Raw genomic sequence first — 57,671 nt, 5'->3', positions numbered from 1 at the left:
CAACAGTCGTAATGGCGACACATAATAAAGAAATCGTAAACACCATTAAGAAACGTGTCATTGCAATCGAAGATGGTATCATTGTGCGTGATGAGTCAAGAGGGGAGTATGGTTCTTATGATTAAAATTCTCGGGCGCCATTTGCGTGAGAGTTTTAAATCTCTCGGGAGAAACACATGGATGACGTTCGCATCCATTAGTGCAGTAACCGTTACGCTGATTTTAGTCGGCGTGTTTTTAGTAATTATGCTGAATTTAAATAACATGGCTACGAATGCTGAAAAAGAAGTCGAAATCAAGGTATTGGTTGATCTGACTGCAGATAAGAAGGCACAGGACAAGCTGCAGGATGAGATAAAAGGCCTGAACGGCATTCAAAGTGTCACTTTTTCATCTAAAGAAAAAGAGCTTGACCAGTTAGTTGACAGTTTTGGGGACAGCGGAAAATCCCTGACAATGCAGGATCAGGAAAACCCGCTGAATGATGCGTTTGTCGTGAAAACGACCGATCCGCATGATACGCCAAGTGTCGCGAAAAAGATTGAAAAAATGGATCATGTTTATAAAGTTACTTACGGAAAAGAAGAGGTCAGCCGTTTGTTTAAAGTAGTCGGCGTTTCCCGCAACATCGGAATCGCGTTAATTATCGGCCTATTGTTTACGGCGATGTTCTTAATTTCCAACACCATCAAAATTACGATTTTTGCAAGAAGAAAAGAAATTGAAATCATGAAGCTTGTTGGTGCGACGAACTGGTTTATCCGCTGGCCGTTTTTCCTTGAAGGATTGCTGCTGGGTGTATTCGGTTCAGTCATTCCGATCGCGCTTGTATTGAGCACTTATCAATATGTTATCGGATGGGTCGTTCCGAAGGTTCAAGGCTCATTTGTCTCTCTTCTTCCATATAATCCGTTTGTATTCCAAGTCTCGCTTGTATTGATTGCAATCGGCGCAGTGATTGGAGTATGGGGAAGTTTGACTTCCATCCGCAAGTTTTTGCGAGTATAAACACAAAAAAGCCATCCCGGTTGCGGGACGGCTTTTTTCTTTTGCCTTCTTTTTCTTCTATGATTACATGAAATCTCCATCCTTTACATATACTATCTCTAGGTTTTGCAAAGACAGTCTGGCATACAGGAGGAGTAAAGTATGAATCAAAAAATAATCGCTGTGATAGCGGCTGGGAGCATGCTGTTCGGAGGCGCAGGCGTTTATGCGGGAATGAACCTGCTTGAAGCCGAAAAGCCCGAAGCCGCAGCTGTTGCAGCAACGGCTCAAGCTGACTCTGATCGGGCTGCAGCTATGGATAAAATTGAAAAAGCATATGATTTGATTTCGAATGAATATGTCGAAAAGGTTGATAGAGAAAAGCTGCTTGAAGGAGCCATTCAAGGGATGCTGTCTACATTAAACGATCCTTATTCCGTCTATATGGACAAGCAGACAGCAAAGCAATTTTCTGATTCTCTTGATTCCTCTTTCGAAGGCATCGGGGCTGAGGTTGGAGTGGAAGAAGGCAAAATCATTATTGTGTCGCCATTTAAACAATCTCCTGCGGAAAAAGCCGGGCTGAAGCCGAATGATGAAATCATCAGTATTGATGGAGAATCGATGGCGGGCAAGGATTTAAATGACGCTGTCTTAAAAATAAGAGGAAAGAAAGGTTCCAGCGTGTCAATAAAGATTCAGCGGCCAGGGACGAAGAAGCAATTGTCATTCCGCATTAAGAGAGCTGAAATTCCCCTTGAAACAGTGTTTGCTTCAGAGAAAAAAGTGCAGGGGCATTCTGTCGGGTATATCGCCATTTCTACTTTTTCTGAGCATACTGCGGAGGATTTTGCAAAAGCGTTGGGCAAGCTCGAGAAAAAAGGAATTGAAGGCCTCGTGCTGGATGTTCGAGGAAACCCGGGCGGATATCTCCAAAGTGTTGAAGAGATTCTTAAGCATTTCATTACAAAGGATCAGCCTTACATTCAGATTGCTGAACGCAATGGAGATAGAAAACGTTATTTTTCAACATTGACCCATAAAAAAACATACCCCGTCAATGTCATCACAGATAAGGGGAGCGCCTCTGCATCTGAAATTCTTGCAGGCGCATTAAAAGAAGCAGGGCATTATGATGTTGTAGGTGACACGTCTTTCGGAAAGGGAACTGTTCAACAAGCTGTACCGATGGGAGACGGCAGCAATATTAAGTTGACGCTTTACAAGTGGCTGACGCCGAATGGGAACTGGATTCATAAAAAGGGCGTTAAGCCGACCATTGCGATTAAGCAGCCTGATTATTTCTCCGCAGGTCCATTGCAGCTCAAGGAGCCTCTTAAAGCAGATATGAACAATGAAGATGTGAAACATGCACAGGTTTTACTGAAAGGACTCGGTTTTGATCCAAGTCGGGAAGACGGCTATTTCAGCAAAGAAATGAAAAAAGCGGTTTTGGCCTTTCAGGATCAAAACAAGCTCGCTAAAACAGGTGTGATTGACAATCGCACGGCGAAGAAAATAAATCATTTAATTGAAATGAAAAAATCAGATGAAGAAAATGATTTGCAGCTTCAAACAGCGCTTAAATCATTATTTGTCAATTAAAGGAGATGGTGTTCCATCTCCTGTTTCTTTATGCTTAGTGAATAAATAATCTAAAAGTCACATAAAAATTGAGTTTTTGACAAGATATTAAAAAATTTTTCACAAATAAACATTTATAAAGGACCGGGATTACCCGATATCAATATATGAGAGAGACTTTCTAACGAGAAAATATGCATTTAAAATGAAACTTTTGCAAGTTGCCTAGTCTTTGTTTACTTCATACAATATAAGAAGGTTCTAAAAAGAACAGTAATCAGGTTTATGGCAGCTGAACTACAGGTATTTAAAGAACGTTAGCGAGAATGCTTGTTAGCACTCCAGTACTGCTGCTTATACTGGCCCGTGCTTATCTGTACAAAGAAAATGGGGGTTCACAATTGAAGAGGGCAAGTATTGTGCGTGAAAAAAAATATTATGAATTAGTGGAACAATTAAAAGACAGAACACAAGATGTAACATTTTCAGCTACAAAAGCACTAAGTCTTCTTATGCTGTTTAGCAGGTATCTAGTGAATTACACAAATGTTGAATCGGTCAATGACATTAATGAAGAATGTGCCAAGCATTATTTTAATTACTTAATGAAAAATCATAAACGATTAGGAATTAATCTGACAGATATAAAGAGGTCGATGCACCTGATCAGCGGGTTATTGGACGTGGATGTAAACCATTATTTAAAGGATTTTTCACTATCGAATGTCACGCTGTGGATGACGCAAGAGAGATAAACCCTCCTGAGGATATCCAAGCCATGTAATATTTGATAGAATATGAGTAACATGTTTGGCTTGAGGCGGTGAAAGATAGTGTCTGTTCAATGGGGATTTGAACTGTTAAAAAGTGCGGGCCTGTTCTTTTTGCACCCGCTATTCTGGTTTTTTGTCATTGTAAGTCTGGCTTTCGGATATGTGAGGATCAAACGTGAACGAAAAACCTTTCATACCAGAATAGCAGATATTTATGATGAACTGAAATTTACATACACAAAAGGGTTAATCCCTGGTATCCTTTTGTCTATTGTTTTAGGGGTACTCGGAATTTCAATTCCTCTCGGTATACTTGCAATTATTGCTGTTATGACTGCAGCGGCAGCGCTCACTCTTCGCGCAAACTGGATGTCTGCTGCATATATCGTCAGTGTGAGTATGCTGATAGGTTTTGGACTGCAAGTGAATCAGACTGAACCTTTTTTGGATCGGTTTCCGCAAGGCTTTGCAGTCGTGTGGCCAGCTCTGGCGGTGTTTTTGGGCTTACTGGTTATCGCTGAAGGAGCGGTTGCATATCGTTCCGCCCATGTGAAAACATCACCGGGATTGGTCGTCAGCAGCCGAGGTTTGCCGATCGGTCAGCAGCTTGCAAACCGTATTTGGCTTTTGCCGCTGTTTATTCTTGTACCTGGCAATGGATTAGAATCACACCTTAGCTGGTGGCCTGTGTTTTCCGTTCCCGGAGGGTCATTCCATTTTCTATGGATACCTTACTTTGTCGGATTCGGCCAAAGGGTGCAGGGCTCCCTTCCTGAAACCAGTATAAGAATTACAGCGAAGCGAGTCTGTATTCTCGGGCTTATCGTCTCCGCTCTCGGTGCTGCGAGTTTGCTGTGGACGCCGCTTGCGGGTGCAGCAGTCTGTGCGGCTGTATTAGGACGTATTTTTCTGTCCGTGAAGCAAAGGATAAACGACAATGCAGCCCCGTTTTATTTCTCCAAGCGTGATCAAGGCTTAATGGTGCTTGGTATTATACCAAATACACCAGCTGAAGACTTGGAATTAAAAATCGGAGAGATTATTACGAAAGTCAACGGTGTGCCCGTGAAGCACGTATCTGATTTTTATGAAGCGCTCCAGCGCAACCGTGCGTATGTGAAGCTTGAAATTATCGGCCTGAACGGGGAGATTCGCTTTGATCAGCGTGCGTCTTACGAGGGAGAACATCATGAATTGGGCATTCTGTTCGTAAAGGATGACCGTGAAGGTGAGGCAGCCGCTTTGCCTGGATCATAAAAAACAGCCCGGCATCACATTTTGTGTGGCGCCGGGCTGTTTTGTTTTACGCTGAATTTTGCTCCATGCGTGCCGTTTCGTCAGATTTGATGCCTAACGAGACAAAAACACCAATGACGGATACCGCGAAAAGAATAATAAATAATGTGTGATAACCAGAAATCAGGCCAATTAAGGCTGACGAAATAATGCTTCCGAAGTAACGGAAGGTCGAGAAAATGCCGGAAGCCACTCCGGACATCGCGGGCTCCACTGTGGCAAGGGATGATACCTGCATGCTGGTCAGTCCGACTCCGGATGCAAGCCCTCCGAGAATAAGTGAGATCATCAGGAAGGAAACGGAATGGGAGCTGCTCAAGAGCAAAAATAACAAATTGGCTCCGGCCATCATCGCAAATGAGAGAAATATGATTTTTTTCGCACCCCATTTCTGATGGAGCTGAGCGCCTGCCCAATTGCTCGCCGACATAAATATCGAAAAGACGGAAAGCGCCATGCCGCTGTTAGACGTATTAAGCCCAAACTGGTTTGTCATGAATAAGGGCATAATCAATAAGACGGCATACATCATTAGGTTGCTTAACAAGACGGATAGATTGGCATTTGTAAAGGTTGAGCTTTTAAACAGCGCAAAATCAATGATTGGGTGCTGTGTGCGTTTTTCCCGTCTGAAAAAAAGCGGGACAAAAAGCAGTATCAATATGCTGTATAATGCATAGCCCCATGAAGACTCATTTTTCGTCAGCAGGATAATTGAAACGATGCTGCCTGCTAGCAAGAGAGAACCGATGATATCCAGCGGCGCCTCTGATTTGTTTTCTTTATATTGAGGAAACATGGTCAATGCTGTAAATAAAGCAATAGCGAGAAACGGGATGTTGACCCAAAAAATCGAATGCCAGCTGAAGCTGTCAATCAAAAGAGAGCCGATAAACGGCCCGAGAGCGGCGCCGAGCCCTGCGCCGAGTCCGAAATAGCCAAACACTTTCGGAAGGCGTTTCTCTGATACAACGTGCCGGATAATGGCAATGCTGTTTGGCGTGAGCAGTGCCCCGCCAACAGCCTGCAAAGCCCGAAATACAATTAATAAAAACAGGCTCGGCGATAGAGCGCAGCCTAATGAGGCTATCAGAAATAGGCCGACGCCCCATAAATACATGGTTTTGTTGCCATACATGTCACCGAGTTTTCCAGCTATCGGCTGTGTGACGGCCATGACGATTAAATAAACAGTAACCACCCAAGTGATGCTTGCGATGGATTCGTTATACGTATGTGATATAGATGAAAGCGCAACTGCGATCATCGTTGAGTTAATGGGAACCAGGATGGCCCCCAATAAAAGTGAGACGATCAGCGCCCATTCTTTTTTTGAGCTCATTGGGATCCTCCTTTTGTTTTGCCAAGGAGCTAACGGGCAGTAATTCCTTTGACGAATATAGCTGTACTATGCTCCAGCATTTTTTCCTGGGGCGTTCTAATTACTCTGTTGCCTAAATGAAGACGGTGTACAAAGTAACCGAAAATCATCGAAATAAATACATCGGCATGTTCAGCTTCATCTCCTGTCTGGATAGCCCCTTTCTCACCCATGCTTGTGAGATAATCAACCAAAAGCTGTTTCATAGATTGGGGATATTCAGTCACATGGTTGATGACATCCTGAAACATGCCGGGTTCACGAAAGCTGATTTTAATTAAATCTTTTCTTTGTTCAAGCTCCTCCAGCAGACAGGTTCCGATATGGAGCAGGTCTTTGTATAAATCACCTTCTGTTTGCTCAAAGATGTGATTTCTATTTGCTGAATGCTGAGAAAGCAGAGCCTCGACAAGCCCCTGTTTGTTTTTAAAATTCCTGAAAATCGTCGCTTCACTTACGTTTGCTTTTTCTGCAATTTCTTTTGTCGTCGTTGCATGATATCCTTTTTTGACGAGCAGCTGCATGGCAGCATCAAGGATTCTGCGATTTGTCGGTCTCAATACGTTTCACCTCACGAATATACTGGCAGGACAAGTATACACCTGCCCCGCTTGTATAATAAAGAGGGAGGGCGCATCAGGATCGGCTGACAACTGTGATTTTGCCGCTGTTTCCGTCTACAGTGACAATGTCTCCATCTCGAAGCCTTTCTGTCGCTGCACGTGTGCCGAGAACAGCGGGAATGCCGTATTCCCGTGCGATAATCGCTGCGTGAGACAAGATTCCTCCTGTGTCTGTAATAATGGCTTTGGCATCTTGAAACAGGCTGGTCCATAGCGGTGTCGTCATTTTGCAAACCAGGATGTCTCCAGGCGTGAATTGAGAAAACTCACTGGCATCCCGAATCACTTTCACCGGCCCTGTTGCAATACCGCTTGATGCTGCAACTCCGAAAATATCATTCTCTGTGTTTTTTTCATCTTCTATGACTGCACCGACAATTTCTTCAGCCGCTTTCAGCTGCGCTTCTGTCGGTGTACCGAGATAAGCAGGCGCCTGTGCCAGCTCATACTCGTGAAGCATTTGTCTCCGTTTTTCAGCCTTCTCTTGAAGGGATACGGGATGAAGAAGCGCATTTTCCACCTCGTCATCATATAAGAACCAAAGGTCTTCTCGATCTTGAATCACACCGCTTTCTGCCAGCAATTCTCCTACCTTCAGCAAAAAGACTCTCGCCTTGGCATCCAGCATAGCGTCAATGTAAAAATGATGATCATCCTTAATATTGGACGAATTCAGCGTCCATTGATAATAACGTTCAAATTCTTTCTGCAAAGCGGGGTCCTCAATGCTTTGGAAGAATTCATTGTATAACTTCTCACGTTTTTTAATGCTTTTCTTAAATTCGTTGTCAAAATGATAGCCATTGCGGACGTAGTTTTGAATATGAGTCAATGCGTAAAATGGATTCTCTGCCCATGTTTGTTCGATCAGGTCGTGGCTTTTTACAGATCTCCACCCGTATTCCTGTAAAAATTCATTGACTTTTTGCAGGAATTGTCTTCCCTCATCAGTTTGTTCCAATCTCTCCTGCAAATGTTCTGGCTGGGCATGCTCAAAAAGGGCTGTCAAATTCGGATTTTCTCGAACTTCAACGGAGAATTGCCATAGGCGGCGGTCTGTTTCCAGAGATTTGTTCATGACTCCTGTCAGCATCTCATAGAAATGTGAGTTTTCAGCTTCACCCTGAATGTTTTGATACATAGCTTGCAGTTTGTTCGTCAGAAGAATTTGCGGGAAAACGATATTGAAGTGTTCCTCATAAGCCGTGAGATAAAAGGACTTCAGTTTTTTAAAGGCATCCAGCGCACTTTCCGGAGTGTGTTCCGTTTGTGCGAGTTGGTCCAATGTCCGGTAAAACGGAAGGTACGTGTTATGAATGATATCGTACATGCGCTCGGACAATACCGGAAAAAGCTCTTCGGCACTGTCCTCAGGAGGCAGTTGTTGTCCGCCTTGATTTTTTGAATAAATATGTCCGCGATACACTTTTACTTCATCGACGATGACACCGATTGGGAACTGCCGCATACTTTTCTTTAAGCCGTATTCAAGTGCGGGCACAATAAAAGATGAAAATAACGGACTGACCGGGCCTTCGATGTTGGACTCCATATTGAGCCAAAAATCATCCATATCCTTGTCGGTGATCATGAAGTTCCGTTCTTTCTCAGCCGCTTTTTTATCCTGTTCAATGGTGGTAATTGGCCGCGCCTGCAGAAGGTATAGTTTATGATCGGCGATTCCGAATTCTAAATCGACAGGATATCCGTAAAGGGCTTCGGTTTTTTTGGTGAGTTCAGTCAGCTCAATCACCTGTTCATCTGTGAGGCAAAAACGGCTGCGCATGTCTTCGCTCGTTTCCTTTTCGGCAATGCCTTCTGCAGCGGACTCCATGTAGATCTCTTTTAAACCCATTTCTTTCTGAATCTCAAATGAACCTTTATGAACGATATACGTGTCAGGGGTGACGCTTCCTGATACAACAGCTTCCCCTAGGCCGTAGCTGGCGCTGATTAATAACTCTCTATCATCATGGGTAACGGGATTTTGGCTGAAAATCACACCCGATATGTCTGAATTGATCAGGCCCTGCACCACAACACCCATTAACGGCTCTGCGATTTGATTGTTCATTTTTTTCTTATAGCGGCTGACTCTGCCTGAGAAAAAGGAGGCCCAGCATTCTTTCACCTTGTTCAGAAATTCTTCTTCTGTTTTTATATTTAAATAGGTTTCGTATTGGCCGGCGAATGAAGCGCCCTCTAAATCTTCTGAGGCTGATGAAGAGCGGACGGCCACGGAATGATATGATTCTCTCAGCTCGTAAAAGGAGCTCGTCAGCTCGTTCTTTATTTCATCTGAAAATGTTCCGGCAATAATGGCATTTTCGATATTTTCGCTTGAATCATGAAGCTGATTATCCTCCATAAATCGGGCGAGAGCGTTCGTTTGAATAATAAACCCATCCGGAACAGGAAGTCCATGTTTGGTCAGTTTAATGAGATTCATGCCTTTTGCTCCAGCCAGCTGACTGGATTCTTCCGCTTGGCGAAATAACACAGAGTACATGTTTAAAACCCCTCTTTCCTTTTCATTTTTTTCTCTCTATTTTTCTTTTTGGGAGCCAATGTTCAAAATGATAGTGAACACTATCAATCAATTGTAGGTTTAAAGGAAAATGCTGTCAAACGCAAAAAGCCCTAAATAAAATGAATATTTAAGTTGGTTAGATGATCATAAAACCTAATATCGAAACGGGTCTGTATGCCTATTTTTTCATACTCAAAATTCGTTTCATTGAGCTTTCAGATCACTGTTGGTCAAGCTTCCTTCATTGAATGAGACTTAATACCTGCCCTTCTGTTGATTTGACAATCAGTACGGATTCAGCTCTCATTCAGCAGCACTAAAATCAATTTCTCTTTATATTTGATACCGTCCCTTTTGCCTGAAGATGATTTGTTCATTTTTGAACCGAATACGTAAAATCATCATTCTTGTTTAAGAGAAGAGTTTTGCGGCAGAAACCATGATTGAATTGAGCTGAAAAAGGGTATGGTGTAGAAAGAGGGAACCATTGCACGATTGTCCGATTCTTCATTTTTTACTATAATCAAATCAGATGAAGAATCCTTGAGGAGGGTTTTTGTGATTACAAAAGCCGTTTTTGCATTATTTTTCCCTTTTATGCTTGTCGTTCTTTTTACGAGAGTGACCTTTAACCATTATGTGGCGATCGCTCTTACAGCTGCATTGCTGTTTGCCTCTTATTTGAAAGGCTATACAGAAACGTATCTTATTGTGGGATTAGATGTTGTCTCTCTTGTGGCCGGCGGACTTTATATGGCCAAAAAAGCTGCTGAGAAAAAAGAAGAATAAACCGGACATAATGAATAAGAAGATGAATTCCTGCTTTTACGTTTTAAAAGCAGGTTTTTTATACATGAAATTAGCTGGAAATAAATAACCATCGAACTTTAGTTCGTATTTTTGGTGATTTTGCTTTCCATTGTGTTACTATATCTATAGGAAGATTTCGTTAAAGAAACGGAGGCTTATTTGTGAAAGATCGCTTTGAGTTAGTCTCAAAATACCAGCCCCAGGGAGATCAGCCGAAAGCCATTGAAAAGCTTGTCAAAGGCATTCAGGAGGGCAAGAAGCATCAGACTCTGCTGGGTGCAACAGGAACGGGCAAAACATTTACGGTGTCCAATTTGATTAAAGAGGTCAATAAGCCGACACTCGTCATTGCCCATAACAAAACCCTTGCTGGACAGCTTTACAGCGAGTTTAAGGAATTTTTTCCGAACAACGCTGTCGAGTATTTTGTCAGCTACTATGATTATTATCAGCCGGAGGCGTATGTGCCTCAAACGGATACATTTATAGAGAAAGATGCAAGCATTAATGATGAAATTGATAAACTTAGACACTCCGCTACATCATCTCTGTTTGAACGCAGAGATGTGATTATCATTGCGAGTGTGTCTTGTATTTACGGTCTCGGTTCGCCTGAAGAATACCGTGAAATGGTTGTGTCATTGCGTCCTGAAATGGAAATTGAGCGCAACGAGCTGCTTAGAAAGCTTGTTGACATTCAATATGCCCGCAACGACATTGATTTTCAGCGCGGTACATTTCGTGTACGCGGAGATGTAGTGGAAATTTTCCCTGCATCCCGTGATGAACACTGTGTAAGAGTCGAGTTTTTCGGAGATGAAATTGAACGAATTAGGGAAGTGGACGCCCTGACCGGAGAAATTTTAGGCGACCGTGAACATATCGCGATTTTCCCGGCATCCCACTTCGTGACACGGGCCGAAAAAATGGAAAAAGCGATTCAAAATATCGAGAAGGAGCTTGAGGAGCAGCTGAAGGTCATGCATGAAAACGGCAAGCTTCTGGAAGCGCAGCGCTTAGAGCAGCGGACGAGATATGATCTTGAAATGATGCGGGAGATGGGATTCTGTTCCGGCATTGAGAACTATTCAAGACATTTGACGCTTCGCCCGCCGGGTTCAACGCCGTATACGCTTCTCGATTATTTTCCTGACGATTTTATGATTGTGGTGGATGAGTCGCACGTGACGATTCCTCAGGTGCGCGGCATGTTTAACGGAGACCAGGCGAGAAAGCAGGTGCTGGTGGATCACGGATTCCGTCTTCCGTCAGCGCTCGATAACCGCCCGCTCCGGTTTGAAGAATTTGAAAAGCATATGCACAATATCGTCTATGTGTCAGCCACACCAGGGCCATATGAAATTGAACATACAGATGAAATGATAGAGCAGATCATCCGACCGACAGGGCTTCTTGACCCGCTTATTGACGTGCGGCCGATTGAAGGCCAGATTGATGATTTAATCGGTGAAATTCACGCGAGAGTTGAACGGAATGAACGGGTGCTTGTGACGACTTTGACGAAGAAGATGTCAGAGGACCTAACCGATTATTTAAAAGAAATCGGCATCAAGGTTAATTATCTGCATTCAGAAATTAAGACGCTTGAACGGATCGAAATTATCCGTGATTTGCGTCTCGGCAAGCATGATGTGCTCATTGGCATCAACCTCCTGAGAGAGGGGCTTGATATTCCGGAAGTATCCTTGGTTGCGATTTTGGATGCGGATAAGGAAGGCTTCCTGCGTTCGGAGCGTTCGCTTATTCAGACGATCGGACGTGCGGCGAGAAACGCGGAAGGCCGTGTCATCATGTACGCCGATAAAATGACGAAGTCTATGGAAATTGCGATTAATGAAACGAAACGCCGGCGCGAGCAGCAGGAGCGGTTTAACGAAGAGCACGGCATTACGCCGCAAACGATTAATAAAGAAATTCGTGACGTGATTCGTGCGACAGTGGCTGCTGAGGACAAAGCGGAGTATAAAACAAAAGCTGCGCCGAAGCTGTCGAAAATGACGAAGAAAGAGCGTCAGAAAGTCGTCGAACAAATGGAGCATGAAATGAAGGAAGCCGCCAAGGCGCTTGATTTTGAGAGAGCCGCGGAGCTTCGCGATTTACTTTTAGAGTTAAAAGCGGAAGGATGATGAAAGAATGGCTATGGACCGGATTGAGGTGAAGGGAGCAAGGGCGCACAACCTGAAAAATATTGATGTGACTATCCCGAGAGATCAGCTTGTCGTCGTCACGGGACTGTCTGGGTCAGGGAAATCCTCCCTTGCCTTTGACACCATATATGCAGAAGGGCAGAGACGATATGTTGAGTCGTTATCCGCCTATGCCCGCCAGTTTTTAGGGCAAATGGATAAGCCTGATGTGGATGCGATTGAAGGGCTTTCTCCTGCCATCAGCATTGATCAAAAAACAACGAGTCGAAACCCGAGATCTACTGTCGGTACGGTAACAGAAATTTATGATTATCTGCGTCTTTTGTATGCGAGAGTAGGAAAGCCCCATTGCCCGGAGCACGGGATCGAAATCACGTCACAGACCATTGAGCAGATGGTGGACAGGATTTTGGAATATCCGGAGCGGACGAAGCTTCAGGTGCTGGCGCCAATTGTGTCCGGCAGAAAAGGCGCTCATGTAAAAGTGCTTGAGCAGATCAGAAAACAAGGCTATGTCAGAGTCAGAATTGACGGCGAGATGGCCGAGCTTTCTGATGAGATCGAGTTAGAAAAGAATAAGAAGCATTCTATCGAGGTTGTCATTGACCGGATTGTGATCAAAGATGGCGTAGCAGCCCGTCTGTCGGATTCATTGGAGACAGCGCTTCGATTAGGTGAAGGGCGTGTCATGATTGATGTGATCGGTGAGGAGGAGCTGATGTTCAGTGAGCATCATGCCTGTCCGCATTGCGGATTTTCAATCGGTGAACTTGAGCCGCGGCTTTTTTCATTCAACAGCCCGTTCGGAGCGTGTCCAACGTGTGACGGTCTCGGCATGAAGCTCGAAGTTGATGCAGATCTTGTCATCCCCAATCAAAATTTGTCATTGAAGGAGAATGCAATTGCCCCTTGGACGCCGATCAGCTCACAATATTATCCTCAGCTTCTTGAAGCGGTCTGCACCCATTACGGCATTGATATGGATGTGCCCGTAAAGGACCTTCCGAAGCATCAGCTGGATAAAGTGCTTTATGGAAGCGGAGATGACCTGATTTATTTCCGTTACGAAAATGATTTCGGCCAATTACGCGAAGGTGAGATCCAATTTGAAGGCGTATTGCGCAACATTGAAAGACGCTACAAGGAGACAGGCTCGGATTTCATCCGTGAGCAGATGGAGCAATATATGTCCCAAAAGGCTTGTCCGACTTGTAAAGGTTATCGGTTAAAGAAAGAGGCGCTTGCCGTACTGGTCGACGGACATCACATTGGAAAAATTACCGAGCTGTCTGTCGGAAATGCCCTTGATTTCTTCAAAGGCCTTACGCTATCTGAGAAGGATATGAAGATTGCCGATCTGATTTTCCGGGAAATTGTGGAGCGGTTAAGCTTTCTGGATAAAGTCGGCCTTGATTATCTGACACTGAGCCGGGCAGCGGGAACATTGTCCGGGGGAGAGGCGCAGCGCATCAGGCTGGCAACTCAAATCGGTTCGCGGTTATCCGGTGTGCTTTATATTTTAGATGAACCGTCAATTGGTCTGCACCAGCGTGATAACGACCGTTTAATCAGCGCGCTGAAAAATATGAGGGACCTGGGGAACACGCTGATCGTCGTAGAACATGATGAGGATACGATGATGGCGGCCGATTATTTAATTGATATCGGCCCGGGTGCCGGCATCCACGGAGGACAAGTTATTTCTGCGGGTACTCCGGAAGAGGTCATGGCAGATCAAAATTCGTTAACAGGCAGCTATTTATCAGGGAAAAAGTTTATCCCGCTGCCTCCCGAGAGAAGAAAACCGGACGGCCGCTATATTGAGATTAAAGGCGCTTCAGAAAACAATCTGAAAAAGGCAAATGCCAAGTTTCCGCTAGGAACGTTTACAGCGGTTACGGGTGTATCAGGATCAGGGAAAAGCACCCTCGTCAATGAAATTCTTCACAAGGCACTGGCGCAAAAGCTTCATAAAGCAAAAGCGAAGCCCGGCAGCCATAAAGAAATCAAAGGCCTCGAACATTTAGACAAAGTCATTGATATCGATCAGGCGCCGATTGGGAGAACGCCGCGGTCAAATCCTGCGACATACACCGGTGTTTTTGATGATATTCGCGATGTATTCGCACAGACAAATGAAGCGAAAGTCCGCGGCTATAAGAAAGGCCGTTTCAGTTTTAATGTAAAGGGCGGACGATGCGAAGCCTGCCGCGGAGACGGGATTATAAAAATTGAAATGCACTTCCTTCCTGACGTATACGTGCCATGTGAAGTGTGCCACGGCAAACGCTACAACCGGGAAACACTTGAAGTGACATACAAAGGAAAAAGCATTTCTGATGTGCTTGATATGACGGTCGAAGATGCTCTTTCTTTCTTTGAAAATATCCCGAAAATTAAGCGCAAGCTCCAAACCCTTTACGATGTTGGTCTTGGTTATATTACGCTCGGCCAGCCGGCGACTACCTTGTCAGGCGGTGAAGCGCAGCGGGTGAAACTTGCATCTGAACTGCATAAACGCTCTACCGGCCGCACGCTGTACATTTTAGATGAACCGACAACAGGTTTGCATGTCGACGATATCGCCAGACTTCTTGTCGTGCTTCAGCGTTTGGTTGATAATGGGGATACAGTGCTTGTCATTGAGCATAATCTTGATATCATCAAGACGTCTGATTATATTGTTGATCTGGGGCCTGAAGGCGGAGCCGGAGGCGGCACCATTGTCGCGTCAGGAACGCCGGAGGAAATCACTGAAGTGGAAGAGTCATATACAGGGCGTTATTTGAAGCCTGTTATGGAGCGAGACAAAAAACGTATGAAATCACTCTTGGAAGCGAAAGAAACAGCAACATCTTAAAACCCTCTTTTCAGAGGGTTTTCGCTGTTCTTTGCAGTATTTATTAAAACGTCTTCTTATGCAGCCTCCGGCTCACATTCATTAAATCTTGAACAATATGAGTGCTGCTGCTGTCCAGAAGAACTTTAATATATTGAATATCATGAGAGATGGGAAAAGGTCCGTGAATCTGTTCAAGCTCGGCTAACATTTCACGATTCATCCTTTTTTGTTCATGAATCAGTTTTAAAACGGATTCTTGTGTTACTGTATAGTCACTGGGATCTTTCTCCATTGCTTGTCCAGCCTCCTTAATTGCCGTAAGCTTTTTACATATTGTAATGGGTACGGCTGAAAGATTCTACTTCTAAAACTTTTCAAAATCCAATTCCGTAAATGGAAGCATGTCTAAAGGATGATTTTGAAACCTTTGGAGGTTCTATACGTATATCTATCTAAGTAAAACGTCCTGATTCATAGTCACGAATGTTAACGATAGGAGTTGGATAAATTGAACCGTAATCAAGCCATAATTGCATCACTTTGTTATTTCAGTGTATTTATTGCGCCGGTCATTGTGCCGATTGTCGCTTACTTTGTTGTTGATGAGAAAGAGACGAAACGTCACGCGGTGCGTTCTCTTATTTCCCACATTGTTCCCTTTGTCGGCTGGCTGATCTTATTTATCGCTTTTCTTGGCGGGGCCATTGCCATTGATGGGGAAAGCGTTTTGCCTGTCTTTGTGATGATTGGCGGAGTCATCGTCTATTTCTTAGTTGTACTCGGTATTATCATTTGGAACGTCATTCAGGGCATTAAGGTGCTGCGTGCAGCATAAGTAGATCATAGGGAGGAGATCGAATGAAGCAGGAAAAGGAAAGAATCCTCAAGCTTGTGGAGGAAGGGAAGCTGACGGCACAGGAAGCATTAACGCTGATTGAAAAGCTCGACAGCGACTATAAGGAAAAAGAAGAAAAAGTCACGGCTCTGTCAGTTAACGTTCATGAAGAGGATGAGCCATTTACAGCGGCCAAAAAAGAGGGCAGCAAGCCGTCTTTAGGGGCGAAGCTGTTCGATTGGATTGATTCTGCTGTGAAAAAGGTCAAAGAAGTTGATCTTGATTTGAACTTCGGTCACTCGTTTGACGTCCAGCATATTTTTCAATTTAAGGATAATGATTTTTCCAGTGTAGAGCTTCAGATCGCAAACGGCAGCGTAAATATTGTTCCGTGGGAAGACGAGGATATCAGAGCGGAATGCCAGGCAAAGGTATATCGCGTTGACACCCAGGAAGCAGCGAGAGACGCTTTTCTTCAGCATATTGAATGTGAAATTAAAGGAAATAAGTTTTTTATCCGTACGGAAAAGAAAACAATGAAAACCAATGTCACATTGTATATTCCTCAGAAGGAGTATGATAAGATTCGGGTGAAGCTGTTTAACGGACCGATCAGAGGGGAACATTTACATGTAAAAGAGTTCTCGGCGAAAACGACAAATGGCGTGCTGTCGTTCTCGAATTTGACGGCTGAAAAAGCTTCAGCAGAAACGGCAAACGGCCAAATTAAGCTAGCCAATCACAATTGTGGCACAATAGAAGCGGAAACCATTAACGGGCTGATTGACCTGCGCGGAAAAAGCGAATCCATTGATGTTCAAAGCTTTAATGGAAATATTGCGATTACTGTCACAGAATCAGACTGCCGCTCGATTTACACAAAAACGACGACTGGAAATGTGGAGCTGGCGATTCCGGATGATCTTGCGGTGAAGGCTGAGCTGAAAAGCAATCTTGGCTCGCTGTCCCACGAATTAATAGATGTTGACATGCTGAAAGAAAAAAATGATACCATTCAAAAAGAAATGATGTTCACTTCTAATCAAGCACATGATCAAAACATCGCCGTTTTCTCCGAATCATTAACTGGCGCCATCAAATTAAAGTATACACAGAGGTGATCGAATGAATAGATTATATCGTTCAGAAAATAACAGGAAAATGGCAGGTGTCATCGGCGGCCTGGCGGAGTATTTCAACTGGGATGCGTCACTCCTCAGAGTGATAACCGTCATTTTGGCCGTTATGACAAGCGTCATTCCTGTTCTGCTCATATATATCATTTGGATTTTTATTGTTCCATCAGAAAGGGATATGAAGTAACATGGTCAAATGGGCAGTCAGCATTTTAGTAAATGCATTATTATTAATCGTCATTGACGGTTACATTGATTCCATCCATATCAGCAGCATCGGGGCAGCGATTATTGCCAGCCTCATTTTATCAATTTTAAACGTGCTGATTAAACCGCTCTTGATTATCTTTACACTGCCTGTCACAGTTGTGACGCTGGGTCTCTTTTTGTTTGTGATTAACGCCATCACCTTGATGATGACAGCGTCTATTATGGGTGACAGTTTTCAAATTGACGGCTTCGGATCAGCCATCCTGGCATCTGTTGTGCTGTCGGTGTTCCATTTGCTGATTCAAAAAGGCATTTTAGAACCGCTTCGTAAGAAATAAAAGCTGCCATCCAAATGGCAGCTTTTTTACATAGGATGTTTTTCTTGTTTGATGTCATGTTTTGGCCGATGCATGTACGGCAGAAGGCAAAAGCTTAATACAGCAAACGCGATACCCAAAAGGCCAAATGACATGGCAGACGGCATCCATGTTAACAGATAAGCTGATATCATCGGACCGGCCGCCATGCCTGTATATCTGATAAAGTTAAAGATTCCGATTGCGCTTCCCCTGTTTTCTTCAAACTCATTGGTGATCATCGTGGAATACAGGGGAGGAATAACCCCCATTGAGACACCGAATAGCGCCAATGTGAGAGCCATGAGAATGATCGAGACGGAATGGGTAAAAGCAAATAAAATGATGCTGCCCGCTGCCATTGCATTGCTGTAGACAAAGAGTGTGCTGAGAGGAACTTTTGCCTGTATGTTTTTAAACAGAAAAGTACCAGCGATTGTGCTTAACGCCAGAGGCAAATATAACAGTCCCGCTATCCGCACATCCATATGATAATGTTCCGTCAGCAATATGGGGAGATAGACAATAACCGCGAAATAAATGAAAAAGAGAAAAAAGCTTAAGGTCAGAATGACATTTCCAGCTCTGTTTGTGAAAATGGATTTATAATGCGCAAGCAAACTGTCTGATTTTCCATCTCGCTTTGATTCACTATGATCCTTAGGGAAGAAAATGCTGTTTGTTGCTAATAAAAGAACAGAGATCACCGTCAGCATCCAAAAGATCCCTTCGTGTCCAAAAGCACCGCCGACCAATCCCCCGAGGACCGGAGCAATAGCCGGTGCGGCCGAAAGAAGCATTTGATACGTACCCATGGCATTTCCGCGATCACTGCCCGTAAATAGCTGGCCGATTGTGGTGGCTGCAATGAGAGGGAGTGCTGCGGAACCGGCTGCCTGTACGATTCTAAAAATAAGAAACAAGGTAAAATCAGTGGTGACGGCACATCCGATACTGGCTGCCGCTGTTGCCAGTATTCCGGTAAGCAAGACATAACGCGCGCCTTTAAAATCGATGATGGCGCCCAAAATAATTTGCATAATGGCTGTCACAATCATAAAAACTGAAACTGACAGGTTCACGAGGGTTACAGAGACATGGAATGATTCTTTAATAATCGGAATGATTGGTGAATAAATATTTTGGCTTAAAGAAGCAAAAAATGCGCTGAAACAAACAATATACAAGATCAGCATTGCTTTTGATTTCGTTTGAGCCATAAAGAACACACCGCCTTTTTTACTTTACAGGTTTCTCAAAAGTATCATCTGTTTGCTCAGCTTCAAGTCTAGAGGTAAGCTGTTCTAAAAATTTCAATACAGCATTCTGTTCATCTTGTGAGAATGAATCAAGGAATTGGTAAAATGCCAGCTCCTTTTTTTTGTGCAGTTTTTCATGCAAATCAAAAATCTGTCTGCCTTTACGGGTTAATTTAAAATAGACTTCTTTTTTGTTATCAGTCAGCTGATAGCTATTGATAAATCCTTCTTTAATCAGTTTTGTGCTGATTTTCGTTACGTTCGCTTTTGATAAGTTCATTTTTTTAACAATTCCCGTATTATTAATCGGTTCATGTTGGCCAATACAGTCAATGACATGGATGCTAGTCATGTTTTTGGGAACATCAATCACATCTTCTTCTGCGGCCTCCTTAAAGAACTGCTGAAGTGAAGTATTCGCTTTTTGTTCATTAAGATGCAGGAGCCGAACGTATATGTCGTATATCAGCTGTTTTGTCAAAACGGACATAGGCTACCTTCTTTCTATGAATTAATGGTTAACCAGGAAACAATAAAAATCGTTTACCGGTGAACAATTTAATTTTATCTGTTCTTGTTTTTGTTGTCAATTGTTGGTGCTTAAGGAAGCTGAAAAGTGACCAGTGATAATAGTGTGTGAAAGCTGTGACATTTACATTTATTTTCAATTTTTTTAGGGCTGATGATATTGACACATGGTAGAATAAGGGATAAAATAACTATTGTTTACTAGTAAACATTAATTATGACAATCATCTATTAAATGAAATCAAAAGAAGTTTGATGCTGAAAAGGTCCTTGAAAAGCTTTAAGTGCTGCCTGCCATTCATCTTGTTTAGTTGCGTCAATAATTCATCTTATAGTAAAGGGTTATGACTTAAAGCCAGATAAGTCGAGAGGTGAATGAGATGACAGAGATGGTTACGGATAGAATGTCTTTGGGCTTTACTGCTGAGTCTTTGACACAAAATTGCAGAGAAATATTTGAACGGCGCCGGCATGTTCTGGTCGGGATCAGCCCGTTTAACAGCAGGTTTTCAGAAGATTACATTTACAGACTGATCGAATGGGCGGCTGCTGAGTTTGATAACGTTTCTGTTTTGCTTGCGGGACATGAGGCGGCTAATTTGCTTGAAGCGCTAGGCACCCCCAGAGGCAAGGCTGAGCGAAAAGTCAGAAAAGAGGTATCGAGGAACAGAAGATTTGCAGAACGGGCACTTTTGGCTCACGGCGGGGACCCAAGTGCGATTCATACATTTTCTGATTTTACGGAAAACACAGCGTATCAGCTGATGAGACATGAAGTTGAAAACGCGTTTTTCGAACAGCCTCATTTTCGTCATGCATGTTTGGAGATGTCTCGGGAAGCGATTATCGGACGTGCGCGCGGCATCAGTTTAATGATGGAAGAAATCAGTGAGGATATGCTGAATATGGCTGTGGAATATGTCATTGCTGAGCTTCCGTTTTTTATTGGAGCTCCGGATATTCTTGAAGTAGAAGAGACGCTCCTTGCTTATCATCGTCCTTGGAAGCTGGGCGAAAAGATCAGTAATCATGAATTCTCTATTCGTATGCGTTCGAATCAAGGCTATCTTGTTGTGCAGGAATTGATGCCGGTGTTTTCTGAAACATCGATAACATCTGAAGGATGATGGGGGGAGTTAACATGAATCAATCGATTAAAATGTTTAGCGTGCTGTCTGATCAATTTCAGGAAGATCCATATCCTTATTTTTCTCAGCTGCGGGAGGAAGATCCTGTTCATTATGAAGAATCAATAGACAGTTATTTCATAAGCCGTTATCACGATGTTCGTTATGTCCTGCAGCATCCTGATATTTTTACAACAAAATCACTTGTGAAACGTGCTGAGCCGGTCATGCGGGGTCCTGTACTGGCCCAAATGCACGGGAAAGAACACTCGGCTAAACGAAGAATCGTGGTGAGGAGCTTTGTCGGAGATGCATTGGAACATCTTACACCATTAATTAAACAAAATGCAGAAAACTTGTTAACCCCTTATCTCGAAAAGGGAAAAATCGATCTGGTGAACGATTTTGGAAAGACGTTTGCTGTATGTGTCACAATGGACATGCTTGGTCTGGATAAAAAGGACCACGAAAAAATCGCCGAATGGCATAGCGGTGTTGCCGATTTTATTACGAGCATATCACAGACCCCAGAAGCACAGGCCTATTCCTTGTGGTGCAGTGAACAGCTCTCACGCTATTTAATGCCGGTTATCGAAGAACGCCGTGTCAACCCGGGATCAGACTTAATTTCTATCCTATGTACATCTGAATATGAAGGCATGGCCATGTCCGACAGGGATATACTGGCGCTGATTCTCAATGTGCTGTTGGCGGCCACTGAACCAGCTGATAAGACGCTGGCCCTTATGGTGTATCATTTGCTCAACAATCCTGAACAAATGAATGATGTATTGGCTGATCGTTCTCTAGTGCCAAGGGCTATTGCGGAGACTCTTCGTTATAAACCGCCGGTCCAGCTGATTCCGCGGCAGCTTTCCCAAGATACTGTTGTCGGCGGTATGGAGATCAAAAAGGATACGATTGTTTTTTGTATGATCGGAGCAGCTAACCGTGATCCAGAAGCGTTTGAACATCCTGATATGTTTAATATTCACCGGGAAGATCTCGGCTTCAAGAGCGCATTTAGCGGCGCCGCGCGGCATCTCGCTTTCGGGTCTGGCATTCATAACTGTGTAGGAGCAGCTTTTGCCAAAACCGAAATTGAAATAGTGGCCAATATTGTTTTGGATAAGATGCGGAATATCAGATTAGAGGAAGGTTTTCACTATGCTGAGTCCGGTCTGTATACCCGCGGCCCTGTTTCGCTTCATGTTACGTTCGACAGTACCCAATAAGAGTGACAGGTCTCTCCCGAATGCGGGCGGGGCCTTTTTACATATGTTTGACCCAAAGTTTGAAAAACGCAGTCACCGTTTTTAAATCGTCAATAGTAAATTCATTGAAGAGCTGCGTGTATTGCATCTTTGCTTTTTCATGAAGCTGCTCATGGAACGCCGCGAGCTCTTGGCCGCTCTCGGTTAACGTATAATAAATTTCTTTTTTGTTGCCGGGTTTTTTGGATACATTGATGATATTGTGTTTCAGCAAAGCTTGAATCGCTTTCGAAACAGCTGCTTTTGAAATGTGTAACTGTGATGATAAGAAGCTGTTGTTTACATTATGTCTAGTATGTATGTAGGACACAATATGAAGCTGGGTCAGTGTCCAGTTTTTTCTGGGATGTTTATGGTCTTCTGACGGCATGTCATGGGAGGGAAGCTGTACCTTTTGATAGACGTGCTTGTCTCTTTTTAATGCGAACTCCTGTATGGTTTGAAATAATTCATTATGAATGCTGTTATCCATCAATCTGCCTCACTGATTTTATCGTTAACCGGTTAACTACTTTTAGTTTACTGGATAATAGTGGAACTTTCAAGAGACCGGTGTCTTTTTGTTCTTTTCACACAAAAATTAACTCATAAGCTTCCCTGTTCAGACGCAAAATACGTGAAAAGGGAGGTGTCGTGATGAGAAAATACACAGTCATTGCTTCTTTATTATTATCTTTTCTGTTTGTTCAGTCTGGCGGCCATCATGAAGCAAAGGCCTTGCCTGTCATAAAGCAGGAACCGTTCCAAACGCCTCATTACATACCCTTGCTTGAAAACCCTCCTCAAATTGAAGTGAAGGCTGAAATGAAGGGCAACCTGATCATTCAGGCGCATGTGCGTGACAGTGAGTATCAATCGTTTTCTGCCTTTTTGTTTTATAAACAAAGCAATGAACTGGGCTATAAAATGGTGCCGATGGACCCAACCCCCGGAGCTGTCCGCCAGTTTTTGGCGCAAATACCGAAGAGGTCAATCTGGAATAGCGAGCTCGAGTATTACATTGTGTTCTCGAATGGAAAGCAGCGGGTGGAGTCAGAAACGAAGACACTGAAGCTGGATGGATATCAGGCTGACCTCGCCCATATTCCGGAGCTGCTGATCACCGAGCTTGCGGTTGATACGAAAAATACCGGACGCACAGACGGTTATGAATTTATTGAGGTATATAATACAACCGACAGAACAATTGATTTTAAAGATTATCACATTCGCTACCGCTATCCGAAGGAAGGGCCGGACTCCGACCTGATTTGGAGACCTGATCAGCGGGTCGTCATTCCGTCTGGAGAAACCTGTGTATTTTGGCTCAAGCCTGTCGGACATCCTGAGTTGACAGCGGATGATTTTAACCGGCACTATCAGACACATTTGAGAGAAGGAGAAAATCTGTTGGTGCTGGATGGAACAGAGGGCATGGCGAATACCCGGCCGCGTGCGGTTGCGATATCGACGAATACAGGAAAGGATATTTCAGTTGCGCACTACCGGAAACATGCGCTGCGCCGCCTGTCGTCTGTGCTTTATAAATACCCTCTCGATGGAACAGCGGAACTGCTCAACATTTCAATAGCAGAAAAAAATCCGTCGCCAGGCTCAATTTTACAGGCGCAGGTGCCAGAGCAAAAACGTAAAGTGAAGCTTGATAAAGAAAAGCCGGTTATAGAGGATTTAACAGACCGCAAGCCTGTCCGCCCGGCTGAAAGCATTGAACTGCGGGCTGACATATGTGACCGCAGTTTAGTGAGAACGGCCGCCTTTTATTATCGGACAGATGAAAACAAACCGTTCAAACGCATTTTCGCTGAAAAAGACCGCAACGATCATTTGTACCATTATATTGTCTACTCGCCTGAACTGATCGGGAAGGATCAGCTTGAGTATTACGTTGTAGCCGGTGACGGGATCAATGAAGCGAAGACGCCAGTCAAAATGATTGATATTAAGCAAACAAGCAAGTCGCACGGTTTGCGGATGAATATAGAAAACAGAGATACACTGTCAGGGACACAGTTTCTCAAAGCGACCACGGACGGGCGGACTGACAGCATTAAGCTCTGGATTGACGGAAAAAAACATCAGACAGAGCCCGCCATGGAAAAAGAAGTATATTTTGCGTTCGACACCCGAAAAACGAACCTTTACTTTAAAAATGCTGTAACGATGGACGGCAAGGTTTTAAAAGTCTTCGATGATACTACAAATAAATACCGCACCTACTCTGTCCCTCTGCCGGAGACGCTTCTTCAAAAAGGGAAGCAGCTGCAGCGTATCACGATAAGATCGGGTTCAAAGGTATCTCCGTTTGATACGGCTGAAAACCGTGATGACTTTTTAGTCAAAAATGCTCGTTTGGTATTATCGGATGGAACGGTGATCAGGGACGAGCGTATTTCTCCCGAGAAGGAGCTTTTTATTGGGGATAATCAGCGCTCGAATAAAAGCTGGCCGTTTCAATTTCATCTGCCTGATGGACTGTTTACATCGCAGCTGCTGAAGTGGGATACAGAGAAGCTGACTGAAGGCGCCCATCATATTGCAGTAAGCGACGGGAATGAAAACCTGAGCTTTGTTGTGCGGGTTGATAATTCAGGGCCGCACATCGAACCGAATGTGACGGACGGACAGACGTATAAAGGAAACCTGCTGCTGCAGGCAGATATGTTTGATAAATGGAGCAAAATAGAGGAAACAGAGGCATTTTTAGATGGGGATAGCATTACGCTCCCATATCATACGTCAACTTCTGAGCTGTCTCCGGGGAAACACACGCTGAAAGTCTCAGCAACAGATTTGGCTGGCAATAAAACGGTTATTGAGCGGACGTTTAAGACAGAGCGGGAGCATCCGGACCAGCCGGAAATTGTAAATAGCGATGCCGATACGCACAAAGCCAAGCTTTCGGTGCGGGTGAAGGATCCGACGAATGATGCGATGGATGTGTCCTTTTACAAAGGCTTTCAATATACGGCGCAAAACAGAAATAGTGTGAAAATTTTCAAGCATGCATCACTGACTGAACCTCCAAAAAGCTTTGTGCCGGAAAGCGAGACGCCGTTTACCAATGAAGAAATGAATCGGGTGTCAGGAGCTGACGGTAAAACAGTATCAACGGAAGAGAAGGAGCTTTTTCCTTATCACCGTTTTGAAGTGACGGTTGACCCGTCCATTGATGAGAATGATTTAGCTGAAGCCGTTTGGCGAGGAAGCTCTCTGCCGGGGAGAAAAGTGACAATGTATGCTTGGAATTACCGGACAAGCCAGTGGCAGCCGATTGACAGCTTCGTTGCCAAAGATGACAAACAGTTCACGCTGAAGGCGTCTGTCATCGCTTCCGATTATGTACGGAAATCTAAGGTGAATATCATTGTTCAGGACGAAATTCCTCCTGCGAAGGATATGTATTCCTTTGTCTGGATGTCAGACACGCAGTATTATGCAAAAAGCTATCCGCATATTTTTGATAAGCAGACTATATGGATCAAAAATAACCAAAGGAAACTGAATACGAAATACGTGTTTCACACAGGGGATATTGTAGATGATTCCGCGGATATCAGACAGTGGAGAAACGCTGATCAATCAATGCGAGTCCTGGACAACAGCGGAATTCCTTACGGCGTGCTGGCCGGAAACCACGATGTCGGTCATAAGGACGGCTCCTACAGGGCGTTTGGCAAATACTTTGGCAGCCGCCGTTTCGATAAGAGACTGCACTATGGAGAATCATACAAAAATAACCGCGGGCATTATGACCTCATATCAAGCAGCGGCAATGATTATATCATGCTGTACATGGGCTGGGGCATCACAAATGAAGACATCGCATGGATGAATCAAGTGCTGAAGAAGCACCCTGACAGGATAGCTGTTTTAGCTTTTCATGAATATTTACTCGTTAGCGGAAACAGAAGCCCGATCGGCGAGAAAATCTTCAAAAAAGTTGTCAAGCCGAACCCGAATGTCGTGATGGTGTTAAGCGGACATTATCACAGCGCGATGAGAAAAACAGATGAGCTGGATGATGACGGAGATGGAAAACCGGATCGTCTCGTCCATCAAATGCTTGCTGATTATCAGGGCGGGCCAGAGGGCGGCCAAGGATATTTGCGTTTGATGCAGTTTGACCAGGCAAACAATGTGGTGCATGTATCCACTTATTCACCGTATATGGATGATAAAAACTTTTATGATACAGATAGTTACGGCAACAAGGATGAGTTTACGCTGGAGCTTGATCTGAAGCCAAGAATGAAAAGAGTAGAAACCGATTATTTTGAATGCAATGTCTATACAAACGAACAGCTCGGAAAACGCGAGAAAGTGAAAAGCGGGGAAACCGCCGAATTCCTATGGGAGAATCTAGAGCCGAATTCAGTTTATTATTGGTATACCATTGTGGAAGACAGCTTTAACGGAAAAACGAAATCACCGATCTGGAAGTTCAAGACGAAAAAAGAAACCTATCGTCCAGCGCCAGACCAATTTGATTTTCGCCGTGTCTCCAATCCTTAAAAAGGGGTTGGAGACTTTTTTATGACAGCCGATCCATGTAATGGACAAAAGTATAACGGTCGCCCCTGTATACAGATTTTACATGCTCAAAAGCAGTACCGTTCTGTAAATACGTTGTTCGTTTAATCAACAGGACTGGCGCCCCCTCTTGGATGCCGAGCAAGTTTGCTTCATCCTGTGTTGCGGCACTCGGTTCAAGCTCTTGTTTGGCGCGGGAAATCGGCATGCTGTTGTACCTTTCAATATGCTCGTAAATTGACGACTTGAAATGAGACGGATTTAATTCACCTGCCAGTTCAAATGGGATGTGTGAGGCTTCAATCGCCATAGGAATATCATTCGCCAGCCGAACCCGTGTGATTTTGTGGATGCGGGACGGGTGCCCGCATCCTAGTATGGCGGCCAGCTCCTCAGTCGAATCGATAAGCTGATAATCGATGAGCCTGCTGCTCGGCCTCATGCCGCGGCTTTTCATATCTTCTGTAAAGCTTGTAAGCCCTTGGAGCGCTTGTTCCATTTTTAGCTTGCTGACAAAGGTGCCCCGGCCTTTCTGACGATAGAGAAAACCTTCATTGACCAAATTAGAAAGCGCTTGGCGCACCGTCATCCGGCTGATCCCGAATTGCTCGGCATATTCCCGCTCGGAAGGAAGCGGCATATCCGGCTGCAGCTCTCCGCTCTTTATTTGAGCTTTTACTTGCTCCATAATCTGATAATAAATGGGGATAGGAGATTGTTTATCGATATTCATAGCGAAAATCCTTTCAATGCCTGAATCCCGCGGCTTCTTGATCAATCAAAACCGAAACGTTAGGATGCAGGTGCAAAGCGGACGCAGGGAATTCCTCACTGACTTGTCCGTCCAGCAGCCTTTTTGCAGCTTCGGCTTTGCTTGTGCCGGAGATGAGCAGAAGAATCCGCTTGCTTGAGAGAATCGTTTGAATTCCCATTGTAACGGCTTTTTTTGGCACCCTGTCAATGGAGGTAAAATATCTGGCATTGGCCTGACGGGTTTGTTCATTTAATGCCACGACATGTGTGCGGGACTGGAATGATGTTCCCGGTTCATTAAAGCCGATATGTCCGTTTCGGCCGATGCCGAGAAGCTGAATGTCCGCTCCGCCAAGTGATTCAATCAATTGTTCGTAGCGTTTGCACTCGGCTTCCAGGTCACTTGCGTTTCCATCTGGGATAAAATGCCGGCTCGGTTGACTGTCGATATGCTGAAAGAAACGCTCATTCATATAGCAGTGATAGCTGTTTGGGTCATTACCGGAAAGGCCGGCGTATTCATCTAAGTTAATCGTGGTGATGTTTTGAAAAGAAAGATTCTCTGTTTGGTGCAGGCGGATCAGCTCGCGGTACGTGCCTTCCGGTGTCCCGCCTGTCGCTAAACCGAGAACGGCATCAGGCTTTTCCCTGACTGTTTCAGCCACAATTCCGGCAGCTTTTTGGCTTAATGCCTCATACGATTGACATTCGATTACTTTCATATATGATCAGCCTCCTTGGATATAAATGCAATGTTTCCGCGGCAGATGGTGAGAAGCACCTCACATTCACTGCTGACAATTACAAGATCCGCATCTTTTCCCTCTGTTATACTGCCTTTTCGGTCAAAGATGCCAAGCTGTTTGGCCGCGTTTGCTGAAGTTATATTAGCTATATCCGTCCAAGAGCAATTCGTAAACGCGCGCATATGCTGTGCGCCTTCATTCATTTTTAAAATCGAACCGGCAAGCGTCCCATCCGGAAGAAGAGCTGTTTTCCCCTTTACTGTCACACTTTGTCCGCCGAACTCGTAGACTCCGTCTTTTAGTCCTTTCGCCCGCATTGAATCGGTGATCAATATAAGCTTGCTGCTGCCTTTTGCTAAAAAAGCAAGCTTTGCCGCTAACGGATGGGAGTGGATACCGTCGGCAATAAGCTCTGTGACATAACCCTCATGGGCGAGGGCTGTTCCGATCACTCCGGGTTCACGATGATGAAACGGGCTCATCGCATTGTATAAATGAGTCATATGGCTGGCGCCTGCTTCAAAGGCTTCCAAAAGTAATGCGGAGTCTGCATCCGTGTGTCCCATTGACGCGATAATCGACTCATCTTTTAAATAACGGATCAGCTCAAAATGTTGATCCTCCTCCGGTGCAAGCGTGACGATTTTGATCAGCCCCCCTGCCTCCTGCTGCCATTTCTTGAAAAGTGCAAGATCTGAGGGCCTAATCCATTCCTTTGGCTGCGCTCCGGCCCTTTTAGGTGAAACAAAGGGACCCTCTAAATGAATTCCGATCAATTCCGCACCTAATGAAGAGGAATCCTCCGCAGATTTCCAATCTCTCGCGTTTACCAGTGCTTGAGAAATTTGGCTGTGTTCCTGTGTGATGGTTGTCGCTAAAAAACTCGTTGTGCCTTCCTCGGGCAGCCTTGAGGACATGGTATCGAGCGCGGAAAAGCTCGCATCCATTGTATCCGCGCCATAGCCGCCGTGGATATGAATATCAATCATCCCCGGAAGCAATACGGCATCCCTTGGGCCTTGAATTTCCTTTGCGTATTGCTCTATTGGCCGTTCTGCTGAGACAGCGCTTATCTTTCCATCCTTGACCCCAACATAGCCGTTTTTAATCACTTCATTTTCTGTCACGATACTGATGCCGCTGAGAAGAAGACTATCTGCCATAATTGATCCGCCTTTCTGGAATATATGAATACGTTTATTTTACTCCTTTTCAGACTAGTGATCTAGACCAGCTGACACGTTTGCCAGTCTTTTATAAAATCTGTTTTAGGTTCAAGCCCGAAAGTGATAAAATGAAATTATTGTTGAGCAAGCTCGGGTTATCCCGGAACAGGAGGAACATATCGTGGCAAAGGTTCGGACAAAAGATGTAATGGAACAGTTTCATTTGGAATTGATCAGCGGAGAAGAAGGAATTAACCGCCCGATTACGATGAGTGATTTATCAAGACCAGGCATTGAAATTGCCGGATATTTTACATATTACCCTAGGGAGCGCGTACAGCTTCTGGGGAAAACAGAGCTTTCTTTCTTTGAACAGCTGCCGGAAGAGGATAAAAAGCAGCGCATGGACTCTCTATGCACGGATGTAACACCAGCTATTATTCTGTCTAGAGATATGCCTATCCCGCAGGAGCTGATTGACGCTTCTGAGAAAAATGGCGTGCCTGTCCTCAGATCGCCGCTGAAAACGACAAGGCTGTCAAGCCGATTGACCAACTTCCTAGAAAGCAGACTTGCGCCAACCACAGCCATTCACGGTGTGCTTGTCGATATATATGGCGTCGGAGTGCTGATCACAGGGAAAAGCGGCGTCGGAAAAAGTGAAACCGCGTTGGAGCTTGTGAAAAGAGGCCACCGCCTTGTTGCTGATGATTGTGTTGAAATTCGGCAGGAGGATCAGGATACCCTTGTCGGAAACGCCCCTGAGCTCATTGAGCATCTGCTTGAAATTAGAGGGCTCGGCATTATTAACGTCATGACGCTGTTTGGTGCCGGTGCGGTCAGAAGCAATAAACGAATTACAATTGTGATGAATCTTGAACTCTGGGAGCAGGGCAAGCAATACGACCGCCTTGGACTCGAAGAAGAAACAATGAAAATCATTGATACAGAAATTACAAAACTCACGATCCCTGTCCGTCCGGGACGAAATCTCGCGGTCATTATTGAAGTGGCTGCTATGAACTTCAGATTGAAGCGGATGGGCTTAAACGCCGCTGAGCAATTTACCAACAAGCTGGCGGATGTCATTGAAGACGGTGAACAAGACGAATAGGAGTTGGCAATAAATGAATGAAGCGATAGAACCACTCAATCCGATAGCGTTTCAGCTAGGGCCGTTAGCCGTCCATTGGTACGGAATCATTATCGGTCTCGGTGCTTTGCTGGGGCTTTGGATTGCCATGAGAGAAAGTGAAAAACGAGGGCTGCAGAAAGATATTTTTATCGATCTCGTCCTTTTTGCGATCCCAATTGCGATTATTTGCGCGCGGATTTATTACGTTGCATTTGAATGGGATTATTATGCCGAACATCCGGGAGAAATCATAAAAATCTGGAAGGGCGGCATCGCGATACACGGCGGCTTAATCGGTGCCATTTTGACAGGCTATGTCTTTTCAAGAGTGAAAAACATTTCTTTCTGGAAGCTTGCGGATATCGCGGCGCCGAGCATTTTGCTTGGTCAGGCGATCGGCCGCTGGGGAAACTTTGTCAATCAAGAGGCACACGGGGAGGCGGTCAGCAGAGCCTTTTTAGAAAGCCTGCACCTGCCTGAGTTTATCATTAATCAAATGTACATCAACGGACAATATTATCATCCTACTTTTTTATATGAATCACTATGGAGCTTTGTCGGCGTTATTATACTGCTTCTTTTGCGCAGAGCGAATTTGCGGAGAGGCGAGATGTTTTTAACCTATATCATTTGGTATTCAATCGGAAGGCTCTTTATTGAAGGAATGCGGACTGACAGCTTAATGCTGACGAGTTCGCTTCGCATCGCTCAGGTGATCTCAATTGTATTAATTGTGTTGGCTGTGGCAGCCATCATCTTCAGACGCGTCAAGGGGTACTCGGCGAAGCGGTACGCAGAGTAGACGGTAGCAAAGGGGGATGAGGGATGAAGAAGATTTTTCTGGCCGGTCTTGCGGCAGGTCTTCAGACAACATGGACACTCGGTAAAGTCATTTTTCCGGTGACACTGATAGTCTCTTTGCTTCAGCATACGCCTGTCATGGATTGGCTGGTAAGGCTAATCACACCGGTGATGGACCTGTTCGGTCTCTCAGGCGAAGCGGCGATTCCGCTTGTGCTTGGGAATATGCTGAATCTGTACGCGGGGATTGCCGGGATATTGACACTGGATTTATCCGTGAAGGAAGTTTTTATCTTAGCGGTCATGCTTTCATTCTGTCATAACTTAATTATCGAATCGACGGTCGCAGCAAAGGTCGGAATCAGGATTGGCGTCATATTGGCAGTGCGCATTGGTTTGGCAGCTGTTTCTGCAATCGTCATTAATCTCATCTGGCACGGCGGGCAGGAAATGGCGCAGTACGGTTTTATTGCTTCAAAGGGTGATGCGCCTGACGGCTGGCTGGCGATGCTGGCCGAGGCTTTAATGAAAGCCGGTCTTGGTGTGTTGCAGCTGGCGGCGATTGTAATCCCGCTGATGATCATCATTCAATTTATGCGAGACTTAGGCTGGCTGCACACGTTTTCTAAGTGGCTGTCTCCGTTTACACAGATGCTGGGCATGAATAAAAATACCTCCATGACAATGGTAACCGGCTTGACAATCGGCCTTGCCTACGGAGCGGGTGTCATGATCAAAGCAGTCGAAGATGACGGCGTTGGCAGGCGCGACATGACACTGGCCTTTATATTTCTCGTCGCCTGCCATGCTGTCGTTGAAGATACACTTGTCTTTATTCCACTTGGCATTCCGGTTTGGCCGCTTCTGCTGATTCGAGTCACCACGGCCGTGCTGCTGACGATGGCGATATCGTATACGTGGAAAAAATGGAAACCCTCAGCGGTTGGAAAGGAAGCAGTATGACTGATCATCAAGTAACGACGATTCTGTTTGATTTAGACGGAACCCTTATTAATACAAATGAATTAATTATCGCGTCATTTTTGCATACGCTGGAGCATTATTATCCGAGCCGCTATAAACGTGAGGATGTGCTTGCGTTTATCGGCCCGTCTCTTTTTGAAACGTTTTCTTCCATGGATGCTGAGAAAACTGAAGAAATGATCAGCATGTACAGAACATACAATCACCAGATGCATGACACACTTGTCACCGAATATGAAACGGTTTATGAAACGCTGGATGAACTAAAAAAAGCGGGCTTTACATTAGGAATTGTGACAACAAAGTTAAGGGATACTGTCAATATGGGCCTTAAGCTAACGGGAATCGGCGGTTTTTTCGAAACTGTTGTTACACTTGATGATGTCACGATGGCAAAGCCTGATCCCGAGCCTGTCCTGCTGGCGCTGAAGCAGCTGGGAAGCGAGCCTGCTGAAGCCATCATGGTCGGTGACAACTATCACGATATTCTGGCGGGGAAAAACGCCGGTACAAAAACAGCCGGTGTCGCATGGACGATTAAAGGGCCGGAAGCGCTGGCGAAGCATGAGCCAGACTATATGCTAGAGAAAATGAGTGATCTATTACAAATCGTTGGAGTGAAGTAATCTGTGAGAAAAACAGACCGGCATCCGGTATCAGGAGCTAACTCACTGTGGCATGTCTATCAAACGGTGCCTTTTTTGAAGGTAGTGAAGAATTTCATTGTCATTCAAATTGCGAGATATACACCGTTTATAGGAATGAAAAACTGGCTGTACCGTACGTTTTTGCGGATGAAGGTCGGAAAGCAGACATCCTTTGCCCTCATGGTGATGCCCGATATTATGTTTCCGGAAAAGATCTCAGTCGGAACGAATTCAATCATCGGATACAATACGACCATTTTGGCTCATGAGTATTTAATTCAGGAGTATCGAATCGGTAAAGTCCTGATCGGAGACGAAGTGATGATCGGCGCCAACACGACCATTCTGCCAGGCGTGGAAATAGGGAATGGCGCGATCGTATCCGCTGGAACGCTTGTCCATAAGGATGTGCCAGCCGGGGCATTTGTCGGCGGAAATCCGATGAAAATCATATACACGAAGGAAGAAATGCAGGATAGAATAAAAAGCCCGCGGATCAAATAACCGCGGGCTTTTTCTTTATATTAAAATTGGGTATTGTTTTTTTCCGTTACGTGCTGGACGCCGATCCATTTCTTGCCGACGTTGGAGTATCTTGTGTTCGTCATGGTGACAGTGCTCGTTTTACTGTCCGTACGGAAAATCGCTTCCTTCATGTTTGTGATGGTGCATCTGTCGATAATGACATCGGTATGGAAGGTCGACCCGCCCAGCTGTCTAATAAACTTTCCGCCGTTATCCGCAGTGAAGTTTTTCACTGTAAACGTGCTGGCTTTATTGATTTGAAAGATTTTATCAGAAGCTTTTTGAGCAGAACCGCCGTCAATGGTTACTTTTCCTTCCTTCTTCACAGTTAACGCGTCCTCACCGACATCTTCCCACGTCACATTCTGAATGTTAACGTTTCCATAAGTGTGCACGCCATCAGCAGCAGGAGCTCCGAGCACTACATTTTTCAGAGTTGCTCCGTCTTCCACACGAAAAACAGGCTTTTGGTTTTCGGATTGGCTTCCGTCACCCAATTCTTTTCCTGCTACAAACCGCTGTCCCTTCCCGTCATATGTTGTATTTTTTGGCACGATAATTGTTTCATGAACCACTTTGTCAGCTGCAAAAGCAGTTGATGTCTGAAACTGGCTGAAGCCCATAACCAAACTGAACATAAATAGGATAGACACGATTTTTTTCAATGATAAAATCCTCCCCGGATATCTTTAGTTTTGTAAGAGAAGCGTCAGCATCTTGCACCGGCTTCTCTCACATAGATCGGGGCAAGGCTGAATCTGTTTTAATCATAAAAATAGCCAGCCTGAAAGTAAAGACAAATTTGGATGGAAAATGGAAAATGCGTCATTGTTACCTGATTTAAACATCAAGCATGAGTATTGGCGTATTTGCTCAGGAGAGAGCATAAGAAAAGCTTGTGAAAGCGGGCAGCTTTACTTTTGAACGACGATGGCTTGGCTGCCCATTTGCACCCACGCTTTTTCGAAGCTGGTCCGGTCTGTTTTTCTGTTTTTATAGCCATAAGGGTCATTCACATACACGTAATTTTCATCATAACCCGTGACGGCGACACTGTGTTCGCTGTACGTGATATCGATCGTTCCGTTTGGCGTTTTCCATGTCTGCATGTTGTCAACAGGTGTAAAGTTGGCTGTCGTGATAACCCAAACCGGGTTGCCTTTCTCAAGCTGCTCATAAACAGCAGAGATGCTTTTTCCTGTCAGATCAGAAACATTGTCCCCCGCATAGGTTTTAGCGAGCTGATAGATCGGGCCGTGATAGACACCTAGCCCCGGGCCGTTCGCCATATCACCGACAAATCCGTCATTCGGATCACCTTTTAATCCGCTGGTGTATGTCAAAGGCACTGTTGCGATCTGGTTTGCCAGTGTATTCTTTGTCACGTTGTATCCCGCATAGTTCAGCACCATAGCAAGGCTCGTCACCTCACAGCCATTATAGAGTCTTGGGGCATCCATCTGATTGAAAAGCGTGACGTCCAGCGGCTCGGCGCTTCCTCTGAGTTTCTTCTCTTTGTTTGCAGCTGTTTCAGATTCATTCTTCGTTGCACCTATATCAATTTTGAAAAACGAAATATCTATATCTTTTGCATATATTTTGATGCCGAAGAAAATGACAGCAGAAAGTATGATCAGTACACATAACGTTCGCAGTGTTTTCATTTTTAACTCCTTGTTCTCTATTTGATTTGTATTATAGCATGCCAAACATAAAGAATTTGAGATATGACTGACCTTTCATTCTTTATTCATGATTTTTTCATATTTAGGAGGAGGATTTCTGAATGATACATATTTGTGAAAAAGTTAAGGATTGATTTCCATTCTTTCATCTGCTAACATATTATCATATTAGCGAACTAAAGGATTCGGAATTTTCCTTCAAACAATGACGGAGGTGCTCGGGTTGATGTTTATGTTTGAAAAACCGCACGGCATGAGAGATACACTGCCCGGTTTATATGAAACGAAAAATAAGGTGAGGCAATCGTTAACCGATATGATAGATAAATGGGGCTATCAATTTATGGAAACACCTACGCTGGAGTTTTACGATACGGTTGGTGTGCAGTCAGCAATTGAAGAGCAGCAGCTGTTTAAGCTTCTGGATCAGGATGGCAAGACACTGGTGCTTCGCCCGGATATGACAGGGCCGATCGCAAGGGTGGCGGCTTCAAAGCTGCTGAAACATGATCAACCGCTCAGAGTCGGCTATGCGGCAAATGTGTTCAGAGCCCAGGAACGCGAGGGCGGACGTCCTGCCGAGTTTGAGCAGGTTGGAGTGGAATTGATTGGTGATGGCACGACAAGTGCGGATGCAGAGGTTATTGCCTTAGTAGTCGGTGCGTTAAAAAATGCCGGCCTGACTTCATTTAAAATTGCAATCGGCCACGCAGGCATTGCAGATGCCCTGTTTGTTGAAGTGCTCGGGAATGTTGAACGCGCAGACGTGTTGCGGAGGTTTTTATATGAAAAGAATTATGTCGGCTATAGAGAGCACGTCAAATCTCTTCCGCTTTCCTCCATTGATAAAAAAAGATTACTGGAGCTTCTCGAATTGCGGGGCAGTATAGAAGTATGCGAGCGTGCAGAAGAAATCGTCGATTCAGTGCAAGGAAAAAGTGTTGTTGATGAACTGAAGGCACTGTGGGAGATTCTTGAAGACTACGGGTGTACGGAAAATGTCCGTCTTGATCTGAATATGGTCAGCCATATGAGCTACTACACTGGGATTTTATTTGAAGTGTACGCGGAAAGTGTCGGCTTTGTGATTGGCAGCGGCGGGCGTTATAACAAGCTTCTGGGACATTTTAATTCACCAGCGCCGGCGACGGGTTTTGGGCTCCGGATTGACCGAATGATTGAAGCGCTTCATATGAAAGACGAACCCAGTGAAATCGATGCTGTCATTTTCAGCAAAGAGCAGAGGGTGCAGGCCATCGCTTTTGCGAATGAAGAGCGTTTGAAAGGAAAAAAAGTTGTTCTTCAGGATTTACTGGGGATTGAAAATATTGATCAGATGACAAAATCATTTGCAAATGTCACTTATTTTATCGGTGCCAGAAAGGAAGAGCAAAATGGGTAAGTTACTCACAATGGCCATGCCGAAGGGGCGAATATTTGAAGAAGCAGCAGGGCTGCTGCGGCAGGCGGGATACAAGCTGCCGGAAGAGTTTGAGGATTCTAGAAAACTGATCATCGATGTGCCGGAGGAAAATCTCCGCTTCATTTTGGCAAAGCCGATGGATGTGACCACATATGTGGAGCACGGCGTGGCAGATGTCGGAATTGCGGGGAAGGATGTCATGCTGGAGGAGGAGCGCGATGTATATGAGGTGCTGGATTTGAAAATCAGCAAATGCCATCTCGCGGTTGCCGGACTCCCCGATACCAACTGGAGCGGCGTCGCGCCGAGGATTGCGACAAAGTATCCGAATGTAGCTTCCGGTTATTTTAGAGAGCAGGGAGAGCAAGTCGAGATTATTAAGCTGAACGGCTCAATCGAGCTTGCTCCTCTTATCGGGCTTGCGGACAGAATAGTCGACATCGTATCTACGGGACAGACGCTTAAAGAAAACGGACTCGTTGAAACAGAGCATATTTGTGATATTACCTCCCGCTTTATCGTCAACCCTGTAAGCTATCGCATGAAGGACGATGTCATCGACGAAATGGCGTCCCGTTTATCTCTTGTTGTGGAAGGAGAAACGGCAAAATGAAAATCAAAACCATTAGCGGCGCGGATCGGCTTTCTCTCAAGCGGTCAATTGATGCCGGAACGGAAGAACAAAGAAAAGCGGTCCGATCCATTATTGAACATGTAAAAGCAAATGGTGATCAGGCAGTTCGTGACTACACGGCCAAGTTTGACGGCATCAAGCTCGACAGCGCATTGGTCACAACAGAAGAAATTGAAGAAGCATACAGCTTGCTGGATCCCCAGCTGCTGCAGGTAGTCAGGCAAGCGATCAAAAACATTACTGAATATCACGAAAGACAGCTTCAATCTTCCTGGTTTTATCACAGAAAGGATGGCACAATGCTGGGACAGAAAGTGACGGCACTTGATTCTGCCGGCGTTTATGTGCCGGGCGGAACTGCCGCATATCCGTCATCTGTTTTGATGAATGTCATTCCGGCGCTTACAGCGGGCGTGGAAAGAATCGTTCTTGTCACACCACCGGGAAAAGACGGACGGCTGTCTCCGGGAGTCTTAGCCGCAGCTGCTGAGCTGGGCATCAAAGATATTTACAAAATGGGAGGGGCTCAAGCAATTGCGGCGCTGGCATATGGGACAGAAACCATTGCGCCGGTCGATAAAATTACAGGCCCGGGAAATATATTTGTAGCGCTTGCCAAACGAGAGGTGTTCGGTGATGTCGATATTGATATGATTGCCGGACCGAGTGAAATCGTTGTGCTGGCTGATGAAACGGCTATCCCTCGTGAAATAGCCGCCGACCTGCTGTCACAAGCGGAACACGACATGCTTAGCTCATGTGTGCTTGTCACAGATTCCATGCCGCTGGCTGAGGCCGTTTCAGCCGAGGTGAACGAGCAGCTTAAAACCTTGCCGCGCAGAGATATTGCGGAAGCTTCAGTGAGAGATTATGGATCTATTTATGTGGCTGAAACGATAGATGAAGCGGTCAATACAGTCAATACGCTCGCCCCGGAGCATTTAGAAATCATCACACAGTCTCCCGAAGCTTTGCTTGGCAATATTAAGCACGCGGGTGCAATTTTCTTAGGCCGATACAGCCCTGAACCAGTCGGAGATTATTTTGCTGGACCGAACCATGTGCTTCCGACGAATGGAACGGCCAGATTCTCAAGCCCATTAAACGTCACGGATTTTCAAAAGAAATCGAGCATTATTTCTTACAGCCAATCAGCCTTTGAAGAACATGCGGAAAGCATTGCAGCTTTTGCCAGACTTGAAGGATTAGAAGCGCATGCCAGGTCAATCGAAGCGAGAGAACGGAGGAATTCGAAATGAGAAAAGCGGAACGCGCCAGAACAACAAATGAAACGGATATAGAACTGTCATTCGCAATAGACGGTGAAGGACAAGCAGAAATCAAAACAGATGTGCCGTTTATGACGCATATGCTGGACCTGTTCACAAAACACGGGCAATTTGATCTTTCCATTCATGCAAAAGGTGATGTCGATATTGATGATCACCACACAACTGAAGATATCGGCATTTGCTTAGGGCAGGCTTTGCTTGAAGCACTAGGCGATAAAAAAGGCATCAAACGCTACGGCTCGGCGTTTGTGCCGATGGATGAGGCGCTTGCTCAGGTAGTGGTTGATTTAAGCAATCGGCCGCACTTGGAAATGCGTGCTGACTTTCCTGCAGCGAAAGTCGGAACTTTCGATACTGAGCTTGTACATGAATTTTTATGGAAGCTGGCGCTTGAAGCACGGATGAACTTGCACGTGATCGTTCATTACGGCACAAATACACACCATATGATAGAAGCCGTTTTTAAAGCCTTAGGACGCGCGCTTGATGAAGCGACAATGATAGACCCGCGTGTCAAAGGGATTCCGTCAACGAAAGGGATGCTGTAAATGATCGGTGTGATAGATTACGGAATGGGCAATTTATACAGCGTCTCAAAGGCGCTGGAGCGTGTCGGCGAACCGTACTTTGTTTCAGACATTCCGGAGGAGCTGAGTAGAGCCGATGCTTTCATTTTGCCGGGAGTCGGGTCGTTTGGGGACGCGATGGACAATTTGCGCAACACCAATCTCGATCAATTCATTCATAAGATGGTGTCAGAGGGAAGGTTGCTTCTTGGGATCTGCCTCGGCATGCAGCTTTTGTTTCATGAGAGCGAAGAGCATGGAACCGCTGCAGGTCTCGGTTTGTTAAAGGGAAAAGCAGTCGGGCTGAAGCCGGAAGATCAGCAGGGAAACAAGCTGAAGGTTCCGCATATGGGATGGAACCGCCTCTCCTTTCATAACGAATCTCCGCTGCTGGCCGGAGTAGAAGAAGGCTACGCTTATTTTGTCCATTCCTATTATATTGACGGAATGGATGACGACGCGCTACTGGCAAGTGCCGAGTACGGTGTGCAGGTGCCTGCGGTTGTCGGAAAAGAGAACATCTTCGGCGCTCAGTTTCACCCGGAAAAAAGCAGTGCGGTCGGAATGTCTATCTTAATCCAATTCACAAAAATGGCAGCAGAACAGAAGGTGAAAAAATGAGTGCTTTTACATTATTTCCGGCCATTGATATGAGAAACGGCAAATGCGTGCGTCTCGTCCAAGGCGATTACAGCAAGGAAACCGTATACGGCGATTCGCCGTTCGACATGGCCTCGTTATTTGCGAGTGAGGGGGCTGAATGGATTCATCTAGTTGATCTTGACGGCGCGAAGGAAGGAAAAAAAGTAAATGACCGTCATGTCATCGAAATTGTACAAAAGCTCAATCTGAAAGTCGAAATCGGCGGCGGCATTCGTTCGGAAAGCGACGTCTACGATTACTTATCGGCAGGAGTCGATCGCGTGATCCTGGGAAGCTCTGCTGTTTCTGATCCGCCGTTTGTAAAAAAAATGCTGAAAGAGTATGGCGAAAGGATAGCCATCGGGCTGGACGCAAGAAACGGCTTTGTTTCAACAGAGGGGTGGCTGGAAACCTCAAGTCTTAAGGCGACTGAACTCGGCAAAGAGCTCGCCAACGAAGGCGCAGAAGTTTTTATTTTTACTGATATTGCGACAGACGGGATGCTGTCAGGCCCCAATATCGAAAGCACAGTGGAACTCGCGAAAGAAACCGGAAAATCTGTCATCGCCTCTGGCGGAGTCAGCTCTGTTGCGGATCTTGAAGCTCTTGCCCGTTATCATGCGAATGGGGTTTCTGGAGCCATTATCGGAAAAGCGCTGTATACCAACCAGTTTACACTTGGCGAGGCGCTTGAAAGGATGAAGGGGAAATGATAACAAAACGGATTATCCCATGTCTTGATGTGAAAGAAGGGCGCGTTGTCAAAGGGATTCAATTTCTTGAGCTGAAGGATGCCGGCGACCCTGTCGAGCTGGCGGAAGCATACGACCAGGAAGGCGCGGATGAACTGGTGTTTCTTGATATTTCCGCTTCGCATGAAGGCCGTAAAACGATGGTTGACGTCGTAGAGCAGGTTGCTGCAAAGCTTGCGATTCCGTTTACAGTCGGAGGCGGCATCAATCAGCTTAGCGATATGAAAACGATTCTGCGTGCCGGCGCGGACAAAGTTTCTGTAAACACGGCAGCTGTTCTCCGTCCCGAGCTGATTACCGAAGGCGCGGCGTTTTTCGGCTCTCAATGTATCGTACTCGCCATAGACGCCAAGTACGACGAAACATCTGATTCATACAAGGTCTACACGCACGGCGGCAGAAAGAAAACGGATTGGGAAGTTACAGCATGGGCGAAGGAAGCCGTCAAACGCGGAGCCGGAGAAATCCTCCTGACCAGCATGGACTCAGATGGGGAGAAAAAGGGCTTTGACCACAGGCTGACAAAGCTCGTGTCAGAAGGTGTTCCGGTTCCTGTCATCGCCTCAGGGGGAGCAGGAAACGCGCAGCATATGCTCGAGGCTTTTACAAAAGGAGAAGCGGACGCCGCGCTGGCTGCCTCCATTTTTCACTATAAAGAAACATCAATTAAAGAAGTGAAATCATATTTGAAAGAGTACGGGGTGAATGTGAGATGAAACAGGCAGATGAACTGCGTTTTAACGAAGACGGATTAATCCCCGCCATCGTGCAGGACGCGGCAAGCAAAGAAGTGCTGACACTTGCATACATGAACAGGGAATCGTATGAAAAAACAATGGAAACAAAAGAAACATGGTTTTACAGCCGCTCGCGGCAAGAGCTATGGCACAAGGGAGAAACATCGGGGAATACGCAAGCCGTCAAGGGCATCCGATATGACTGCGACCAAGATGCACTGGTCGTGCTTGTAGAACCGTCCGGTCCGGCATGCCACACCGGCAGCTACAGCTGTTTTACAAAGGAACAGACAGAAGAACAAACCTCCGGCCGATTTGACATCATAAGCGAGTTGGAGCGCGTCATTGCAGAACGCCAAGCTGAAATGCCTGAAGGAGCTTACACCACTTACCTCTTCCAAGAAGGCGTGGATAAGATTTTGAAAAAAGTCGGCGAAGAAGCATCAGAAGTCATCATCGCCGCCAAAAACCGTGACCACGAGGAACTGAAATGGGAAGCGGCAGACCTGCTGTATCATCTCCTTGTCCTGCTCAGAGAACAAGCATTGCCGCTGGATGATGTGCTTGACGTCTTGAAAAAACGCCATTCTGAATAGTAAAAGGAAAGAGCCTTTATCCGTAGGCTCTTTTTTTGTTATAAGAAAAATGTAATGGGTATTTTGTAATATTGTAGGTGTTTCACATTCCGAATGGATAAAAGAAGGTCAAAACCAAGTCTGATTTCCTATTTATCCAAATTCCGCCATGATGTAACATGGAAAAGGATAATATAATCATCCCATAACCGGGTCAATAGTATTACTTTTGAAAAATGGAATCATCTCACAAAACCCCTTGGAGGTTCGTAATGAAAAAGATTATCTATATTTGCTTCAGCTTATTACTTGCCCTGACAGGAGGATGCAGTATGAACGACAACGAAAAAAACAGCAAAAACAATGAAAATAAAACAGAAGCCGTAAAACCAAAAGACATGGACCCAAAAAAACTGCCGCAAGTTCCCGCGTTTCAGGACGAGAAAACGAGAGAGTACATGGTGTCAACGAAGGAAGAAGAGCCTGGGTACTATTTGCTGGAGTCTAAGTTGAAAGGATTTAGGATGTTGTTTCCGGAGGACGGTGAGTACCTGCCTGATTTCTCTTCATCAAATGGAGAAAATAGCGAGTCAATTGGCTTTCAAAGCTATAACAAAAAAACAAATATCCTTTTAGATGCACAAGTTAGTTACTATAAGGAAGCTTCGTTTATTAATGATCCAGAGACAATGTTGGATCAAATTAGTAATGAGAATGGTTACAAGGGTAATTTTAAAGAAGAAAAAAAAGATGGAAAAGTAGTTTACTCAGCATCAAAAAAAAGTACTTTTAAAAACAGCGATCGTAAATACAATTTTTCATATCGTTATTTTGGATATATAAAATCCAATAAAGAAGAGTACCTAGGTATAGTATATTCATTTATAGTACGGTGTAAGAAAGACGATAAGCCTTGTACCTTAGATGAAGGTCAAGCAAAAGAAAAAACAGATACATTAATTAACTCTATAACCCTTTTGAGAAATAAAAAGGAGAGTAGGGATGGACAATAATAATATTTTTGAAAATGAAAATGTAAAGCTCCGTATAATTAACTTAGAGTATGCCTATAAAGAAGAGTTTGCATCAAACAGTCCGGAAAAAATAAAAAAAGCAAAAGAGGATTTTGAAGCTGACATTCGCAGGATTTACAAAGAAGAAACTCACTCGGAACTCCCGGAAGAAATAGAGATTTTTACTTCTCAAGAACTTATTCAAGAAAATAAGAAGATAGATAAGCAGATTAAAGAGTCTGGTTATGATGGTACAGCAATTTATATAAAAGACAAGAGGCACGATGTAAATCAGCTTCACATTATTTCAGAGGGAAGTGCTGATAATGGAGACTGGTCTTATAATTTCTTTGGTTTGTTTCTAGGTATTGACGATAATCAATACAGGGCTACAAGAGAGTTTGTAAAGATTTCGAAGAAAAAAGCGGGTAACTCTCAGGAATTAAAAACATTTGCGTTAGGACATTCCCTTGCCAATAATAACCAAGTGATGGCCCAGTTAATTGATGGAGAATTTGATGAAGTATATGGTGTCAATGGTGCACAAATAAGTATCGACCAATTATTGTTAGCTGATCGGGATTTAGTAGATTATCTATTAAATAAATATGATCTTAGCCGTAAAGAGCTAAAAGAGCTCTCGCGAGAAAAGCTAAAAATAGAAATCATGAAATACTACTATGACAAAGGCGTAACAGCAAACATCACCCAACGCATCTCCAAAGATGACCCTCTTTATGGCGTTAGCGGAAAGGCTGATTTTATTACATTTGGAGATGTAAAGATGAAAGATACAAACACGGATGTCAAAGGAATCAGAAGTATTATAGATAAGATTCCCGATGAGGAAATCCGCTCTATCCAAACTTTTTTCCGAAAATATTCGGATGACTATAAAAAAGGTGGACTAAACGGATTTGTCATGGCTTCAACCGGGATAGATGCAGAGCTTGTCGGCAGTATATTTAGTGCTGACGGAAATGTGGCGAAAGGGAAAATAGTGAAAGACCGGTTTGGTGATATACAGGTAATGGTTAAAAATATCGGGGAAAAAATGCCGGCTTTTATCAAATTCTTTCATACTATCATGAATAATAGCGGGACATTTGTGGATCAGCTTAAAGAGAATGGGTATATTGATGAGACACAAAAGAAGAGTGTCAAAAAACAGTTGAAAATCGTTAATAATAAGATAGGCGATATAGAAATTCAATATCAACAGTTAAAATACGCACTATCAACTAATAATGTAGTTGCAATTGTTTATTATGTCTGTGAGTTAGTAGGGAGTGTTAAAGAATTAAAGGCGGCATTAGAAACACTCGACGCAGAAACAAAAGACGCATTAAAACTCATCGTCGACGGCCACAGCATCGTTCAAATGTTGAACGCATTATCAAAGGAAAAAGGCTTCAGCTATAAAGGCTCCGATATTTACTTTACAGGGAAGAGCGGCTCGGGAGAAACGATTAAAGTCAATATCTCGTCCGCTGTCAGAATCTATCAAAACGGCATGAAGATCGTTGAAGATATGGAAGATGCGATTTCTGCGTACCAAAAGGTATTCCGGCAGGAAATCGATGAAGCGTTTATAGACAAAAAACAGGCAATCATCACGGCGATTCAACATATGGAAGAAAACCCTTCGCAATATGCCTTTGATCTTCAATTCCGGCTTGCGGCCGGTTTCAGTCACACATTCGATAAATTAGAGAAAATATCAGTTCATGAATCGTTCCATACAGGTGCACTCCCTGCTAATGACGGAATTGTTGCAGAACTCAAAAAACAGACAACGGAAAAAAAGAATTTTATCAAAAATATCCGCGAGAGCATCGAAAAGCTATTTGAAAAAGAAGAAATGATCTCACAGTTATTCGATTTTCAGCCTTAGGAGGAATAGACAGAGTGACTTCCTTATTTTCAGAAAGTGAAACAGAAGTTGTATCAACCACCTATATGTTTCTAACCCATGACGAAATGAAGGGGAAAGCAGGCAGTCTCAATAAACCCATCAACGACATTCTCAGCCTGACTAAAAAATTCGAATCTGCATTAAAAGAAGAAATCAAAGGGCAAAAAGGAATGATTGTCAAAAAAATAAAAGAAGAGCTTGAATCGAAAAGCGAAAAGCAGAAGACTGTACTTCAAACGATAAAAGAAGAGCATACTGCAAAGGTTGACCGGTTCAAAATGATTATTGAGGACCTGAGACAGCAAGATGTTACCTTAACGTACCGAAAAAAGAAGCCTGAAAAGGATCTATAATATGAAACGTCTCCTATTCGAGTCATGAATAGGGGATTTTTATTTTCAGTTTACAAGAAAAATATACTGAAAAAGTCTCTCTCCATTGATATGATTTAGAAAGAGTAAAAATAATCCTATTATATTCCGTTCAACCTTGCTGACCGCGTAAAGGGATTGAAACAGGAGGAAAAATACTATGCCAACACAGCAACCTAAAAGAAAATTCAAAGCTTTTTTTGCATTAGTGAAACAGACAAACCCATCCTATGGAAAGCTCGCCTTTGCGCTGATTCTCAGTATTGTCACAACACTGGTCAGCCTGCTGATTCCTCTATTAACGAAACAGCTTGTCGACGGTTTTTCCATGTCAGCGCTGTCCGGCACGCAAATCGGGCTGATTGCGCTCGTTTTTCTTATTCAAGCCGCTTTAAGCGCCTACGCTACATACGCGCTAAACTATAGCGGGCAAAAAATCATCTCTGGGCTAAGGGATTTATTATGGAAGAAATTAATTAAGCTTCCTGTATCTTATTTCGATACTAACGCTTCCGGTGAAACTGTCAGCCGGGTCACGAATGATACGATGGTGGTAAAAGAGCTGATTACCAGCCATATCAGCGGATTTATAACAGGCATCATTTCGGTCATTGGATCACTCACCATCTTATTCATTATGAACTGGAAGCTGACGCTGCTTGTTTTAGTTGTTGTTCCATTAGCAGCTCTGATCCTTGTGCCGATCGGGCAGAAGATGTTCTCCATTTCTCGGGAAACCCAAGATGAAACCGCACGTTTTACGGGGCTGCTGAATCAAATCCTTCCTGAAATCAGGCTTGTGAAGGCTTCAAATGCAGAGGAAGTCGAATACAAACGCGGGAAACTGGGGATTTCTTCATTATTCCAGCTTGGGGTTCGTGAGGCGAAGGTGCAATCGCTTGTCGGACCGCTTATTTCTCTCGTATTAATGGCCGCACTCGTGGCTGTTATTGGATACGGCGGTATGCAGGTGTCATCAGGCGAATTGACCGCCGGGGCACTCGTGGCTTTTATTTTATATTTGTTTCAAATCATTATGCCGATGGGCCAGATTACAACGTTCTTCACACAGCTGCAAAAATCAATCGGTGCAACAGAACGGATGATTGAGATTTTGGCAGAGGAAGAGGAAGATACCGTCACAGGAAACCAAATTGACAACGCGCATCTCCCTATCCGGCTCGATCATGTGTCCTTTGGCTATAATGCTGAGCAGCTGATCTTGAAGGATATCAGCGCCGTTATTGAAGCGGGAAAAGTAACAGCAATTGTTGGACCGAGCGGCGGCGGAAAAACCACGCTGTTTAAGCTGCTGGAGCGTTTCTATTCTCCGACTGAAGGGACCATTCGGCTGGGAGATAAGCCGGTGGATACGTATTCGCTTGAATCGTGGCGTCAGCATATCGGCTATGTGTCACAGGAAAGTCCGTTAATGTCGGGAACGATCAGAGACAATATTTGTTATGGGCTAGAACGCGAGGTAACGGATGCCGACATCGAAAAAGCAGCGGAGATGGCATACGCTCTTAATTTTATTAAGGAGCTGCCGAATCAGCTTGATACTGAAGTGGGGGAACGCGGCATCATGCTGTCGGGCGGACAGAGACAAAGAATTGCGATTGCCAGGGCGCTTCTCCGGGACCCGAGCATCCTGATGCTTGATGAAGCGACTTCCAGCCTCGACAGTCAATCTGAAAAATCAGTGCAGCAGGCACTTGAGGTGCTGATGGAAGGCCGGACAACAATTGTCATCGCTCACCGCTTATCGACTGTTGTAGATGCAGATCAGCTATTATTTGTTGAAAAAGGGGAAATTACGGGACGGGGCACGCACCATGAATTAATGGCGTCCCATGACCTTTACAGAGATTTTGCTGAACAGCAGCTGAAAATGAATGCGGATTTAGAAAACAAAGCCGGGTAAATTCTGGTTGATTCAGCCAGTAAAAAAAAGAGGAGGGATTTTCCCAATCCTTCCTTTTGAACTATTGAGGAGCTTACGATTTATGGTATACTACTGACGGTAATATTGTATAAAACGGAGGGTAGTTGTGGGAAAACACACTTCTGAACATAAAAATCACGCACAAATTGTCCAGCTGCTTCAAGATGGACATTATTTTTTTCATAAAGGTTTGAAGGCGTATAAAGAACGCAATTTGAAGCGGGCAAGCAAACTGATCCAGCGCGCGGTTCATTTGGAGCCGAAGGATTCAGAGATGCTTTCGCAGCTTGCGGTCATTTATTCAGAGATGGGGCAATACCAGGAATCGAACGATCTGCTTGATTATATTTTGGCGAATCTGGAGACGGAAATGCCGGAATGTCATTATTTTAAAGCAAATAACTTTGCCCATCTGGGACTCTTTCAGGAAGCTTATAAAGAAGCTGCAGCTTATTCAGACGCTGATCCGGACGGTGAATTTTCCGAAGAGAATGATAGTCTGCTTGATCTGCTTGATTTAGGAGACGACGGGCCTGAGGATTCTCTATATGATCAGGATGAATTGCTTATCAAACAAGACCGGGCGAAGTCATTGCTTGAAAGCGGTCAGCTTGCTGAAGCTGTTGCGGCCCTTGAGGAAATCACAAACGAATATCCTGAGCTTTGGTCCGCTTATAATAATCTCGCCCTTGCCCACTTTTATTCCGGCAATGTTGTGAAAGCGAAACAAACGGCTTATCAAGTGCTGAATAATAATGAAGGAAATCTTCACGCTTTATGTAATCTTCTCGTTTTCTACTATTATGAAAGAGAAGATGAAAAGGTGGCAGAGCTGAGTGATCAGCTTTCAAATGTATATCCGATGTTATTTGAACAGCGCTATAAACTGGGTGCCACCCTGTCGCTTGTCGGCCGCTATGATATCGGGTACAAATGGCTCAGATCACTATATAAAAGCGGTTTTGAAGGAGACGACACATTCTACTACTGGCTCTCGTGCTCTGCTTACTTTACGGGCCATACAGAATTTGCCGAAACGGTATGGAGAAAAGTCGAATCGCAATATCCCGGAGCGGACCGTCCGGCTCCATGGGTTGAGCGGCGGGAAGTACTTCCTTCGTCAGTAGAACAGCGATTGGCTGCCTATTATATCAGCAGCACCAAGGGTGAAACGGAGCATCTTGAAGCAGTGATACGCTCGAAGCGCATCACCGCTCCTTTTGAAAACCATTTCGTTAAGCTGCTCTTGCACGGAGATTCCGCAGCAGCAGATGTGTCAGAGGATGCGCTTTTTGCTTATCAAACGGTTAAATTGCTGGAAGAAGCAGAACAGGATGAGATGAAAACAGAAGTCATGAGCTGCTGGGTATTCCATGTGATACAGCAAATCCGCGCAGCGGGGCCGCTGAAAAATGTGAGCGGATGGGCTGCTGCTATCTACTATATTTGGAATGAAGCTCGTGGCAAAAAGGTTAATAAAAAAGATATATCTGATAAATTTTGTATTTCGCCAAGCACGTTAATCAAATATATTAAACAAATTGATGCAATTTTAGAATCTTAAAAACAAAAAGAGGCTTATTAAAACAGCCTCTTTTTGTTTTTTTTTATTTATTTTGTGTAAAGATGGAGTCTGTAATCCAAAATACTAAAGAACTGATTAATGTAGTGAAAATAACCTCTTGGATATCTCTTGTAGAACTGAAAAATGTTAATAGTACATTTATCAAGATTGATACCAAAAAGTAAATAGATAGGTATTTAGGATTTAATTTTTTCGGGTTAGTGTTCAGAATAACTTGTACAGGAAGAGCAAAAACAGCATAGAAAATTAAAAAAAATAAAAAATAGACTTCAAAGTAAGAAAAAGAAACACCATTTTTCAAAAATAAAAATATAGATACAAAGATATCAAGAATTATTGAGCTAGTAATCAAAGTAAGAATTAACCTGATTATGAAACTAAATGAAAATAATAAATTTTTATCCCTCATATGTAAATCTCCACCTTAGTAATTGTTGCCAATACGTATAGTACTATGTTAATATATTATCCGTTATAAATCAATAATCAACTGGAGGTTTCACATGAAAAAGTTTTTAGGTTTCTTACTTTTATTTTTAATGATTTCATTTTCAAAGAGTGCAATTGCAGCTTCGAATCAAGATGTCATTATTAATAAAGATAATAGTATTGCTAACATAACAGTGCAAGAAAAAGGGGACTATTTTAAGGTTTATGATGAAAATAACAAATTAATTTATAATAGTTCTTCTAATAAATTGAAGGTTAATATCAGTGAAAATATTCAGAAGTATAAAATAGGTGTTTATAACAAAAAAAAATTATCAAAAGTAATAGCGATTAAAATTGATAATAGTTCTAAAATTCAACAAGAAAAACCCAAAGCTCAGTCGGAAGGGTTTACAATTTTAAACAAAAATAGTGATCTTGAAAATAAAAAATTGGAATACAATAAGGATATTAGTGAATATCCTGAACAGAAAAGTGTTGACAAATCGATAGAAAAAAATGGTTTGCAAGTTCAATCTAGTTCTGATGGAGTCTCTCTGTCTTGGAATAAAATCATAGGAAGCAATAATGTTTATAAAATATATAAAAATGAAAAGCTTATTAAAGTAACTAAAGATTTAAACTATCGTGATACAAATGTTAAAACTGGTAAAAGATATACATATACGGTAGAAACAAAAGTTCCACTTGGTAAGACATCCATTAATAAAGTCAATAAAAAATTAAAAAAACAAAAGATTGATAAGAAAAAATTAAGTATGGATGAAAAAGATAATTTATATAATATAAGTGCAGTTTTATCCAGCATTGTTGATGTGCCAGAGGTTTCAGAAGAGTCATTAAAAACTCAAAATCAACTTGTTGAAACCAGCAATGTAAAATCTCAAAAAGGATCGTCTAATTTAGTCAAAGCGCAAAGCACATATTCTAAAACAGATGCATTTAGTATTATTTATAATACTTTTATTCCTTATAAATCTGTAGCAGATCCCAATTTTATTCAAGGGGGATATTTAAAAGGCGACGGTAGAAAATTTAATAGAGATGCCTCAAGTAGTCGAACTCATTCTATGGTTAATTTGCAATTTCAGAATCCAACATCTATACGGTTAGCTGAAAAGAAAATAGGGAGATCATATAGATGTTCAGATAAGGATTGCAAAAAAGTTCTTGAAAGCAATGTAGCCTCAAATAAGGGAATTTTTATCGATGTCGGAGCTGCGTCAAGTAAAAAACTTTCTTTTACTTTTTATCATACTGCAAGAATTCCTTTTGAAACTGGATTTCCAGGAGTTTCTTATCCGTCAATTGATTCTCGTTGGACTTTAACAATGACAAATTCTTCACTTGTAATTAGTGGGCAACATGATAAAGCACCGAATCATGAGATTTATTTAGTATCCATGGCAGGTAAGGCTCAAACTCTTTATAGATTTTCTGTTTCAGGAACAGGTTCTTTTAAATACCTAATAGATGTATTTCCTAAACAATCATTTAAAAAGACCTTCTAATTAGATAAAACCCCGAGTCAATTCAAGCTCGGGGTTTTATTATTTCTAACTAATCAAATCTATGTTGATTTTCCAAAATCCCAAAGTATATTAGATAAAATGACAAAAAAACAAGGACATGAAATGTGTTTGAAACACAAATGTAATAAAATTTATCGCTAATTTGTCGAAACTTGATGGTATAATGATTCTCGTACATAAGGAATTAGTGTTTTTTACATATGATGTGAAATAAACGCTATACACCCAGAATAAGAGATGCACAGAATAATTAACCATAAACAATCATCATTCCTCGTAGAATATGAGGAACGAAACTTGATGTTCAAAATACAATTCCAAATGAGATCAGGTTCACAGTAAAAGGGAGGATATAAAAAGTGAGAAAGAGTTTATTGACACTTGGTTTGGCTTCCGTCATCGGGACAAGCAGTTTTTTGATCCCATTTACAAGTAAAACTGCATCGGCGGAAACATTAAATGAAAAGAAACAAAAAATCGAAAGCAAGCAATCTGAGGTTGCTTCCAGCATTGAAGCGAAGGAAAAAGAATTAACTGAGCTTCAGGAAAACCAATCAAAGATTGAAAAAGAACTGAAAGACATTAACGCTAAGGCGCTCGATACAAGCAACAAAATCGAAGATAAAAAAGAAGAAAACGATAAAACGAAAAAAGAAATCAAAGAACTGAAAAAAGAGATTAAAGAAACAGAAGCACGCATCGAAAAGCGTAACGAAATCCTGAAAAAACGCGTTCGTTCTTTACAGGAAAGCGGCGGATCTCAAGGATACATAGATGTACTTTTAGGATCAACAAGCTTTGGTGATTTTATCTCACGCGCTACTGCGGTTTCATCTATTGTTGATGCAGACAAAGATTTAATCAAGCAGCAAGAGCAGGATAAAGCGAAGCTTGAAGACTCTGAAGCAGATCTGAATGATAAGCTGAAAGAAGTACAAGCTGCATTGGCTAAGTTAGAAACAATGCAAAAGGACCTTGATAAACAGCTAGATGAAAAAGACAAGCTTTTCGACGAAGCAAAAGACAGCCAGAAGAAAACGGCTGCGGCGATTTCTGAATTAAAATCAGAAGCGTCTGAACTTGCAAATCAAAAAGCAGATACTGAAGCAGAACAAGCACGCATCAAAAAACAACAAGAAGCTGCGGCTGCTTTGATCAAAAAGCAGGAAGAAGCTCAAAAAGCATCTGATGAAACACAAACAGATGGCCAAACAGCTACAACTGAAACAGCAAAAGCAAGCTCATCTGATGATGATTCTTCAGACAACTCTTCTAGCGGTTCATCAAACAGTTCGTCTAACGGGTCGTCTTCTAAGAAGCACAGCAGCTCAAACAGCAATTCAGGCGGCACTGTCATCAGCAACTCAGGCGGCATTGAAGGTGCGATCAGCGTTGGTTCAAGCATTGTCGGACAATCTCCGTACAAGTTTGGCGGCGGACGCTCTCAGTCTGATATCAACAACCGTATTTTTGACTGCTCATCATTCGTTCGCTGGGCTTACGCTTCTGCAGGTGTCAACCTTGGACCTGTTAGTGGAACCACTACTGACACATTGATCAATAAAGGAAGAGCTGTAAGCGCGTCAGAAATGAAACGCGGAGACCTAGTCTTCTTTGATACTTACAAGAAGAATGGACACGTTGGTATTTATTTAGGAAACGGTACTTTCCTAAATGACAATACATCTCATGGTGTGTCAATTGATTCTATGAGTAACCCTTACTGGAAAAAATACTTCAATGGCAACGTAAGACGTGTTGTTCAATAATAAATAAGACAAGGGCCTTCTATGGACAGAAGGCTCTTTCTTTTATTAAATACATACCCTTTTGTAATACATCTAATCGCGTTTCGAAAAAAATGAGCAAAAAAATGGCGTATCACCATGAGATTTTATAGGATATGGGTAAGGAATACGTTTGATGGGGATTCTTATCTTATAAGGAAGAGCCCAACTCGAAAAGACGTTTTAAGGAGTGAGTGAGTGTGTCAGAAGAAAAAATATATGATGTGATTATTATCGGCGCAGGTCCTGCTGGGATGACGGCCGCTGTATACACATCTAGAGCAAACTTATCGACATTAATGATTGAAAGAGGAATTCCGGGCGGCCAAATGGCAAACACGGAAGATGTGGAGAACTATCCTGGTTTCGAAAGCATTCTCGGGCCTGAGCTTTCCAACAAAATGTTTGAACATGCAAAGAAATTCGGCGCTGAATACGCTTATGGCGATATTAAAGAAATTGTGGACGGCAAAGAGTACAAAGTTGTGAAAGCCGGTTCAAAAGAATATAAAGCACGTGCTGTTATCATTGCCGCAGGAGCAGAGTATAAAAAAATCGGCGTGCCTGGCGAAAAAGAATTGGGCGGCCGCGGTGTTTCGTATTGTGCAGTATGTGACGGCGCTTTCTTTAAAGGCAAAGAGCTGGTTGTTGTCGGCGGAGGGGACTCAGCGGTTGAAGAAGGCGTGTACTTAACACGTTTCGCTTCAAAAGTAACGATCGTTCACAGACGTGACAAACTCCGTGCGCAAAGCATTCTCCAAGCGAGAGCGTTTGATAATGAAAAAGTAGATTTCTTATGGAATAAAACCGTGAAGGAAATTCATGAGGAAAACGGCAAAGTCGGCAAAGTGACGCTTGTGGATACGGTGACCGGTGAAGAAAGTGAATTCACAACAGACGGCGTATTCATTTATATCGGTATGCTTCCTCTGTCTAAACCGTTTGACAACCTTGGCATCACGAATGAAGAAGGCTACATCGAAACCAACGACCGAATGGAAACAAAGGTTGAAGGGATTTTCGCAGCCGGAGACATTCGTGAAAAATCATTGCGCCAAATCGTAACGGCTACAGGAGACGGAAGTATTGCGGCACAAAGCGTACAGCATTATGTCGAAGAGCTCCAGGAAACGCTGAAAACCTTAAAATAAAAAAGGGCTGTCATACGAGTTTCACATAACGTTACTGGGTTTTAATTACGCTGTAACAGTTGTGTAAAACTTATCGGTTATGATTAATAAAGTAATTGACCCCCTTTTTATAATGAATACACTTTTGGCACGGATTCTCCAGTTATCCGTGTCCTTTTTTTGTCCAAAAATAAAAGACAATTTCCTTTCACAATAAAATCATCTGAACGCTGGGAAGAATATGCTGTAAAATAGAAGGAAAGATTGTCAATGTCTCTTCATTGTGAGAGGCATCTTGAAACGGTATAATAAAGAGACGATGACAGGACGAGAAGGTTAGGTGACGTACTTGCAAAGAGTGACAAATTGTGTTCTCAAGGCGGATGACAAAGTTCTTCTTCTCCAAAAGCCAAGACGTGGCTGGTGGGTCGCGCCGGGAGGCAAGATGGAGAGCGGAGAATCAGTCAGGGATTCCGTCATCAGAGAATTTAGAGAAGAGACAGGTATCTATATTATAAATCCTCAGCTAAAAGGCGTTTTTACCTTTATCATTAAAGACGGTGACCATATTGTGTCCGAGTGGATGATGTTTACGTTTGTCGCTGATTCCTATACGGGAGAGAACGTGTCTGAATCAGAGGAAGGCATTTTGCAGTGGCACAATGTGAAGGATATTCAAAACCTGCCTATGGCTCCGGGAGACGGCCATATCCTGGACTTTATGATGAAGGGACAAGGGCTGCTGCACGGCACATTTACGTATACACCGGAGTTTGAGCTGCTCAGTTATCGTTTAGATCCGCAGCATATCAAATAGAAAGACAAGTCAGGGGGGAGAAAGATGAGTGTTAGTGAATCACATGATATTCAGCTTGTCATTATAACCGGCATGTCGGGCGCGGGGAAAACCGTTGCGATTCAAAGCTTTGAGGATCTCGGGTATTTCTGCGTCGATAATCTGCCGCCTTCATTGCTTCCGAAATTTTTAGAACTGATGAAGGAATCAAATTCGAAAATGAGCAAGGTCGCGCTTGTTATGGATTTGCGCGGCCGTGAATTTTTTGACCGGCTGATTGAGGCGCTGGATGAAATGGCGGAAAATCCGTGGATTACACCGCGAATTTTATTCCTGGACGCGAAGGATTCAATTCTCGTGACGAGATATAAAGAAACGAGACGTTCGCATCCGATGGCAGCGACTGGTCTTCCGCTCGAAGGCATCGCGCTGGAACGTGAGCTGCTTGAGGAATTAAAAGGCCGCTCTCAAATGATTTATGATACATCAGACATGAAGCCGCGCGATCTGCGCGAGAAAATCGTAAAGCATTTTGCGACAAACCAAGGCGAGACATTTACGGTAAATGTCATGTCATTTGGTTTTAAATACGGTATTCCCATTGATGCCGATCTCGTTTTTGATGTCAGATTTCTGCCGAACCCATATTATATCGAAAGCATGAGGCCGCTGACCGGAAAAGATGAAGAGGTATCGTCTTACGTCATGAAGTGGAACGAAACACAAAAGTTCAATGAAAAATTAATCGATTTACTCAGCTTTATGCTGCCGTCCTACAAAAGAGAAGGAAAGAGCCAGCTCGTCATTGCGATCGGCTGCACAGGGGGCCAGCACCGCTCTGTGACGCTTGCCGAGTATTTAGCTGACTATTTCAAAAAGGATTACTATACTCATGTTACTCACCGGGACATCGAAAAGAGAAGCCGGAAATAAGATGGAACAAAAATCGAAAATTGCCATCTTTGGCGGCGGCACGGGCCTTTCTGTATTGCTTCGGGGCTTAAAGCATAAACCCGTTGATATTACGGCGATTGTCACTGTTGCTGATGACGGAGGAAGCTCGGGGCGGCTGCGGAACGAACTGAAAATCCCGCCACCCGGAGACATCAGAAATGTGCTTGCCGCTTTATCCGATGTGGAGCCGCTAGTTGAGGATCTCTTTCAGCACCGCTTTAATAAGGGGAACGATTTAACGGGCCATTCACTCGGAAATTTAATTTTGGCAGCGATGACGAATATAACCGGTGATTTTTTTCACGCTGTCACAGAAATGAGCAAGGTGCTGAATGTAAGAGGAAAGGTGTTGCCGGCAGCCAATGCCAGTGTTGTTCTGCATGCCGAAATGGAAGACGGCCGCGTGGTCACAGGCGAGTCCACTATTCCGGAGTACGGCCAGCGTATTAAGCGCGTTTTTCTGACGCCTGAAAACATTGATCCGCTGCCGGAAACAATAGATGTGATCAGGGAAGCGGATCTGATTATTATCGGACCGGGAAGCCTATATACCAGTATTCTTCCGAATTTGCTCGTTCCAAAAATTGGAGAAGAAGTGATCAAGGCGTCGGCGAAAAAAGTATATATCTGCAACGTGATGACACAGCCCGGAGAAACGCTGCATTATACCGCTGCCGATCATGTGAAAGCGCTCAATCAGCATATGGGCTGCGGTTTTATCGATACCATACTGGTTAACAGTGAAGACATTCCTGACGAAATAAAACGTAAGTACGCAGTAGAATCGGCGCGTCCTGTTGATTTTGATATCGAAGAGCTGAAAGCAATGGGGCTTGAAGTTATCAGAGATCAAATCGTAACACATAAAAATGGCGTAATTCGTCACGATACACATAAAGTGGCCTCTCTTCTTGTCGATTTATTGAAAGAATGAAGCCTTGAAATGAGGTGGCTATATGTCATTTGCATCGGAAACCAAAAAAGAATTAACGAACCTGGAAGTGAAGGATTGCTGCATTAAGGCAGAGTTGTCAGCACTTATCAGAATGAATGGATCTTTATCATTTGCTAACCGCCATCTCGTACTTGATGTTCAAACTGAAAATGCAGCGATTGCCCGCCGCATCTATACATTGCTGAAAAGACAATATGATGTGTCGGTTGATCTGCTGGTCAGAAAGAAAATGCGGCTGAAAAAGAATAACGTCTATATTGTGCGTTTTTCAGAGAATGCAAAGTTCATCTTAGAGGATTTAAAAATACTCGGCGAGAATTTTGTGTTTGAACGAAATATTTCAAAAGAGCTTGTCAAAAAGAGATGCTGCAAGCGTTCTTATATGAGAGGGGCATTTTTGGCGGGAGGTTCAGTCAATAACCCGGAAACCTCCTCGTACCATTTAGAAATTTTTTCTCTCTATAAAGAGCATAACGATTCATTATGTGAACTGTTAAATGAGTTCCAATTAAACAGCAAAACGCTCGAGCGGAAAAAAGGCTATATCACTTACTTAAAAGAGGCTGAAAAGATTACTGAATTTCTGAACGTGATCGGCGCACATAATTCATTGCTGCGTTTTGAGGATGTCAGAATCGTCAGAGACATGAGAAATTCGGTTAATCGTCTTGTCAATTGTGAAACAGCCAACTTAAACAAAACCATCGGGGCTTCGCTCAGACAGGTGGAAAATATTAAATACATCGATGAAAGAATCGGCTTGGAGGCGCTTCCTGAAAAACTTCGGGAAATCGCGCAGCTGCGGATTGATTACCAGGAAGTGACGCTGAAAGAGCTGGGGGAAATGGTAGCGAGCGGGAAAATCAGCAAATCAGGGATCAATCACAGGCTGAGAAAACTTGACGAAATCGCAGAACAGCTGCGGACAGGGCAAACCGTCACTTTAAAATAACCGTAAAGAAAAGGGGAGATCTTATGGTTCAGCAGAAAGTGGAAGTTCGATTAAAGACAGGACTGCAGGCGCGTCCTGCTGCTTTGTTTGTACAAGAAGCAAACCGGTTTACGTCAGATGTGTTTCTTGAGAAGGATGGGAAGAAAGTAAATGCGAAAAGCATCATGGGGCTGATGAGCCTTGCGGTAAGTACAGGCACAGAAGTCACATTGATTGCCGAGGGAGAAGATGAACAAGAGGCGTTGGAAAAGCTTTCGGCGTATGTTCAAGAGGAAGTTTAGGTGATACAAAATGAGTGATTTTCTGAAAGACTGTTTTAAGAAAATCGGCTGGGAGAAGGATCATGTCAGCTTCGAGGATCTTCCCCTTTTTCTAAAAGCAATGGCGTACCGATACCCTTTTGAAAACCGGGCAGTTCTTGCAAAAGAGAATTATAAGCTAACCAAAGAAGAGCTTTGGCGCCGTCTGATCAAAGAACAGCATGGGGGGCTATGCTACGACCTGAATGGTTTTCTTTACTATGTCTTACGTGATGCCGGTTTTCATGTGAAGCTCATTCGCGGAACAGTTTATGCAGGAAAGCAAGAAGAGTGGGCATTAGAAGGAACCCATGCTGCTGTATGGCTGTCGGCAGAAAAGGGAGATTACATTGTTGATATTGGTTTTGGCATCAACCTGGCGCTGGAGCCGATACCGCTTTCCGGAGAAAGGGTACAATCTCCTGTGGGAGCCTTCCGAATCAAGGAAAAAGCGACGGAAATGGGCACCCATCTTCTGTTGATGGACAAAGGAGAAGGCTGGCAAATCGGTTATGCCTTTACCCTTGAAGAGAGGGATCCCGGTGATTTAGATGACATGAAGGACCTGATTCATTCTCATGAAAAATCTCCTTTTAACAAATCACTGCTCGCCTCAAAGCTGACCCCGAACGGACGGATTGTCATGTCAGACCGCCATTTTACGGTTCATGAAAA

Annotated in this window: 54 protein-coding genes (2 of these 54 running past the window's edge); 42 read left to right on the top strand and 12 right to left on the bottom strand. The window is 43.8% G+C overall.

Features of this window, described 5'->3' with window-relative positions; all coding sequences use genetic code 11:
* From ftsE to NST56_RS18805, 5 genes are all read left to right on the top strand, one after another.
* Positions 1–125, top strand: the 3' end of a protein-coding gene (ftsE, locus tag NST56_RS18825; RefSeq protein WP_010332047.1) for a cell division ATP-binding protein FtsE. Its footprint begins 562 nt before the window's first position; only the last 125 of its 687 coding nucleotides appear in the window; the start codon falls outside the window, past its left edge; its stop codon occupies positions 123–125.
* Positions 118–1,008 carry a permease-like cell division protein FtsX gene (gene ftsX / locus NST56_RS18820; protein WP_168748860.1) on the top strand — a complete coding sequence of 297 codons (891 nt, stop codon included), beginning with the start codon at positions 118–120 and terminating at the stop codon, positions 1,006–1,008. The genes ftsE and ftsX overlap by 8 nt, the downstream gene beginning before the upstream one ends.
* Positions 1,009–1,149: 141 nt before the next feature.
* Positions 1,150–2,592, top strand: coding sequence for a S41 family peptidase (locus tag NST56_RS18815; protein ID WP_010332045.1), 1,443 nt, complete (start codon positions 1,150–1,152; stop codon positions 2,590–2,592).
* A 380-nt stretch (positions 2,593–2,972) separates the two neighbouring features.
* Positions 2,973–3,326: a swarming motility protein SwrAA gene (swrA, locus tag NST56_RS18810; protein WP_015251121.1), complete on the top strand. Its 354-nt coding sequence runs from the start codon at positions 2,973–2,975 to the stop codon at positions 3,324–3,326.
* Positions 3,327–3,404: 78 nt separating this feature from the next.
* Complete coding sequence (locus tag NST56_RS18805; protein ID WP_168748859.1) at positions 3,405–4,601, top strand: S1C family serine protease; 1,197 nt, start codon at positions 3,405–3,407, stop codon at positions 4,599–4,601.
* Between the two features lie 46 nt (positions 4,602–4,647).
* Here the strand turns inward: NST56_RS18805 and NST56_RS18800 are convergent, their stop codons facing one another.
* From NST56_RS18800 to NST56_RS18790, 3 genes are all read right to left on the bottom strand, one after another.
* Positions 4,648–5,982, bottom strand: a complete 1,335-nt coding sequence (locus NST56_RS18800) for an MFS transporter (protein WP_268447069.1) — start codon at positions 5,980–5,982, stop codon at positions 4,648–4,650.
* 29 nt (positions 5,983–6,011) lie between these two features.
* The gene (locus tag NST56_RS18795; RefSeq protein ID WP_339178423.1) at positions 6,012–6,581 is read right to left on the bottom strand and encodes a TetR/AcrR family transcriptional regulator; all 570 of its coding nucleotides are present in this window, start codon (positions 6,579–6,581) and stop codon (positions 6,012–6,014) included.
* 76 nt (positions 6,582–6,657) lie between these two features.
* Positions 6,658–9,153, bottom strand: coding sequence for a PEP/pyruvate-binding domain-containing protein (locus NST56_RS18790; RefSeq protein ID WP_339178420.1), 2,496 nt, complete (start codon positions 9,151–9,153; stop codon positions 6,658–6,660).
* Positions 9,154–9,732: 579 nt separating this feature from the next.
* Between NST56_RS18790 and NST56_RS18785 the strand changes: the two genes are divergently transcribed.
* The 3 genes from NST56_RS18785 to uvrA all read left to right on the top strand — a co-directional run bounded on the left by NST56_RS18785 (position 9,733) and on the right by uvrA (position 15,012).
* Positions 9,733–9,963, top strand: coding sequence for a DUF2198 family protein (locus NST56_RS18785; protein WP_010332040.1), 231 nt, complete (start codon positions 9,733–9,735; stop codon positions 9,961–9,963).
* A gap of 182 nt (positions 9,964–10,145) precedes the next feature.
* Complete coding sequence (gene uvrB / locus NST56_RS18780) at positions 10,146–12,131, top strand: excinuclease ABC subunit UvrB (protein ID WP_010332039.1); 1,986 nt, start codon at positions 10,146–10,148, stop codon at positions 12,129–12,131.
* A gap of 7 nt (positions 12,132–12,138) precedes the next feature.
* The gene (gene uvrA / locus NST56_RS18775; RefSeq protein WP_286059647.1) at positions 12,139–15,012 is read left to right on the top strand and encodes an excinuclease ABC subunit UvrA; all 2,874 of its coding nucleotides are present in this window, start codon (positions 12,139–12,141) and stop codon (positions 15,010–15,012) included.
* Between the two features lie 43 nt (positions 15,013–15,055).
* Here uvrA and NST56_RS18770 read toward each other — a convergent pair whose 3' ends face one another.
* Positions 15,056–15,286: a hypothetical protein gene (locus NST56_RS18770; RefSeq protein ID WP_010332037.1), complete on the bottom strand. Its 231-nt coding sequence runs from the start codon at positions 15,284–15,286 to the stop codon at positions 15,056–15,058.
* A gap of 216 nt (positions 15,287–15,502) precedes the next feature.
* Between NST56_RS18770 and NST56_RS18765 the strand changes: the two genes are divergently transcribed.
* Genes NST56_RS18765 through NST56_RS18750 form a run of 4 tightly spaced genes read left to right on the top strand, consistent with a single transcriptional unit; the run spans position 15,503 to position 17,513 of the window.
* Positions 15,503–15,829 carry a hypothetical protein gene (locus NST56_RS18765; RefSeq protein WP_095712926.1) on the top strand — a complete coding sequence of 109 codons (327 nt, stop codon included), beginning with the start codon at positions 15,503–15,505 and terminating at the stop codon, positions 15,827–15,829.
* A gap of 23 nt (positions 15,830–15,852) precedes the next feature.
* Positions 15,853–16,950: a DUF4097 domain-containing protein gene (locus tag NST56_RS18760; RefSeq protein WP_339178412.1), complete on the top strand. Its 1,098-nt coding sequence runs from the start codon at positions 15,853–15,855 to the stop codon at positions 16,948–16,950.
* 4 nt (positions 16,951–16,954) lie between these two features.
* The gene (locus NST56_RS18755; protein ID WP_010332034.1) at positions 16,955–17,152 is read left to right on the top strand and encodes a PspC domain-containing protein; all 198 of its coding nucleotides are present in this window, start codon (positions 16,955–16,957) and stop codon (positions 17,150–17,152) included.
* Between the two features lies 1 nt (position 17,153).
* Positions 17,154–17,513 carry a phage holin family protein gene (locus NST56_RS18750; protein ID WP_010332033.1) on the top strand — a complete coding sequence of 120 codons (360 nt, stop codon included), beginning with the start codon at positions 17,154–17,156 and terminating at the stop codon, positions 17,511–17,513.
* Positions 17,514–17,539: 26 nt separating this feature from the next.
* Here NST56_RS18750 and NST56_RS18745 read toward each other — a convergent pair whose 3' ends face one another.
* Together NST56_RS18745 and NST56_RS18740 are read right to left on the bottom strand one after the other, a co-directional pair.
* Entirely contained in the window at positions 17,540–18,751 is a 1,212-nt protein-coding gene (locus NST56_RS18745) for an MFS transporter (protein ID WP_339178408.1), read from the bottom strand.
* A 19-nt stretch (positions 18,752–18,770) separates the two neighbouring features.
* Positions 18,771–19,280, bottom strand: a complete 510-nt coding sequence (locus NST56_RS18740) for a MarR family transcriptional regulator (protein ID WP_010332031.1) — start codon at positions 19,278–19,280, stop codon at positions 18,771–18,773.
* A gap of 418 nt (positions 19,281–19,698) precedes the next feature.
* Between NST56_RS18740 and pchC the strand changes: the two genes are divergently transcribed.
* Together pchC and NST56_RS18730 are read left to right on the top strand one after the other, a co-directional pair.
* Positions 19,699–20,445 carry a cyclo(L-leucyl-L-leucyl) synthase gene (gene pchC / locus NST56_RS18735; RefSeq protein WP_010332030.1) on the top strand — a complete coding sequence of 249 codons (747 nt, stop codon included), beginning with the start codon at positions 19,699–19,701 and terminating at the stop codon, positions 20,443–20,445.
* A 14-nt stretch (positions 20,446–20,459) separates the two neighbouring features.
* The gene (locus NST56_RS18730) at positions 20,460–21,680 is read left to right on the top strand and encodes a cytochrome P450, cyclodipeptide synthase-associated (RefSeq protein ID WP_010332029.1); all 1,221 of its coding nucleotides are present in this window, start codon (positions 20,460–20,462) and stop codon (positions 21,678–21,680) included.
* Between the two features lie 37 nt (positions 21,681–21,717).
* On the opposite strand, the gene NST56_RS18725 is transcribed toward NST56_RS18730, so the two are convergent.
* Entirely contained in the window at positions 21,718–22,191 is a 474-nt protein-coding gene (locus NST56_RS18725; protein ID WP_010332028.1) for a MarR family transcriptional regulator, read from the bottom strand.
* Positions 22,192–22,355: 164 nt separating this feature from the next.
* Here NST56_RS18725 and NST56_RS18720 point away from each other — a divergent pair, with 164 nt between their 5' ends.
* Entirely contained in the window at positions 22,356–26,231 is a 3,876-nt protein-coding gene (locus tag NST56_RS18720; RefSeq protein ID WP_339178404.1) for a metallophosphoesterase, read from the top strand.
* A 19-nt stretch (positions 26,232–26,250) separates the two neighbouring features.
* Here the strand turns inward: NST56_RS18720 and NST56_RS18715 are convergent, their stop codons facing one another.
* From NST56_RS18715 to nagA, 3 genes are read right to left on the bottom strand one after another with little or no spacing between them, the layout of a single operon-like run.
* Positions 26,251–26,982, bottom strand: coding sequence for a GntR family transcriptional regulator (locus tag NST56_RS18715; RefSeq protein ID WP_339178402.1), 732 nt, complete (start codon positions 26,980–26,982; stop codon positions 26,251–26,253).
* A 13-nt stretch (positions 26,983–26,995) separates the two neighbouring features.
* Positions 26,996–27,724 (bottom strand): glucosamine-6-phosphate deaminase, encoded by a 729-nt coding sequence (nagB, locus tag NST56_RS18710; RefSeq protein WP_326331479.1) that lies wholly within the window; start codon positions 27,722–27,724, stop codon positions 26,996–26,998.
* Entirely contained in the window at positions 27,721–28,911 is a 1,191-nt protein-coding gene (gene nagA, locus NST56_RS18705; RefSeq protein ID WP_339178397.1) for an N-acetylglucosamine-6-phosphate deacetylase, read from the bottom strand. The genes nagB and nagA overlap by 4 nt, the downstream gene beginning before the upstream one ends.
* Positions 28,912–29,095: 184 nt before the next feature.
* Between nagA and hprK the strand changes: the two genes are divergently transcribed.
* Genes hprK through hprF form a run of 5 tightly spaced genes read left to right on the top strand, consistent with a single transcriptional unit; the run spans position 29,096 to position 32,985 of the window.
* Positions 29,096–30,028 (top strand): HPr(Ser) kinase/phosphatase, encoded by a 933-nt coding sequence (gene hprK / locus NST56_RS18700; RefSeq protein ID WP_010332023.1) that lies wholly within the window; start codon positions 29,096–29,098, stop codon positions 30,026–30,028.
* 13 nt (positions 30,029–30,041) lie between these two features.
* Positions 30,042–30,851: a prolipoprotein diacylglyceryl transferase gene (gene lgt, locus NST56_RS18695; RefSeq protein ID WP_010332022.1), complete on the top strand. Its 810-nt coding sequence runs from the start codon at positions 30,042–30,044 to the stop codon at positions 30,849–30,851.
* 23 nt (positions 30,852–30,874) lie between these two features.
* Positions 30,875–31,813, top strand: coding sequence for a nucleoside recognition domain-containing protein (locus tag NST56_RS18690; protein ID WP_339178393.1), 939 nt, complete (start codon positions 30,875–30,877; stop codon positions 31,811–31,813).
* Positions 31,810–32,460, top strand: coding sequence for a pyrophosphatase PpaX (gene ppaX, locus NST56_RS18685; protein WP_168748842.1), 651 nt, complete (start codon positions 31,810–31,812; stop codon positions 32,458–32,460). Before NST56_RS18690 ends, ppaX begins: the two co-directional genes overlap by 4 nt.
* A 3-nt stretch (positions 32,461–32,463) precedes the next feature.
* Entirely contained in the window at positions 32,464–32,985 is a 522-nt protein-coding gene (hprF, locus tag NST56_RS18680; RefSeq protein WP_010332019.1) for a heptaprenylglyceryl phosphate O-acetyltransferase, read from the top strand.
* A gap of 20 nt (positions 32,986–33,005) precedes the next feature.
* On the opposite strand, the gene pelC is transcribed toward hprF, so the two are convergent.
* Positions 33,006–33,671 (bottom strand): pectate/pectin lyase PelC, encoded by a 666-nt coding sequence (pelC, locus tag NST56_RS18675; RefSeq protein WP_010332018.1) that lies wholly within the window; start codon positions 33,669–33,671, stop codon positions 33,006–33,008.
* 249 nt (positions 33,672–33,920) lie between these two features.
* Positions 33,921–34,670: a C39 family peptidase gene (locus NST56_RS18670; RefSeq protein WP_168748841.1), complete on the bottom strand. Its 750-nt coding sequence runs from the start codon at positions 34,668–34,670 to the stop codon at positions 33,921–33,923.
* A 247-nt stretch (positions 34,671–34,917) separates the two neighbouring features.
* Here NST56_RS18670 and NST56_RS18665 point away from each other — a divergent pair, with 247 nt between their 5' ends.
* The 22 genes from NST56_RS18665 to NST56_RS18560 all read left to right on the top strand — a co-directional run.
* Complete coding sequence (locus NST56_RS18665; RefSeq protein ID WP_339182295.1) at positions 34,918–36,093, top strand: ATP phosphoribosyltransferase regulatory subunit; 1,176 nt, start codon at positions 34,918–34,920, stop codon at positions 36,091–36,093.
* Positions 36,086–36,727: an ATP phosphoribosyltransferase gene (gene hisG / locus NST56_RS18660; protein ID WP_229149409.1), complete on the top strand. Its 642-nt coding sequence runs from the start codon at positions 36,086–36,088 to the stop codon at positions 36,725–36,727. Before NST56_RS18665 ends, hisG begins: the two co-directional genes overlap by 8 nt.
* Positions 36,724–38,007, top strand: a complete 1,284-nt coding sequence (hisD, locus tag NST56_RS18655; protein WP_339178390.1) for a histidinol dehydrogenase — start codon at positions 36,724–36,726, stop codon at positions 38,005–38,007. Before hisG ends, hisD begins: the two co-directional genes overlap by 4 nt.
* A complete protein-coding gene (gene hisB, locus NST56_RS18650) occupies positions 38,004–38,588 on the top strand; it encodes an imidazoleglycerol-phosphate dehydratase HisB (protein ID WP_168748839.1) in 585 nt (194 codons plus the stop codon). The genes hisD and hisB overlap by 4 nt, the downstream gene beginning before the upstream one ends.
* Entirely contained in the window at positions 38,589–39,227 is a 639-nt protein-coding gene (hisH, locus tag NST56_RS18645) for an imidazole glycerol phosphate synthase subunit HisH (protein ID WP_339178387.1), read from the top strand.
* The gene (gene hisA / locus NST56_RS18640; protein ID WP_168748838.1) at positions 39,224–39,961 is read left to right on the top strand and encodes a 1-(5-phosphoribosyl)-5-[(5-phosphoribosylamino)methylideneamino]imidazole-4-carboxamide isomerase; all 738 of its coding nucleotides are present in this window, start codon (positions 39,224–39,226) and stop codon (positions 39,959–39,961) included. The genes hisH and hisA overlap by 4 nt, the downstream gene beginning before the upstream one ends.
* Entirely contained in the window at positions 39,958–40,716 is a 759-nt protein-coding gene (gene hisF, locus NST56_RS18635) for an imidazole glycerol phosphate synthase subunit HisF (RefSeq protein WP_339178384.1), read from the top strand. Before hisA ends, hisF begins: the two co-directional genes overlap by 4 nt.
* Positions 40,713–41,333, top strand: coding sequence for a bifunctional phosphoribosyl-AMP cyclohydrolase/phosphoribosyl-ATP diphosphatase HisIE (gene hisIE, locus NST56_RS18630; protein ID WP_268447082.1), 621 nt, complete (start codon positions 40,713–40,715; stop codon positions 41,331–41,333). Before hisF ends, hisIE begins: the two co-directional genes overlap by 4 nt.
* 251 nt (positions 41,334–41,584) lie before the next feature.
* Positions 41,585–42,325 carry a lipoprotein YvcA gene (locus NST56_RS18625; RefSeq protein WP_339178382.1) on the top strand — a complete coding sequence of 247 codons (741 nt, stop codon included), beginning with the start codon at positions 41,585–41,587 and terminating at the stop codon, positions 42,323–42,325.
* The gene (locus NST56_RS18620) at positions 42,315–44,219 is read left to right on the top strand and encodes a DUF6792 domain-containing protein (RefSeq protein WP_339178380.1); all 1,905 of its coding nucleotides are present in this window, start codon (positions 42,315–42,317) and stop codon (positions 44,217–44,219) included. The genes NST56_RS18625 and NST56_RS18620 overlap by 11 nt, the downstream gene beginning before the upstream one ends.
* Before the next feature lie 14 nt (positions 44,220–44,233).
* Positions 44,234–44,593, top strand: a complete 360-nt coding sequence (locus NST56_RS18615) for a hypothetical protein (RefSeq protein ID WP_268449851.1) — start codon at positions 44,234–44,236, stop codon at positions 44,591–44,593.
* A 178-nt stretch (positions 44,594–44,771) separates the two neighbouring features.
* Entirely contained in the window at positions 44,772–46,535 is a 1,764-nt protein-coding gene (locus NST56_RS18610; protein WP_339178378.1) for an ABC transporter ATP-binding protein, read from the top strand.
* Positions 46,536–46,662: 127 nt separating this feature from the next.
* Positions 46,663–48,120, top strand: coding sequence for a tetratricopeptide repeat protein (locus tag NST56_RS18605; RefSeq protein ID WP_339178376.1), 1,458 nt, complete (start codon positions 46,663–46,665; stop codon positions 48,118–48,120).
* 524 nt (positions 48,121–48,644) lie between these two features.
* Positions 48,645–50,102, top strand: a complete 1,458-nt coding sequence (locus tag NST56_RS18600; RefSeq protein WP_339178373.1) for a hypothetical protein — start codon at positions 48,645–48,647, stop codon at positions 50,100–50,102.
* 380 nt (positions 50,103–50,482) lie between these two features.
* The gene (locus tag NST56_RS18595; RefSeq protein ID WP_339178370.1) at positions 50,483–51,892 is read left to right on the top strand and encodes an NlpC/P60 family protein; all 1,410 of its coding nucleotides are present in this window, start codon (positions 50,483–50,485) and stop codon (positions 51,890–51,892) included.
* Positions 51,893–52,110: 218 nt separating this feature from the next.
* The gene (gene trxB, locus NST56_RS18590) at positions 52,111–53,061 is read left to right on the top strand and encodes a thioredoxin-disulfide reductase (protein WP_168748830.1); all 951 of its coding nucleotides are present in this window, start codon (positions 52,111–52,113) and stop codon (positions 53,059–53,061) included.
* Positions 53,062–53,380: 319 nt separating this feature from the next.
* Entirely contained in the window at positions 53,381–53,857 is a 477-nt protein-coding gene (locus NST56_RS18585) for an 8-oxo-dGTP diphosphatase (RefSeq protein ID WP_081638370.1), read from the top strand.
* 24 nt (positions 53,858–53,881) lie between these two features.
* Positions 53,882–54,769 (top strand): RNase adapter RapZ, encoded by an 888-nt coding sequence (gene rapZ, locus NST56_RS18580; protein WP_010332000.1) that lies wholly within the window; start codon positions 53,882–53,884, stop codon positions 54,767–54,769.
* A 1-nt stretch (position 54,770) separates the two neighbouring features.
* The gene (mgfK, locus tag NST56_RS18575) at positions 54,771–55,724 is read left to right on the top strand and encodes a gluconeogenesis morphogenetic factor (RefSeq protein WP_339178367.1); all 954 of its coding nucleotides are present in this window, start codon (positions 54,771–54,773) and stop codon (positions 55,722–55,724) included.
* Between the two features lie 22 nt (positions 55,725–55,746).
* The gene (gene whiA, locus NST56_RS18570) at positions 55,747–56,697 is read left to right on the top strand and encodes a DNA-binding protein WhiA (RefSeq protein ID WP_010331998.1); all 951 of its coding nucleotides are present in this window, start codon (positions 55,747–55,749) and stop codon (positions 56,695–56,697) included.
* A 23-nt stretch (positions 56,698–56,720) separates the two neighbouring features.
* Positions 56,721–56,978: an HPr family phosphocarrier protein gene (locus NST56_RS18565; RefSeq protein WP_024122965.1), complete on the top strand. Its 258-nt coding sequence runs from the start codon at positions 56,721–56,723 to the stop codon at positions 56,976–56,978.
* Positions 56,979–56,988: 10 nt separating this feature from the next.
* Positions 56,989–57,671 carry the 5' portion of an arylamine N-acetyltransferase gene (locus NST56_RS18560; RefSeq protein WP_339178364.1) on the top strand. It continues 73 nt past the right edge of the window, so 683 of the gene's 756 nt are visible here — the first part of the coding sequence; the start codon lies at positions 56,989–56,991; its stop codon lies off the right edge, out of view.

The sequence above is a fragment of the Bacillus sp. FSL R5-0560 genome, assembly GCF_037966305.1.
In the GTDB taxonomy this organism is placed as follows: domain Bacteria; phylum Bacillota; class Bacilli; order Bacillales; family Bacillaceae; genus Bacillus; species Bacillus mojavensis.
Note: the sequence above shows the minus strand (reverse complement) of the source record. Positions and strands in the feature narration are given on the sequence as shown.

Bases quoted from the DNA above. Each gene is read 5' to 3' on its own strand.
- NST56_RS18815 (WP_010332045.1), top strand. From the start codon at position 1,150: ATGAATCAAAAAATAATCGCTGTGATAGCGGCTGGGAGCATGCTGTTC.
- NST56_RS18565 (WP_024122965.1), top strand. From the start codon at position 56,721: ATGGTTCAGCAGAAAGTGGAAGTTCGATTAAAGACAGGACTGCAGGCG.
- nagA (WP_339178397.1), bottom strand. From the start codon at position 28,911: ATGGCAGATAGTCTTCTTCTCAGCGGCATCAGTATCGTGACAGAAAAT.
- hisF (WP_339178384.1), top strand. From the start codon at position 39,958: ATGATAACAAAACGGATTATCCCATGTCTTGATGTGAAAGAAGGGCGC.
- whiA (WP_010331998.1), top strand. From the start codon at position 55,747: ATGTCATTTGCATCGGAAACCAAAAAAGAATTAACGAACCTGGAAGTG.
- lgt (WP_010332022.1), top strand. From the start codon at position 30,042: ATGAATGAAGCGATAGAACCACTCAATCCGATAGCGTTTCAGCTAGGG.
- mgfK (WP_339178367.1), top strand. From the start codon at position 54,771: ATGGAACAAAAATCGAAAATTGCCATCTTTGGCGGCGGCACGGGCCTT.
- NST56_RS18720 (WP_339178404.1), top strand. From the start codon at position 22,356: ATGAGAAAATACACAGTCATTGCTTCTTTATTATTATCTTTTCTGTTT.
- NST56_RS18690 (WP_339178393.1), top strand. From the start codon at position 30,875: ATGAAGAAGATTTTTCTGGCCGGTCTTGCGGCAGGTCTTCAGACAACA.
- NST56_RS18800 (WP_268447069.1), bottom strand. From the start codon at position 5,982: ATGAGCTCAAAAAAAGAATGGGCGCTGATCGTCTCACTTTTATTGGGG.
- NST56_RS18760 (WP_339178412.1), top strand. From the start codon at position 15,853: ATGAAGCAGGAAAAGGAAAGAATCCTCAAGCTTGTGGAGGAAGGGAAG.
- NST56_RS18600 (WP_339178373.1), top strand. From the start codon at position 48,645: ATGAAAAAGTTTTTAGGTTTCTTACTTTTATTTTTAATGATTTCATTT.
- NST56_RS18670 (WP_168748841.1), bottom strand. From the start codon at position 34,670: ATGAAAACACTGCGAACGTTATGTGTACTGATCATACTTTCTGCTGTC.
- NST56_RS18750 (WP_010332033.1), top strand. From the start codon at position 17,154: ATGGTCAAATGGGCAGTCAGCATTTTAGTAAATGCATTATTATTAATC.
- hisA (WP_168748838.1), top strand. From the start codon at position 39,224: ATGAGTGCTTTTACATTATTTCCGGCCATTGATATGAGAAACGGCAAA.
- pchC (WP_010332030.1), top strand. From the start codon at position 19,699: ATGACAGAGATGGTTACGGATAGAATGTCTTTGGGCTTTACTGCTGAG.
- NST56_RS18610 (WP_339178378.1), top strand. From the start codon at position 44,772: ATGCCAACACAGCAACCTAAAAGAAAATTCAAAGCTTTTTTTGCATTA.
- NST56_RS18745 (WP_339178408.1), bottom strand. From the start codon at position 18,751: ATGGCTCAAACGAAATCAAAAGCAATGCTGATCTTGTATATTGTTTGT.
- NST56_RS18725 (WP_010332028.1), bottom strand. From the start codon at position 22,191: ATGGATAACAGCATTCATAATGAATTATTTCAAACCATACAGGAGTTC.
- NST56_RS18665 (WP_339182295.1), top strand. From the start codon at position 34,918: ATGTTTATGTTTGAAAAACCGCACGGCATGAGAGATACACTGCCCGGT.
- NST56_RS18755 (WP_010332034.1), top strand. From the start codon at position 16,955: ATGAATAGATTATATCGTTCAGAAAATAACAGGAAAATGGCAGGTGTC.
- hisD (WP_339178390.1), top strand. From the start codon at position 36,724: ATGAAAATCAAAACCATTAGCGGCGCGGATCGGCTTTCTCTCAAGCGG.
- hisH (WP_339178387.1), top strand. From the start codon at position 38,589: ATGATCGGTGTGATAGATTACGGAATGGGCAATTTATACAGCGTCTCA.
- ppaX (WP_168748842.1), top strand. From the start codon at position 31,810: ATGACTGATCATCAAGTAACGACGATTCTGTTTGATTTAGACGGAACC.
- hisB (WP_168748839.1), top strand. From the start codon at position 38,004: ATGAGAAAAGCGGAACGCGCCAGAACAACAAATGAAACGGATATAGAA.
- uvrA (WP_286059647.1), top strand. From the start codon at position 12,139: ATGGCTATGGACCGGATTGAGGTGAAGGGAGCAAGGGCGCACAACCTG.
- hisIE (WP_268447082.1), top strand. From the start codon at position 40,713: ATGAAACAGGCAGATGAACTGCGTTTTAACGAAGACGGATTAATCCCC.
- NST56_RS18740 (WP_010332031.1), bottom strand. From the start codon at position 19,280: ATGTCCGTTTTGACAAAACAGCTGATATACGACATATACGTTCGGCTC.
- ftsX (WP_168748860.1), top strand. From the start codon at position 118: ATGATTAAAATTCTCGGGCGCCATTTGCGTGAGAGTTTTAAATCTCTC.
- NST56_RS18770 (WP_010332037.1), bottom strand. From the start codon at position 15,286: ATGGAGAAAGATCCCAGTGACTATACAGTAACACAAGAATCCGTTTTA.
- NST56_RS18715 (WP_339178402.1), bottom strand. From the start codon at position 26,982: ATGAATATCGATAAACAATCTCCTATCCCCATTTATTATCAGATTATG.
- nagB (WP_326331479.1), bottom strand. From the start codon at position 27,724: ATGAAAGTAATCGAATGTCAATCGTATGAGGCATTAAGCCAAAAAGCT.
- rapZ (WP_010332000.1), top strand. From the start codon at position 53,882: ATGAGTGTTAGTGAATCACATGATATTCAGCTTGTCATTATAACCGGC.
- NST56_RS18620 (WP_339178380.1), top strand. From the start codon at position 42,315: ATGGACAATAATAATATTTTTGAAAATGAAAATGTAAAGCTCCGTATA.
- hisG (WP_229149409.1), top strand. From the start codon at position 36,086: ATGGGTAAGTTACTCACAATGGCCATGCCGAAGGGGCGAATATTTGAA.
- NST56_RS18730 (WP_010332029.1), top strand. From the start codon at position 20,460: ATGAATCAATCGATTAAAATGTTTAGCGTGCTGTCTGATCAATTTCAG.
- NST56_RS18790 (WP_339178420.1), bottom strand. From the start codon at position 9,153: ATGTACTCTGTGTTATTTCGCCAAGCGGAAGAATCCAGTCAGCTGGCT.
- NST56_RS18625 (WP_339178382.1), top strand. From the start codon at position 41,585: ATGAAAAAGATTATCTATATTTGCTTCAGCTTATTACTTGCCCTGACA.